The 57,671-nt window shown below is 42.1% G+C and carries 45 protein-coding genes and 1 pseudogene (2 of these 46 cut by a window edge); 14 read left to right on the plus strand and 32 right to left on the minus strand.

The genetic code is table 11. From position 1 onward, the window contains the following. From F0261_RS04135 to F0261_RS04165, 7 genes are all read left to right on the plus strand, one after another. On the plus strand, nucleotides 1-187 hold the final stretch of the coding sequence (locus F0261_RS04135; RefSeq protein ID WP_171337289.1) for an XrtA system polysaccharide deacetylase. The gene continues 653 nt to the left of window position 1, outside the view; 187 of the gene's 840 nt are visible here — the last part of the coding sequence; its start codon lies beyond the left edge, outside the window; it ends in the stop codon at nucleotides 185-187. Nucleotides 188-224: 37 nt separating this feature from the next. Beyond that, nucleotides 225-1,718 carry an exosortase A gene (gene xrtA / locus F0261_RS04140; RefSeq protein ID WP_069944658.1) on the plus strand — a complete coding sequence of 498 codons (1,494 nt, stop codon included), beginning with the start codon at nucleotides 225-227 and terminating at the stop codon, nucleotides 1,716-1,718. A 471-nt stretch (nucleotides 1,719-2,189) separates the two neighbouring features. Beyond that, nucleotides 2,190-3,488 carry a DUF5935 domain-containing protein gene (locus F0261_RS04145; RefSeq protein ID WP_069944657.1) on the plus strand — a complete coding sequence of 433 codons (1,299 nt, stop codon included), beginning with the start codon at nucleotides 2,190-2,192 and terminating at the stop codon, nucleotides 3,486-3,488. After that, the gene (locus tag F0261_RS04150; RefSeq protein ID WP_156086689.1) at nucleotides 3,463-4,623 is read left to right on the plus strand and encodes a glycosyltransferase family 1 protein; all 1,161 of its coding nucleotides are present in this window, start codon (nucleotides 3,463-3,465) and stop codon (nucleotides 4,621-4,623) included. Before F0261_RS04145 ends, F0261_RS04150 begins: the two co-directional genes overlap by 26 nt. After that, entirely contained in the window at nucleotides 4,620-5,711 is a 1,092-nt protein-coding gene (locus F0261_RS04155; protein WP_171337290.1) for a polysaccharide pyruvyl transferase family protein, read from the plus strand. The genes F0261_RS04150 and F0261_RS04155 overlap by 4 nt, the downstream gene beginning before the upstream one ends. 88 nt (nucleotides 5,712-5,799) lie before the next feature. Beyond that, nucleotides 5,800-6,903, plus strand: a complete 1,104-nt coding sequence (locus F0261_RS04160) for a polysaccharide pyruvyl transferase family protein (RefSeq protein ID WP_171337291.1) — start codon at nucleotides 5,800-5,802, stop codon at nucleotides 6,901-6,903. A 110-nt stretch (nucleotides 6,904-7,013) separates the two neighbouring features. Further along, nucleotides 7,014-8,462, plus strand: coding sequence for an oligosaccharide flippase family protein (locus F0261_RS04165; RefSeq protein WP_171337292.1), 1,449 nt, complete (start codon nucleotides 7,014-7,016; stop codon nucleotides 8,460-8,462). A gap of 253 nt (nucleotides 8,463-8,715) precedes the next feature. Here the strand turns inward: F0261_RS04165 and F0261_RS04170 are convergent. The 13 genes and pseudogenes from F0261_RS04170 to F0261_RS04230 form a co-directional block, all read right to left on the minus strand. Further along, nucleotides 8,716-9,507: pseudogene (locus tag F0261_RS04170) on the minus strand (integrase core domain-containing protein); the annotation flags it as partial. Nucleotides 9,508-9,748: 241 nt separating this feature from the next. Next, nucleotides 9,749-10,873: a hypothetical protein gene (locus F0261_RS04175; protein WP_171337293.1), complete on the minus strand. Its 1,125-nt coding sequence runs from the start codon at nucleotides 10,871-10,873 to the stop codon at nucleotides 9,749-9,751. Between the two features lie 239 nt (nucleotides 10,874-11,112). Then, entirely contained in the window at nucleotides 11,113-11,946 is an 834-nt protein-coding gene (locus F0261_RS04180) for a polysaccharide pyruvyl transferase family protein (protein ID WP_171337294.1), read from the minus strand. Beyond that, nucleotides 11,943-13,265, minus strand: a complete 1,323-nt coding sequence (locus tag F0261_RS04185) for a glycosyltransferase (RefSeq protein WP_216600711.1) — start codon at nucleotides 13,263-13,265, stop codon at nucleotides 11,943-11,945. Before F0261_RS04185 ends, F0261_RS04180 begins: the two co-directional genes overlap by 4 nt. Nucleotides 13,266-13,270: 5 nt before the next feature. Further along, entirely contained in the window at nucleotides 13,271-14,170 is a 900-nt protein-coding gene (locus tag F0261_RS04190) for a glycosyltransferase (protein WP_301338793.1), read from the minus strand. Continuing rightward, nucleotides 14,154-15,539, minus strand: coding sequence for a hypothetical protein (locus F0261_RS04195; protein ID WP_171337296.1), 1,386 nt, complete (start codon nucleotides 15,537-15,539; stop codon nucleotides 14,154-14,156). Before F0261_RS04195 ends, F0261_RS04190 begins: the two co-directional genes overlap by 17 nt. A 2-nt stretch (nucleotides 15,540-15,541) precedes the next feature. Continuing rightward, nucleotides 15,542-16,639, minus strand: coding sequence for a glycosyltransferase (locus F0261_RS04200; protein WP_253819179.1), 1,098 nt, complete (start codon nucleotides 16,637-16,639; stop codon nucleotides 15,542-15,544). A gap of 5 nt (nucleotides 16,640-16,644) precedes the next feature. Further along, a complete protein-coding gene (asnB, locus tag F0261_RS04205) occupies nucleotides 16,645-18,546 on the minus strand; it encodes an asparagine synthase (glutamine-hydrolyzing) (protein ID WP_171337298.1) in 1,902 nt (633 codons plus the stop codon). A 12-nt stretch (nucleotides 18,547-18,558) separates the two neighbouring features. Then, on the minus strand, nucleotides 18,559-19,632 hold the full coding sequence (locus F0261_RS04210) for a GNAT family N-acetyltransferase (RefSeq protein ID WP_171337299.1): 1,074 nt from the start codon (nucleotides 19,630-19,632) through the stop codon (nucleotides 18,559-18,561). Continuing rightward, nucleotides 19,632-20,648, minus strand: coding sequence for a polysaccharide deacetylase family protein (locus tag F0261_RS04215; protein WP_171337300.1), 1,017 nt, complete (start codon nucleotides 20,646-20,648; stop codon nucleotides 19,632-19,634). The genes F0261_RS04210 and F0261_RS04215 overlap by 1 nt, the downstream gene beginning before the upstream one ends. Next, nucleotides 20,641-21,750: a glycosyltransferase gene (locus tag F0261_RS04220; protein WP_171337301.1), complete on the minus strand. Its 1,110-nt coding sequence runs from the start codon at nucleotides 21,748-21,750 to the stop codon at nucleotides 20,641-20,643. Before F0261_RS04220 ends, F0261_RS04215 begins: the two co-directional genes overlap by 8 nt. A 2-nt stretch (nucleotides 21,751-21,752) precedes the next feature. Beyond that, entirely contained in the window at nucleotides 21,753-22,718 is a 966-nt protein-coding gene (locus F0261_RS04225) for a glycosyltransferase family 2 protein (protein WP_171337302.1), read from the minus strand. After that, nucleotides 22,715-25,252 (minus strand): hypothetical protein, encoded by a 2,538-nt coding sequence (locus F0261_RS04230; RefSeq protein WP_171337303.1) that lies wholly within the window; start codon nucleotides 25,250-25,252, stop codon nucleotides 22,715-22,717. Before F0261_RS04230 ends, F0261_RS04225 begins: the two co-directional genes overlap by 4 nt. Before the next feature lie 188 nt (nucleotides 25,253-25,440). Between F0261_RS04230 and F0261_RS04235 the strand changes: the two genes are divergently transcribed. Next, a complete protein-coding gene (locus tag F0261_RS04235) occupies nucleotides 25,441-26,652 on the plus strand; it encodes a TIGR03087 family PEP-CTERM/XrtA system glycosyltransferase (RefSeq protein ID WP_171337304.1) in 1,212 nt (403 codons plus the stop codon). After that, nucleotides 26,649-27,233, plus strand: a complete 585-nt coding sequence (locus tag F0261_RS04240; RefSeq protein ID WP_171337305.1) for an acyltransferase — start codon at nucleotides 26,649-26,651, stop codon at nucleotides 27,231-27,233. The genes F0261_RS04235 and F0261_RS04240 overlap by 4 nt, the downstream gene beginning before the upstream one ends. On the opposite strand, the gene F0261_RS04245 is transcribed toward F0261_RS04240, so the two are convergent. From F0261_RS04245 to F0261_RS04270, 6 genes are all read right to left on the minus strand, one after another. Next, entirely contained in the window at nucleotides 27,184-28,296 is a 1,113-nt protein-coding gene (locus tag F0261_RS04245; RefSeq protein WP_014979863.1) for a GNAT family N-acetyltransferase, read from the minus strand. The genes F0261_RS04240 and F0261_RS04245 overlap by 50 nt on opposite strands. A gap of 3 nt (nucleotides 28,297-28,299) precedes the next feature. After that, nucleotides 28,300-30,987, minus strand: coding sequence for a tetratricopeptide repeat protein (locus F0261_RS04250; protein ID WP_014979862.1), 2,688 nt, complete (start codon nucleotides 30,985-30,987; stop codon nucleotides 28,300-28,302). A 129-nt stretch (nucleotides 30,988-31,116) separates the two neighbouring features. Then, entirely contained in the window at nucleotides 31,117-32,079 is a 963-nt protein-coding gene (locus F0261_RS04255; RefSeq protein ID WP_014979861.1) for a PEP-CTERM sorting domain-containing protein, read from the minus strand. Between the two features lie 99 nt (nucleotides 32,080-32,178). After that, complete coding sequence (locus F0261_RS04260) at nucleotides 32,179-33,900, minus strand: FAD-binding protein (protein WP_171337306.1); 1,722 nt, start codon at nucleotides 33,898-33,900, stop codon at nucleotides 32,179-32,181. 105 nt (nucleotides 33,901-34,005) lie between these two features. Further along, nucleotides 34,006-34,845, minus strand: a complete 840-nt coding sequence (locus tag F0261_RS04265) for a PEP-CTERM/exosortase system-associated acyltransferase (protein ID WP_069944637.1) — start codon at nucleotides 34,843-34,845, stop codon at nucleotides 34,006-34,008. A gap of 63 nt (nucleotides 34,846-34,908) precedes the next feature. Then, nucleotides 34,909-35,661: a YdcF family protein gene (locus F0261_RS04270; protein WP_171337307.1), complete on the minus strand. Its 753-nt coding sequence runs from the start codon at nucleotides 35,659-35,661 to the stop codon at nucleotides 34,909-34,911. Nucleotides 35,662-35,723: 62 nt separating this feature from the next. Between F0261_RS04270 and F0261_RS04275 the strand changes: the two genes are divergently transcribed. Beyond that, nucleotides 35,724-36,494 (plus strand): serine protease, encoded by a 771-nt coding sequence (locus F0261_RS04275; protein ID WP_014979857.1) that lies wholly within the window; start codon nucleotides 35,724-35,726, stop codon nucleotides 36,492-36,494. 241 nt (nucleotides 36,495-36,735) lie between these two features. After that, on the plus strand, nucleotides 36,736-37,752 hold the full coding sequence (locus F0261_RS04280) for an NAD-dependent epimerase (RefSeq protein ID WP_171337308.1): 1,017 nt from the start codon (nucleotides 36,736-36,738) through the stop codon (nucleotides 37,750-37,752). Nucleotides 37,753-37,785: 33 nt separating this feature from the next. Here the strand turns inward: F0261_RS04280 and F0261_RS04285 are convergent, their stop codons facing one another. From F0261_RS04285 to F0261_RS04300, 4 genes are all read right to left on the minus strand, one after another. After that, on the minus strand, nucleotides 37,786-38,670 hold the full coding sequence (locus F0261_RS04285) for a patatin-like phospholipase family protein (protein WP_014950210.1): 885 nt from the start codon (nucleotides 38,668-38,670) through the stop codon (nucleotides 37,786-37,788). Nucleotides 38,671-39,067: 397 nt separating this feature from the next. Then, nucleotides 39,068-41,263: a malate synthase G gene (locus tag F0261_RS04290; protein WP_039231489.1), complete on the minus strand. Its 2,196-nt coding sequence runs from the start codon at nucleotides 41,261-41,263 to the stop codon at nucleotides 39,068-39,070. Nucleotides 41,264-41,361: 98 nt separating this feature from the next. Further along, nucleotides 41,362-42,306 (minus strand): LysR family transcriptional regulator, encoded by a 945-nt coding sequence (locus tag F0261_RS04295; RefSeq protein ID WP_014950208.1) that lies wholly within the window; start codon nucleotides 42,304-42,306, stop codon nucleotides 41,362-41,364. 281 nt (nucleotides 42,307-42,587) lie between these two features. Then, a complete protein-coding gene (locus tag F0261_RS04300; RefSeq protein ID WP_014979852.1) occupies nucleotides 42,588-44,183 on the minus strand; it encodes an isocitrate lyase in 1,596 nt (531 codons plus the stop codon). 437 nt (nucleotides 44,184-44,620) lie between these two features. Here F0261_RS04300 and F0261_RS04305 point away from each other — a divergent pair, with 437 nt between their 5' ends. The 3 genes from F0261_RS04305 to glsB all read left to right on the plus strand — a co-directional run bounded on the left by F0261_RS04305 (nucleotide 44,621) and on the right by glsB (nucleotide 48,303). Beyond that, on the plus strand, nucleotides 44,621-45,580 hold the full coding sequence (locus F0261_RS04305; protein ID WP_171337309.1) for a chemotaxis protein CheV: 960 nt from the start codon (nucleotides 44,621-44,623) through the stop codon (nucleotides 45,578-45,580). 233 nt (nucleotides 45,581-45,813) lie between these two features. Then, nucleotides 45,814-47,292, plus strand: coding sequence for an alkaline phosphatase (locus F0261_RS04310; protein ID WP_171337310.1), 1,479 nt, complete (start codon nucleotides 45,814-45,816; stop codon nucleotides 47,290-47,292). A 102-nt stretch (nucleotides 47,293-47,394) separates the two neighbouring features. Next, entirely contained in the window at nucleotides 47,395-48,303 is a 909-nt protein-coding gene (gene glsB / locus F0261_RS04315) for a glutaminase B (protein ID WP_014950204.1), read from the plus strand. A gap of 40 nt (nucleotides 48,304-48,343) precedes the next feature. Here the strand turns inward: glsB and F0261_RS04320 are convergent, their stop codons facing one another. The 9 genes from F0261_RS04320 to F0261_RS04360 form a co-directional block, all read right to left on the minus strand. Next, nucleotides 48,344-49,708 (minus strand): lipocalin-like domain-containing protein, encoded by a 1,365-nt coding sequence (locus tag F0261_RS04320; RefSeq protein ID WP_171337311.1) that lies wholly within the window; start codon nucleotides 49,706-49,708, stop codon nucleotides 48,344-48,346. After that, the gene (locus tag F0261_RS04325) at nucleotides 49,705-52,632 is read right to left on the minus strand and encodes an FtsX-like permease family protein (RefSeq protein ID WP_171337312.1); all 2,928 of its coding nucleotides are present in this window, start codon (nucleotides 52,630-52,632) and stop codon (nucleotides 49,705-49,707) included. The genes F0261_RS04320 and F0261_RS04325 overlap by 4 nt, the downstream gene beginning before the upstream one ends. 71 nt (nucleotides 52,633-52,703) lie before the next feature. After that, entirely contained in the window at nucleotides 52,704-53,426 is a 723-nt protein-coding gene (locus F0261_RS04330) for an ABC transporter ATP-binding protein (RefSeq protein WP_171337313.1), read from the minus strand. Between the two features lie 328 nt (nucleotides 53,427-53,754). Next, nucleotides 53,755-54,456 carry a VC0807 family protein gene (locus F0261_RS04335; RefSeq protein ID WP_039218203.1) on the minus strand — a complete coding sequence of 234 codons (702 nt, stop codon included), beginning with the start codon at nucleotides 54,454-54,456 and terminating at the stop codon, nucleotides 53,755-53,757. Nucleotides 54,457-54,502: 46 nt separating this feature from the next. After that, a complete protein-coding gene (locus F0261_RS04340) occupies nucleotides 54,503-55,042 on the minus strand; it encodes a rhomboid family intramembrane serine protease (protein WP_014950199.1) in 540 nt (179 codons plus the stop codon). 19 nt (nucleotides 55,043-55,061) lie between these two features. Next, on the minus strand, nucleotides 55,062-56,228 hold the full coding sequence (locus F0261_RS04345; RefSeq protein ID WP_171337314.1) for a glutathionylspermidine synthase family protein: 1,167 nt from the start codon (nucleotides 56,226-56,228) through the stop codon (nucleotides 55,062-55,064). Nucleotides 56,229-56,230: 2 nt separating this feature from the next. Continuing rightward, the gene (locus F0261_RS04350) at nucleotides 56,231-56,899 is read right to left on the minus strand and encodes a DUF1190 family protein (protein ID WP_171337315.1); all 669 of its coding nucleotides are present in this window, start codon (nucleotides 56,897-56,899) and stop codon (nucleotides 56,231-56,233) included. 10 nt (nucleotides 56,900-56,909) lie between these two features. After that, on the minus strand, nucleotides 56,910-57,326 hold the full coding sequence (locus F0261_RS04355) for a DUF350 domain-containing protein (protein WP_014950196.1): 417 nt from the start codon (nucleotides 57,324-57,326) through the stop codon (nucleotides 56,910-56,912). 15 nt (nucleotides 57,327-57,341) lie between these two features. After that, nucleotides 57,342-57,671 carry the 3' portion of a YjfK family protein gene (locus F0261_RS04360; RefSeq protein WP_014979843.1) on the minus strand. The gene runs 315 nt beyond the window's last position, so only the last 330 of its 645 coding nucleotides appear in the window; its start codon lies beyond the right edge, outside the window — the gene reads right to left on this strand; its stop codon occupies nucleotides 57,342-57,344.

Consider the following 57,671-nt stretch of genomic DNA (forward strand, 5'->3'; position numbering starts at 1 on the left):
AAGTGCGCCATACAGTTTCTATTTTCATCCTTGGGAGATAGATGCTGATCAACCAAAATTTAATTCTGCTCCATGGAAGTCTAAAGCTCGTCACTACATCAACTTGTCAAGAATGGAAGGCAAAGTAGAAAAGCTGCTTAAAGACTTTAACTGGGTAACAATGCAGCAAGCTTACGAGATAAAATAGGCTGTAACTATTAAAGTAAGAATAAAGGGGCAGGGAAATGCATCTGGGTAATACTGGCGCGAGAGACAATAACCAGCGGAAAGCGGTAAACCTATCTTTTGCGAAGAACAAAGCGTTCTTTGTTTCAGGTTTTACAATGCTTTGCTTGTGGGTATTATTTTGTTGGCGTGGATTAAGTAGCGTAGTCCAAATATGGTATGGAAACGAAATATTTAACCATGGCTTTTTTATCGTACCAGGTGCTATCTACCTAATTTACTTGAAGCGCTATACGCTATTTGAGCAGCCAATTAAAACAACTCCTTTAGCATTTATCGTAATTGTTCCTGCGGTGGCACTTTACATAGTTGGTATTGCAGGCGACATTCAATTGTTTTTACATACAGCTACTTTTACATTGTTACCCGCAATTATATGGTTAATGGTGGGCACAAGAGCAGCGAAAACCATTTTGTTTCCGCTGGTTTTCATGCTTTTTAGTATTCCAGTAGGCGAACAACTTATTCCTTATCTTCAAGAGATTGCCGCCAATGGTTCGGTAGCACTTCTGCGCTTGACTGGTGTGCCATTGTTTCGAAGTGGTTTATATATAGAAATCCCCCAAGGGCGCTTCTTAGTGGCAGAAGCTTGTTCCGGCGTGAGTTTTTTCATCGCAAGCTTTGTAATTGGTAGTCTTTATGCTTACTTAAATTTGGTATCTGCTAAGCGCAGACTGGCCTTTGTGGCAATATCGCTAGTATTTCCCATTTTGGCTAATATCGTTCGCGTGTATGGCATTATCCTAATCGCTTACTGGACAGACATGGAGCATGCCGCCGGTGCCGACCATCTTATCTATGGTTGGTTCTTCTTTGCATTTGTTATTGTTTGCTTGTTGGGTATTGGAGAGCTGATGAGAGATAGCGAGGCCAAGCCTTCCGATTATCAGGAAGTCTCTGCGCTAAAGCCTACCTTATCTGTCGCAACCATTGTTTCATGTTCGCTGATATTGGCAATAGGTCACTTTGCGTATACCAACGTAGAAACAAACACTGCAAACGATTCAAGTAGTATGGTTGACCTATCACTGTTCGCTGACAAATCGTGTGCGCCTTTCATAAAGTTTCCTGTTGTGGATAGTCCTAATTATGAAATACAGGTGACGTTACAAGGAACACAGTGTAATGCCAGCGCGTTCATTGCTTTTTTCGACGAGGTGAATGGGGAGTTAGCGAGTTACCAAAATCGCGACTTCGATCCTTCCTACTTCTCATTGGAGACGTCACGTAACATCGAATTGGATGGTCACGATTTGTTGATGTCGGAGGTTGTGACTCCCTCCGGAGAGCAGCTGTTTATTTATAAATGGTATGTCATTAATTCAAAAGTTTATGCTTCCAAGGAAAAAGTGAAAATTAACCAAGTGATAAATAAACTTCTTTCAAAGCCCTATAAAGGGCATATTTGGTTGGTGGCGACCAAGCAACAGGGGCCTGGGTTAAACGAGAAGTTGCGAGAGCTCGTAGCGCTCTCGAAAGTCAAACTTGACTAGATTGGATATTATACGGAAGTTTGCGTTAGGTTTTAGACAGGTGAGCAATATGAATTCGTTTTGTCACAACTATGTTCGTGCTTTTCATGTGAAATTAGAAACGAAGGTATATAAAAGTTTTCTATTTTTTTACGGGCAAGAGTAGATTTCTCGCACATTAGATTTGAATTATTTTAAAAATGGAATCTTCGCTTAATGCATTAATAGAGGTCATGTTGTTAAACAGCTTTAGCTTAGATAATACAATGCCAACAACACATAAAAAGGTTTAGCAAGCAAATCTTTGTTTTCTCCATGACTCTGTCGAAGAGCTTTGGGGGGGGGATCAGTAGAGATTTTAGTTGTTTTTGATTTTAAGTGGTGGAGTAAAAGGTTTATGGACATAGGTGTAGATTCAGGCGCACTCCTTATACACGTATTTATAATTCTTTTTGTTATTAAAAGTTTTTTTGCTGACTCGGAAAACAACGAATGATAACAGATATATTTTATTCGTTCATTATAATTACTTTTATAGTGTTTGGATTCTCAAGGCCATATGTCGCGTTAGCCGCGGTACTCTGGATTGATACAGTTAAACCGCAAAATACCTCTTTTTCTTTTTTGTCAGGTAAGCCGTTATCGCTAATTTTGACCGCTTTTTTCTTATTAACTCTGCTGGTTAATGCTAAGAAGCTTCGAAAAGTAAATAATGGTGCATTTTATGTTTTATTTTTTGGGTTTATGTTATGGATAACGCTTTCTCATTTAAACGCTGAATTTCCTCTATATTCTGCGATAAAGTATGACACAGCAATAAAGACTCTTTTTATATTGTTTTTTATTCCATTTACTATTTCCACCAAAAAAGACTTTGATTTTGTCCTTTCAATTTTATATGCGGCCTCTTCTCTGTTTATCACAATAGGCGGGATAAAGTCTGCCATGGGTGGTGGCGGATATGGTATATCTCTTATTGGCCTCCAAGGCTCTGGCTTTATGTACTCAGAAGGCAGTATGCTGGCGACTCTTGCTGTTTGCTTGATACCACTTTCGTTGTACTTGGCTCACTATAGCTTTCTCTCAAATAAGAAAATATTCAGGTATTATTGTTATCTGGTAGTTTTTTGTGCTCTTACAACACAGGTCGGCACGCAGGCCAGAACTGGGGTAGTTGTTTTGGGAGTGTATGTTTTGTTGCATCTATATTACACCAAGAAAAAGCTAAAAGGCGTTGCATTTTTAATGGTGTTAGCGGTGATTGGTAGTCAATTCGTCACAGATGGTTGGTTGAAAAGAATGGAAACAATTGACCAAGGGACAACAACAGAGAAATCGGCAGTAGGAAGGATTGTTGTCTGGAGGTGGGCATTTGACTATGTTGCTGATCGCCCTATCTTGGGCGGTGGATTTTATGCTTATCTAGCAAATGCTGGAAAACTAGACCAGTACGGCCAGGAAGGAGAGGTAGTAATATCGCAAGGTGGTGCAAAAGCATACCATAATATCTATATAGAAGTGTTGGCCGAGACTGGCTATGGAGGGCTATTAATTTTCTTGGGCATTATAGTTCATACACTGCTATTAAATTCTAAAAAGCCGAATCCTAACGACCCTTGGAGTACAGAATCATCGAAAGCGATAAAAACTTTCACTCTATTATACTGTGCGGGTGGAATGTTTATTAATGTTGCCTTTTACCCTTGGATTTATATACTCTATACCCTCTCTGTCGCCAAAAACTCCATAAGCAGCAAGCAAGTTAATGAAGAAAAAGAAAGTCGCTATTGATGCTAGATTCGTATTGCGAAAACAAAGAGGAATGCCCCTATATACCTTTATGTTATGCAAGCTAATTCCGAAGATCCTGTATCAGCACCAGTTTGTTTTATTTATTAACAAAGGGTTTGAGCACAACGATTCAGCAGAAAAATATCAAGTAAGACTCGATGAGATCTGTAAGTTAGATAATGTCGAAATTGTAAATGCAGATGCTGAGGACGAAATTAGTTGGGAGCAGTTAATTCTTCCGAAATTGTTAAAAACTCATAAAGTCGACCTTCTGCATATGCCGGGAAATAGAGTTTGTTTATTCACTCGAGTTAAACAAATAACCACAACCCATGATTTAATGGAGTGGCACTCACTCAAAATATTTCGGTATTATAAAAACCGCAGTTTGAAAGAGAATTTTTATTTTTTTAGACAAAAAGCTTATTTGTGGGCTGTATATCGACTTGGTCTTTCATTTTCAGACCATGTTTTAACAATATCGCAATATTCAAAGCGTGATATAACGCAGAGCTTTCCAAAATTAAAGAATAAGAGCTCGTACGTTTATCATGGTATCCCCAGGGGGTTTAAACCTCCACTTAACAACACATCTAAACAAGGCGTTCTCATGCTTGGCGGCGACAGTCATCAAAAGAACCCAGAGAACATGTTAAAAGCATGGGCGCAGTTACCTGAAGAGTTGCAGAAAGCACATCCCCTCACTATTTTAGGGTTTGTTGGAGGGGAAGACTCTATCATTTCCAAAACCATTCGAGCATTGGGAATTGAAAATGACATTGTTATAAAAGGCTGGGTTACCGAAGACGAGCTTATTCAAGCAATGCAAACCTCAAAGGTGTTTATCTTTGCATCGCGCGAAGAGGGCTTTGGGTTTCCTCTTGTGCAATCAATGGCTTCTGGAACACCAGTAGTAACTTCTGAAGCTGACGTGCTTATAGAAATTGGGCAAGATGCGATTTGTAGCGCAAAAGCTGAAGACTTTCTTGCGTTGAGTAGTGCTGTAGGCAGCCTCCTTACAGACGAACAGCTTTACAATGAAAAAGTAAAAAAAGGCCTAACGATTTCATCCAAGTTTACTTGGGAGCATACCGCCGAACATATTGCGTCTACATATTTGACATTATTGAAATGAAAATAACAAAAGGAATATATTTCTTGATATTCAAGTTGGTGGAACCTTTGCGATGGCGTTTTGAACTGTATTTTGCTGAAAAATTTGATCTTTATGGCTCACTTTCATTTTACTTAAAGCAAAAGTTCACGAGGAAAAAATACTTAAAAACCGCTCCTGTCGTTTACATTTATGCAAACAAAAGAAACGTTGGGGACTATATTTCCCATCTTGGTTTAAAAGAAATAGTGGGTAAAGACGGCCCCGACCTCTTTTGTTCTCCTGTATGGTTAAAAGAGTTTAAAGCGCACATTGACTACTTAAAACAGCATAACCCAAATGTGCTGCTGGTAATTGGTGGAGGAGGCCTTTTACAGCCAGTCTTTGAACCTTTTTGGCACGTTGTACTACAAAGTGGCTTGCGTTTCACCGCGCATGGTATTGGTATTAATAAGATGTCTGGAAGAGGGGAAATGAAAGGTGATTTATTTCCTAAAATCGCGAAAGGCGCCGACCATTTAGGCGTGAGAGATGTATATACCTTCAACTTTTTAGAGCAATTTGCACCAAATAAACTAGTTCTTACCGCTTGCCCCTCAATAAACTATCTGGTTCCACGTTACTGGCAATCACAAGTACGTTCTTCAAACGTTCTTTTGCATCTAATCCATCCGTCAGATGTAAGGTTGGCAGGCGCTGACCTAGATACAATATCAAAAAATCTGATGGCTGTAGCTGAAGCTTTGGGGTTGGAATATCAAGCGCATACTAATATGGATTCTTCTCATGTTCGAATGTTGAAAAAGGTAAGTAATGCTCGCGTTATTGTGAGTAGTCGTCTGCACGGCTGTATAATGGGTTTCGGTATGGGAATTCCTTTCTTGTCGTTACTGTGCGATGACAAAATGAAAGCATTCTTGACATCACACACGGAAGTTGACGGGGTTGATGTTAAGCAAGCAGAAGACGCATCTGTTTTGAAGCATAGAGTTGAGTCGCTTCTAGCTGAATGTAGCAGCGACCGAAGTAAGCTTGATGTGAAGCTTGCTGAAAATGCAGAAGCGGGTAGTTACATAAATAGCCTAGCGTCAAAAATCGCCAAAGATTAATCATAAATGCAATAAAGCAGCAAGCCATGGTGTTAATGCAAAAAATAGTTTGTGGAATTGCGCGCATTGAACAAAATAAGGGATAGGTATGAATGTTACCTTTAGTGGCTTCTACGGTATGAAAAATACGGGCGACGATTGCTTTTGCAAAGTCGCAGAGTGGGGAGCGCAGCATTACTGGGGCGCTGATACCAGTTATTTCTTTTCTAAAAAAATTCCTAAGCTATCCAACAATGCAAAGCCGATTATGAAAACATTGCCATATCGTCTGCAGTTCATTAACGAGTTATTGTTAGATAGGCATTTTAAGAAAAATAAGCATCTAGTGTATTCTGGTGGTTCCATCTTCCACGGCAAAGACTGGTGGGAAATGGAATATGCCAATAAAAACTTTGAAAAGTATGACTTAAAGATTGGGGCTATTGGGGTTTCTGTAGGTCCCTTTGATTCGGTGGCACACGAAAAGAAAGTTATCGAGTTTATGAAACGCATGTCTTTTCTTTGTGTTAGAGACCTAAAGTCTTATGAATTGGTGCAGAGTTACAATTTAGACTTACCTTGCACACATGCTTTCGATCTTGCAGGGCTGTTGCCGAAGGTTGAAAAGTTGAAGCCTAAAGAAAGGCAAGAGAGCTCTAAATCGACCATAGGTTTAGCACTGTCATGGTTTAGTGGGGAAACGGGAGTAGTGCGTCACGAAAATAGTGAACGGCTTCAAATTCTGGCCTCAGCAATCAATGCACTGAATGCTAAAAGAGACGGTGGCGTTGCGCTTCGACTTTTTGTATTCAACGGACATGAAATACATGGTGATATGGCTGCAACACAGAAGTTTATTCGACTTCTGGACCCGTCTGTGAGCGTTGAGCTGTTCGAGTATGTCACCAATCCTATGAGTATGTGGCATCAGATTGGTGAGTGTGATGCATTTTTAAGTTTTAGACTACATGGCGCAATTTACGCGTTTATGGCTCACGTTCCTTTTTTATTAGCCGAGGTGCATGAAAAAGCCAGCAACTTTCTTAGAGATATTGATTGGCCAGAGAAATTTCGGGTAGGGGATTTTGAAGTGTCGCCTGATAGTTTGGTTAGTATTGTTGAAAAAATGCTGGAAGGGCACGACTTTTCGCAAAGTATAAAGCGTTGCGAGAATGACGCTGAAAAAAACTTCACGCATGCCGTGTTTGACTGAATATTTCACTGACTCTAGGAATGTTGATAAATGAAAACTGTTGTGCGTACTACATCAAGGCTTCTTGATGTGTGCTTTGTGTGGAACACAGTCGATAAGGATTTAAAAGTTTGAACTTAGCGAGAAAAGTGGCCAGCAGTACGTCGCTGATCCTTATTGTTCGATTATTCCAACGCGGCATAGGTATTATTAGCTTGCTGATTCTTGCGCGTTTATTAACGCCCCAAGATTTTGGCGTAGTTGCAATAGCTACAATGCTTGTCTTTCTTTTCGATACATTGTCTGAGGGAGGCACTCAGCAATATATCATTCAGAAGAAGACCCTGGATGATAGCGACATTGTAACGGCATGGACGATTTCAATATTGTCTAAACTCGCGCTGTTTGTTGCGCTGCTTGCACTTACGCCTGTACTGGCCAACTTTTTGAACGCACCAGAAGCTGAATCTGCGATACGCGCTATGGCACTTGTGTTACCAATTTCTGCCTTTGCAAGCCCCCAACTCTTTACGCATAGAAGAGATTTGGAATACGGCATCATTTCTAAAATACTCTTGATTGAGAGAGTTGTGAGTTTCTTAGTTACAGTGGTACTGGCTTTCATTTTAGAGAACTATTGGGCCATGATAATAGGCGTGCTGGCAGCATACACCAGCAAAACACTGCTCTCTCATTGGTATGCGCCTTATCCTTTGAAGTTTTCATTGAGCCGCATAAAGGAGCAAATGAGTTTTTCATTGTGGATGCTGATTCGCTCTATTTTGGGGTACGTGCGCGCCGAGTTCGACGTGATTTTCATTAGTAAAATGTACGGTGCAGATCAGCTTGGTGGTTTTAGCTTAATGAGAAACCTTTCATTCTTGCCAAGTAGAGAAATAATCGCTCCTGTATCTAATGTATTCCTAGCAAGCTTTTCTGAAATTAAAAGAAGGGGCGATCCAATTGGAGAGCACATCGTGATTGTGCTTACCATATTGCTATGTGCAATATTTCCCGTTATTGGCTATTTACACGTTTTTAATCAGGAGCTTGTTTCGCTGTTTTTAGGACAGCAGTGGCTGCCTTTTGCGCACTTATTACCTCTATTAGCCATGTTCACCATTACATTTGCCGTATCCACTTTTGTTCAGCAAGGGCTTATTGCAAATGGAGATGTTAAGCTATTGTCGGTTTATGAAATGGTAACATTGAGCTTATTATTAGCCCTGTTTACGTTTTTCTTCTCAGGCAGCATGGAAGAATTTATTATCGCAAGGATAGTATTCGCTTTCACTGTGATGGGCATCTTGCTGGTGTTTTGTTTTATGCGGTTTGGCCTACCTGTAGTTAGCTTACTGTTTATTTGTTCGCTTTTGACCACGGCGTGTTTTTCTGCTGTCTTATCAGCACAAATGTTGACGGGGCAGGGTATAGTCTACCTTGTATTGGGGAGTGCTCTGTACTTTGGAGTTTATTTTGTCGCGTGTTTATTTTTCCTATTTTTGTTTAAAAAGCACAAGGTGCTCAAAGAAGTCACCTCTTTGGCCTCGCGGTTTATTAGCTCTAGAAGGAGTCGCTGAAAACCTGCTAGCGTAAGAGTTTCGCATTGATAGTATAGTTAATGATATCGGTTGGTCTTCGAAAACGTATCTTGTGTACGTTGAATTTGAGCGATTTATACCTCTAGACAGTCAAATGATGAGCATTTGATTGAGAAAATGAAGAAGGATTTCCCCTCTTTTCCCCTTTTCAGAAGTGACTGCCTAATGCGCGTGTAGGTTTTCGAACTTGGATGAGACAAAGTTTTCCCGGATGCAACTGTCCACTTCCCCTTTAATGAGACAATGCTGAATTAGAGTTTTCTAGTTTTGCTCGGTAAGCTGCCGGAGGCAGGTTACTCAGACTTTCATGTGTTCTTTCTTCGTTATAATCCAGCCGCCAGAACCAGGCCATTTCTCTTATACCTGATTGAGGTTTTCAAACAAGTAAGCATCAAGGAACTCTCTGCGGAATGAACCGTTAAAGCGTTCAACAAAGCCATTTTGCTGTGGCTTACCTGGCTGGATATAGACCAGTTCTATATCATTGGTTTCACACCAATCCGTCAGCGTCGCCGAAATTAGCTCTGGTCCATTGTCCATACGCAGTTGAGTTGGTAATCCTCGCTCAGTCTTAAGTTGCTCTAACACGCGTACTACTCGGCTAGCGGGCAAAGACGTATCGACTTCAATAGTAAGGCACTTTCGCGTGCCTTCGTCCACCACATTCAGTGTTCTGAACCGTTTGCCGCAATATAAAGTGTCATGCTTAAAGTCCAACGCCCATTAAAGGTTTGCCTGATCCAGCACTCCTGATGGCTGGGCTATTCGTTTAGATAGCACCCGTTTCGTTCTTCGTCTTAGATTCAACCCCATCTGGTAGTAAACGCGATAGTCTCGCTTGTGGTTGAAGGGAAAGCATTTGAACCGTATTCAGCCAAAACACTACCAGAAGTCCACTCGTGGCGACTATAGCATCAATGACAGCAGCATCCACTCTGCGCTAGTCTCTCCTTGGACTATAAAAGGTCGTGCGGCTAATACCAACAAACAGGTAAGCCTCTACGATACTCAGTCCTGCATCAATTTCTTCTAACAACCCGATGATCTGAGATTCTGTAACGCGATCCTTTCATAATTGTCTCCTGCATTAATCATTGCAAAAAACTCCAATTAAGTTTGTCTCAGTTTATGTGAGGCGGACATAACGCTTATCTTCTCTCCAAAACTAGCGATTGACCTGATTTTGGCTTTCAATAATGTTAAGAAAGCCCTTTACTTTAAGACCCAATAGTCGTTGCGTACTCCACAAGATTTATATTTGTCGGCTAACGAGAGCTAATGTCTTTAATGTAACTAAATCTAGCTTTTAATTTATCTTTAGTTTGTTTGGGTACAAGTTGTTTGAATTTATATAAAATATTCCAGCGCTCTAATACGTGAGTAAGTGCTTTTTCTAATTTCTTATCTGGGTTGTTTTTCTTTATATAAGTGAGATTCTGTCTAATAAACGAGCGGCTATTTTCATCGGTAATCTCCAATTGCCGAATTAATTCATATTCTAGCTCTCTCACATCAAAAGCATTACACTTGTCCAGTGCATTACAAGCATGTAAGTTTATTTTCGTCCTAATGCATTTTTCACATCTTCCGCAGTTGTACTGACTACTAGGATTTTCCCAGCAAACACGAAGATTATCTAAAGCAACTTGATAATTGCTTATCTTTTCTACTTTTTCCACGCGAGATGCTTCACAGCCGTCGTGCACTACCCGCATATTTGATGTGCCCCAAAGATGATCTAAAATTGGATGGCTACCCCATGGAAAGAGCTCCGAGTAGGTATGGGTTGAGGGAATAAAAAACTTTTTAAAATGGCTTGACAAGGAGTGCATAACGATACTCAGTGCTAGGCCATGTGCGATTGGCCCCCACAGTACGTGTTTTTCCAAATATGTGCGAGCATTAGATTCAAGCTCTATAACTTCAGTGTCAAACTCTGCAGCAATTACTTTTAGTCGCTTTGATACTTCATTCCTGAGGGTGCTATCATTCAAAGCCACATCGTATCCATGAACAAAAACAAGGTGTGTAATTTCTCTTTTATTCTTCAAAAAAGTGTAAAATGAATCAACACCACCAGTAAAAAAACTAGCAACATACTTACCCGTTCCTTTCGTTATACAAGTATTTGCTTTTAAAGGTACTCTTTTGAGGCGTTCATCCCACTGTGAGTAAATTTCTTGTATATGGCTAATGTTATCAATAAAAACGGCGTCAGCACTTTGGTCTAATTGAATTACTTTATTATGGAGCATAGCAGGGATAAGCTCTAGAATTGTTTCAATTTCACCTGACTCAGAAACAACAGTTAGCGAACTCTCTCCGTCTAAATTTTTAATATAAAGCTCTTGAGAAGAGTTTTTAGGAGTGTATTTATAAATATTATTCATGTTAACTCTATGCTTTCCTTAAATCGTATTTCCCATTGCAGCTTGCGACATGTTAGATGCTGATAACATGACAGCCAATAAGGTATATGTCTCTCAAAATAACAGACAACAACGTGCAGCACTCTAGCCGTGTTATTGCGATGTTTAATGCTACTCTTTCCAAGTTACATTAGCGTATTTCTCTCTAAGTGAATACTCGTAAATAGCGCGTATTTTAAAGTAGTTGTTACCGTATAGGTTTACTTTTTACCTAACTTAGCCGCCGCAATGGCTACGTGTAGCCTGTTGGTGTTAACCGTTTCAAAGGCGTTAATGTGAGATAAAAAACGAAATGTAGACAGCTTGGCGAGCTTAGGTTCGCATGAACTCAACTCATATAGTGCCGATACGTCAACGTTGTCTGAGGGAATGGGAATGTCAGTTTTTTCAACGTCTATTCTAAATGCATTGAGTTCACCGCTTTGAGGTTTGCTCGGGTAGGGATGACCAAACAGTGATTTTAAAGTGTAGGCAAGGTAGTGCTTCAGCGATATACCAAAATCTTCATTTTTAAAGAGTGCGCGGCGCTTCAATTCTGAACCAACACTATCCAACGCCGATTGGCTGGCAGGTTTTGATAGCATCTTTTCCACATCTGCGCTTAACACCATGTCATCGTGAAGGTATACGTTGGCTCTTGTTACCATTTTGCTAGCAAATTCATAAGAAACTCGTTCTCGACAAAAGAGATGAACAGTTTCAGGAAGCGATTGCAATAACTCTTCTGCACCAAAAAGCGTGTGAGGTAACAATATAAAGGCTTTCACGCGAGAAGCGTATTTTTTGATGTAATAACCAACACGGCTATTTTCACCACCAAAATTGCCGCCTCCACCATAAACAAGAATATCATTGTCTGAAATATCTTTTTCTGACTGGCAGCATTTGTACTCTAAATTGTTTCTTTCAAAAAATTGATACGTTGCACATGCGATAAGTGAGTCACCTGCATTGCCAGGATTGGGAAGGTAGTTTACCTTTCCACCAAGCTGTTGGATTAACACTACCAACTCATCATCTTTCTCTTTATTCATTTTAGTTTCTTTTCAATCCAGCTATAACAATCTTCGAATGCATCCTGCTCTTCATAAAGATAATGCATGCCATGTAAGTCATTCACTTTTACTGCGAGGTTTGAGTGCCATTTTACGTCGCTATTTTGTTCTATCTCGTAGCCTCTTATCACGTCTTGCATCATTTGAGTGGCTACGTCGCAATTCCTGTTGTTTAAAATATACTCTCTTGGAGAGAAGGTTCCCTCATTGTTTAATAAACTCAATACCTTAATTTCAAGATCTTGCTCGTTTGCAAAGTAACCTGTTTGTGCATTTATAAAATCGTATTTTTCACCGTAATTATGGTTTTCTCTCATTATTACCGGTGTATCACACAGCATTCCTTCAATAATCGCCCTGTTGTTACCCTCAAACTTTGACCACAAGACGTTTATTTTTGCCCGCTTATATAATTCAGCGACTTCTTGAGGTGTTATCCATTCGTAAATCTTTACATTGTCAGCAAGCCCCATTTCATCTGCATACGAAAGGATATCAGATTGTGATATGTCACCAGTGTATCCGACTAATACAATCTTGAAGTCAGGCTTTTTTGACACTACGCCCTTCAAAGCTTGGAAAAGTGCTCTGTGACGCTTGTACTTCGCCCATGCAGCCACAACAATTAAATCTATATCTCTTTCTTCATCTATAAGGGGGGGAGCGAAATTCTTATAATTTATAAACCAGCTTGGGCCGACCTTAATTGGAATAAGATTTGAATTGAGTGCTTTAACGAAGTTGTAGTCTCTTTCTTCATAGGTTTGAATGAAAATTGGAAACTTTAGCTGCGTGTAAATAAGAATATTCGACTCGCAAAACCCTGCCCAACTAGGCTCCAGAATGAGATGATAATTTTCTAAAATTTCTTCTGCTTTGAAAAAGCGCAGGAACAAAGGGAAATAGTAACTATAGTTAATAATAATTACGCCTTTCTCAGACCCATTTGGCTTTTTCAGTACGGTGATAATTCCATTTAGCATCTTTTCTGGTGCGGTAAAGAATTCCGCCGTATTTGATAGAGGCTCAACGGCATTAATAAATGCGTCCTGTATTTCGTTTTCATATTGCTGACCGTTAACAAAATACCGTTTTGCGTATTCTACACCTAGTGAGTAACTGCCAGACCACCCCGTTCTGAAAACTGCTGAAACCAGAGAGAACGCCTTACTTCTAGAACCAAGTTTCCATAGTACAAATGCACATAACCTTACACACGCAACAAGTAGCCCTTTTTTGCTGTTGTGATCGAACTTAACAAACTCTATCAATCGATCCTTACTATGTCCCAACTTCATATTTATCACTTCTTTTTGGTGATTAAGTTAACAAAAGTGCGCAATATTCGCTTGACGCTCATAGCATTCCCTTTGCATAGAAAAAGATTTAACGAACATTGCAAAGAGAAAAAGTGATCGTTTTTCTCTTCAGCGATATAAGAAAAAATAAGATAAGCACGGCATTTAGCTTCTTTTTTTAAAGTGCTGTTTCTCAATTCTTCGTCGTTGAAGGTTTCATCAAGAATTTTGAGATGCACAGGTAATAATGAGCGAGCATTGCGAGACGTAGATTGAGGTTGGACTCTATAATCTAATAGCACTTCGTCACATAGAACGATTGGATGCTCTTTAGCAATTTGAAGCCATAGTTTCCAGTCTTCCAGTGCTTGAAGTGACTCATCAAAACCGTTGTATTTTTCATAAACGCTTTTACTGATTATTAAAGACGACGTTGTGAGAAAGTTTTCAATCGCGAGCTGCTTGAATATCAAACCGCTAAATAAACGGCTGTATGTAGAACGGTAAACGGTTTTATCGTCAAAGCCGATTCCTACGTAGCGAGAGTCGCAGTGAGACCAATCGGCCTCTCCAAGCGAAATGAGTTGCTTTTCTAGCTTATTGGGATACCAGACGTCGTCCGAGTCACAGAAGGCTAATATCTCTCCTGTGGCTTTTGATATCGCTGTATTTCGAGCTGCCGAAACACCTTTGTTTTTCTGAGATAATACAACAATACGGTTGTCTGTCTCAGCCCATTTTTTCGCAATACTGAGTGTTTCATCAGTCGAGCCATCATCTATTATAATAAGCTCAAGATTTTCAAACGTTTGATCCAAAATACTGCTAATAGATTCCTCTATAAAAGACGAAGAATTATAAGCGGGCATAATGACACTAACTTTTTTGTTATTTTGATTCAGCATTTTCTGTAGTTGCTTTGAGTTTATAAGTCAGAAAAAGAGGAGGCCTTGCATATTTCCCCAAAGTGTCCCCTTTTGTTAGTGAAATGTACAACTTTCTTTGTTCTTCATCGTAATCAGCTCCGCCAATTGCTAGCCCTCTGAAGCTTGTGGGCAATGGAAATTTTCCATGTTCATATGGTTGCAGCGAATGAGGCAGCGCTAAACCGAGCTTCACCTTTAGTAGGTCTGCAATATCCCATGCCCAGTAATAGCTGTAAGAATCGTTTGCGTCGAATGGGCAAGGTCCGCCGCATTGATGGCCATTGCTTTGCTTTATTTTATAGCCTATTCCGCTCTCGTGGCCTGCCGATTTCCCAAGCGTCAGGTAGGTACGCGTTCCAGGCACGATGAAGCCATATGAAGCACCTGATGACAGAGTCCACATTTTATTACGCCCATCGCTGTTAAGGCTCAAGGAACGATAATCAGGTTGAAGTTCATAAACACTGTGATCATAGAGAGGCTGTCTCATAGAAAAATCTAGTAAGGCCTCAGTCTCCACCGAACCGGATGGACCATAAACAACGCTTTTTCTTGGGTTAAATGCAAACGCAGTGGGGCCAATGGATAGCCGAGAAGCTATCGAAGCATTTGATTGAGAGCCAGTGATGTGTGTAGCTTCAAAAAGTGCCTGTAACTCTTGCGGTATTTCACTTAACCATCCTGCAGCGTGAGCGGCGCCTTCCAATTGGTATGGGCCGTACATTTTGCTGCTCGCTAGGTTGTTTGCCTGCCAAATCATTATGCTGGTATCTGTTTCGGTGCCATTAGCGTCATACCAATTTATGTAGTTGACCATAAGAGCATCATCAATCTGCTTGATACCGGTAATGCGAAAGTAACCGGCAATTCCCGTCGAAACACGGGGCGTATTATTGATAGATTGAAAACCCTGTAAAACGGAGGTTTCAACCTCAAAGTCTTCTATATCTGTGGAGGCGACTATTGGGGGTATGAGTATTTCGCCTACACCGCCAAACTGAGGATGGCTCGCGACAAATATTGACTTTTTCGAAGCGCTTAAACTAAACACACCAAGTGAGAAGTCGAGTGATGCTTTCTCGTTATCGCTCGCGGCTTTTGTTGTTAATCTGAATCCGCCTTCGTATTCCCAGGCAGAAATAGGAATTTTCGGGGATTTGAGCATTTTAAAAGCGTCGCGTACCCAATTACAGTCAAGCAATTGATTACTGTTGCTGTCCTTTAATCCAAGTTCTTGATACACAAATCGCTTTTTTCCAGTGCAATCTTCTCCAGCGAAAACTGGTGAGCCAAAAGACAACATGGCAATTAACACTAATGAATTCAGGAAGCGATGTGATGAAGTCATTGTTAGTTTCCCATCGTCTCAAAATAAATTGAAGAGTAGCGCGAGACCATAGTGTCAGCGGAGAACTTCTCACAAAAAATATTATAGCCGCTTTCACCCATCGCCTTAATTTTTGCGGGTGAAGAGCTCAGTGTTTCAATTGCATGTGAGAAAGAAGAGCAGCAACCGTTAGGTGTTACCAATCCATTCTGTTGGTCTATTATAATTTCAGGGTTGCCGCCAGCATCTGTAACAATACACGGTTTAGAGAGTGACATTGCCTCCAGCAGCGTCATCGACGTTCCTTCACTAAGCGAGGAAAGCAGAAAAACATCCATTAAATCTATAAACTGTGAAGGGTCTTTAATATAACCGGTAAACCGAACGTTGTTTGAAATGCCTTCTTCTTTAACGATTGTCTCAAGAGTAGGCCGTAACTCACCATCACCCACAAGCAAAAGTATCAGGTTGTTTCTGTCACGTAGCGCCTTTGAAAACGCTTTTATCATCATCTCTTGGTTTTTAATTGGATCGAAGCGCGCTACAGTGCCAAGAATGATACAGTCGTCTGGTAGTTTCAAACGCTCCTTCAATGCGTTCTTCGCCTCATTATCACTGTCCAAAGGCTTTATCCCGTTGTAAATCACCTTTACATCGCTTTTTGGAATAGCTTCAAACTCTTCAAGTGCACTTTTTGTTGCTTCTGAAATTGCCGTAACGGCTGACGTAAACTTATTTAGAACAGGATTTACTAGCTTTCGTTTCCAGCTTGAGGAATCTGGGTAAAACCTACCATGCTCGGTGAATATGACCTTAGTTTTTGTAAAAGCCGCGGCTAAAGCGCCGTAAACCCAGGGCGTATACTGATGACAATGCAAAATATCGATATCGTTGTCTTTGATATGTTTTCTTATTTTACTAATTAGCGATCTGTCAAAGCCAGGTTGACGTTCTTTAACCGCTATTGGCGTGCCAGATGCTTTTAAGTCTTCGCCCCAAGGGCCCAGTGGCGCTTCAATACAATAAATCGACATTTCGATATTCGCATCACTATTTCCCTCAATGATGTTTTTAATCACCATTTCAGTACCACCAATGCGCATGTCAAAAGTTACGTGCATGACTCTCATTGCTGCGTAACCTCTTGTGTTAAGGCATAACGTTCAAACCACATTTGATACATTAACATGCTCCACAGTACTATGCCGTGGTCAGCTTTACGCGTTTGATGTTCTTCCCAAAGTTTCTTTATAACACCGCTATCGAATATGTCGTTAAGCCCACGCTGTGAATCAATGATTTGAGATTCAGACAGTGATTTCAATTCACCTCTAAACCACTCATCCAGCGGCGTGCTGAAGCCCATTTTCTTTCTATACAACAGTGAATCGGGGATAAAGGGCTTAAAGACTTCTTTAAGTAAGTATTTTTTCTCACCGTCGCGATATTTCTGTGAGGAGGGTAGGGTAGCGGCGAACTCTGCAACTTGGTAATCCAGAATCGGCGCCCTTACTTCTAACGAATTTGCCATACTCATGCGATCAACTTTCACAAGGATATCGCCCGTCATGTAGGTTTTGATGTCGGTGTAAAGAATTTTGCTTAAATGGTCCGGACCGTCGGCTTTGTTATACATGTCTAAGGTATATTGACTAGGGTGGTAATCGGCGAGCTGCTGTGCAACTTCAGGCTTAACTAAGCTTTGCCACATTTCATCTGTCATCATACTGTTAGTGATATAAAAGCCCATCGCCGGTTCGTGAGATAAGCTTGTGAGTAATGATTTCGCTTTTTTACCGACTGTGCCTGGCACTTTTCCAGCTAATTTCGCTAAGTGTGGAAAAACAGATTTTCGGACCGCTTCGGGGAATTTGCTTCTTAGCTTGTTTTCAACATCGTCTATCGAGTACTTTTCGTAGCCAGCGAACATCTCATCGCCGCCATCTCCCGCGAGCGCAACGGTTACAGCCTTTCTTGCCAGTTCCGAAACGAAGAAGGTTGGCACTAATGAGGGGTCAGCAAAAGGCTCATCAAAAAAGCTTACGATATGTTCTAGTCTGTCGCTAACGTTTTGGTGAACGGTAAATTCATGGTGCTCTGTTTCGTATTTTTCAGCTATTTCACGAGCGAAATCCGCTTCGTTAAATGCTTTATCATCAAATCCTATGGTACAGGTTTTTACTGGAGTTTCGCTGGCTTGTGCCATCATAGCGACAACACCCGAGCTATCCACACCGCCGCTTAAGAAAGCGCCAAGCGGAACATCACTGATCATTCGTTGTTTAGTGACTTTTTCAAGTAAGGTCTTTAACTGCGCTTTATTGGCATCTTCACTGGCACTTGTGGTGTTTTTAAAGCTCAAATCCCAATATTCATGAATGCTGAAACCGTCTTTATTAAGAATTAAATAATGAGCAGGTGGTAACTTGTGAATATGCTTAAAAATACTCTTTGGGTCGGGAACGTATTGATATGCAAAGAAGTCATATACGGCGTCTAAGCGAATTTCCTTTGGAATGTTCGTCAACGCCAATATAGCTTTAATCTCAGAGCCAAACGCAAATCGACCATTATCATTAAAATAGTAAAGGGGTTTTTTACCCAATCGATCTCGTGCAATAAACAGTTCTTGCTTGTTTTTGTCCCACAGAGCAAAGGCAAACATTCCGTTTAGTTTATCTAAACACTTGGTTCCTTCGCGTGCGTATAGCTCTAATATAACTTCGGTATCTGTATGACTTTTAAATGTAACACCGTCGTTTTCAAGCTCGGCTCGCAATTCAAGGAAGTTGTAGATCTCGCCATTAAAAACAATAACCAAGTCACCCTCTTTCGAGTACATGGGCTGATTGCCTGCTTCTGAGAGATCAAGAATACTCAGCCGCCTATGACAAAGGCCGATATGTTCATCGATATACATGCCGCTGGCATCTGGGCCTCTGTGATGAATAGCCTTGTGCATAGCTTCTAATGAAGTTTCACCGCCTTCGTTGAAATTAAAAAGGCTAAATCCTGCAATGCCACACATGAATGGTTATCCCTACAAACTGATATAAGGTCGAAGAATTGACCCAGTTACTATGGTAAATTTTAAGGGAAGCTCACGCCAAATGTTTTCGGCTATTTCTCTTACCCTGCTTGAGCCTGACTCAGCGTCGCTTTTAGCGTCTATCAACTCATTATTTTTATCAAAACTCTGCCAGTTAAGCAGTTGAGGTTCTGCGCCCCATTGTTTTTTAAATTTATATGTACCTTCTTCAAAGGTTGAGCGGCCAAAGTCAAAAACTTTCACGCCATTGTCGGCGCAATGGGAAAGCAAAGACCAATACAACAACATATTAGGAGCAAGGCGATTGAAGTCACGAAGTGTCGAGGCCCATGGAATAGAAGCGTTGTCACCCGATTTTATGATAACGCCACCACCAATAGGCTGGCCATCGTGATAAACCACGCTAATTAAACTACTTTGGCCGTAACTTTTTATAATTGCCTTAAACCATTTTTCAGCGTGAACAGGAGAACCGAGATCTCTCATGTTTTGAGCATATACGTTGTAGAAATCACTTACTAGTACGTTCGATGTGCCTAACTTAAAGGTAAGCCCATTTTTTTCCGCCTTCCTTATTTGGCTGCGTAATTTAGATTTGAAACTTGATAACAGTATTTCACTTGACTCAGGCAGTGGCAAAAGCATACGGACTTTTTTGTTCTCAAACTGGATTTTGTCTAAAGGTGATTTTTCTATACCTCTAATTTCCAATTTTTTTCCTGTTACGTTTCGCATCTGCGCAACAAGAAGCGCATGCATGTCATTTAACACCTTGTCGTTGTCGGCTAAGCCATAGCCTACATCGCAATAAGGTAAAGAACATATTTGTTTGCCCAGTAAAGGTATATTCATTAAAACAGCAGGGAAAACACCAACAACTTGCCCCGTATTAGCACATGTGGCAATAACGCCAAGCATTGAATGACCGTAAGCGGCCTTTACCGCTTCAAGCCACGCAAACTTGTGATAAGCGGAAGCATTTTTGTGTTGTGATACATAGGCATCCCACAAAGGTTTGTCGCTGGCTGACGCTATTCGTAACTTTGTATTTTGTTGTGCCGTCATTAATTTTGCTCACCTTTAATAACACCGCTTGAAGCGCTGCGGTTACTTAAATGCACCTTGGCTTCTGAGATAGTACAAAATTTAACATTGGCATTTTTCGCTAAGTGTTGCGTAACAACCTCAATGCGCTGGCATATTGTTTCAAATGCATTTGGCCCGTCTAAAAGGCCCGTTGCTCCGTCGATTAAACTAGAGCTGTGTAAGTACATATGAATAATGGGTTGTTTTTTCTGAATACTTTGATCGACTAACGCAAGCATGTCTTCGATTTCGGTAAGCTCTGGACTCAAATAAATCTTTCTTAAAAGTTTACTGTGCCAAAGCAGACCGACAGATTTAACCCAATTAAAGGGCGGTTTAGATAGTCGATTGTGAATGCGTTCACCAAGAGAGAAGTTTTGAATATTAAACCCTGCGGTAACAGGGATCTCAAGCAGTTGACGCTGCTCTCCAGGAGCCAATGCGTTGTCAAACGAAGGCCAATAAGGCGATTCTGGTGCACCTAGGCAGCTAAAATAGTCGTTCCTGTAAAAAGGATAAACGCTTGAATCTACGACATAGCCTCTTGATGCAAGTAATCTAAGCATTTTGGCACTTACGCCCCATCGCCCGCTTCTAAAGGACTGTGGGCGAACGCCTATTTCGTCGTGTAAAAGGGCGTTTAATGCATCGAGTTTTTGCTCTACTTGCTCTAAAGGAAGGTTTATTACGTGAGATTCCGCTTCGGTTGTCTTACCGAAATAGGGAGGGTTACACCAAGGGTGTAGATGTGCTCCAATTTCCGCGCTGTTAGACTTAGCAAACGTTCGCAGAGTTTGACTGCCAACCTTATTGCTTGCAACGGCGTAATCAACAAAATAAGTAGGGCGTATACCAAGGTTTTCACAAAAAGTTTGAAATGCAGGAATCTTTTCAACGTTTTTAACTGAACAGTTATGCTGCGGGAACTCTTCGTCCCACTGCCATTCTTCTTCAGTATCAATCGTTAAAACAAATAGCACGTCCTGTTTATGCATTTACTTTCTCTTTCAGCATGTCTTTGAATAATTCAAAGTATTCATCGGCCATTCGTTTGGCAGAGAAATTGGCTTCTACAAACAGCTTTGAGTTTTGAGCTAGTAAAGAGGCGAGCGCTTTGTCATCTAGCAACTTCTCCCAATCTTTCTCAAGCTGGTTGATGTCATGAAGCGGGGCCAATAAACCTGATTCGTTGTGTGTAATTAACTGATCGATACCCGCAATATCATAAGCAGATACCGGGATTTCCATGGCGCATGCTTCCATTAAGCAGCGAGGAATGCCTTCAAGCGTCGACGTCATTACGAACAAGTCAAAGTCGCGCAGCAGCTGTAGCCTGTCATTTCTAAAGCCTAAAAAATGAATGTCGCTAGCACTAGCCAGTGTTTTTGAATACGCCTCTAAGCTGGGGCGGTCTTCGCCGTCACCCAGCAGTACTAATTCAATATCTTGACGCTTTTTATATAAAGACTCGAAGCAGTCTAAAATGGCTTTTATATTTTTCCGGCTGATCATTTGGCCCACAAAGCCAATGGTCTTCTTTTCTTTTGGCTTGTCTGTTTTTGTTTGTCTAACGGCTTCAACTTCAGACAAGTCTACGCCATTTTGGATATACTCAAGCTTGTCAGGCGATATATTAAACTTCTCCACATCACTCATTAGTTGCTTAGAAAGTGGAACAACTTTGTCGGCAAAGCGCATCGACTGACATCCTAACCAAATAAAGAGACGGAGTTTCAAGTCGGCAGCATTTTCAAAGCCGTGGGGTGTTACTACACACGGAATACCTGCTTTTCTAGCCGCCATTACGCCCAAAATATCTGACTTATAGCCGTGAGTATGGATAATATCGATATCTTGTTCTTGAATTAAATCCGCCAATTTCGAAACGGCACGCAGGTCAAAACGACCCTGCATAGGAATGTGGTGAGTTTTTCCTATCGCTTTGAACTGTTTTACTAGCTCTAGCTCTTCTGTACCCGGCTCTAAGGTAACAACAAGTTCACTCGAAACACTATCTGGTAAATGCTTTGATAACGCTAACACCCATCTTTCTGCACCGTAAAAACCTGTTGAACAAATAAACTGTAAAACTTTCATTGTTATTTATGCGAGCTGGTACTAACAGCGCCGCGTACTCCTATTAATGTTCCAAGTGCTCTAGCCGGAAAATAAAGCAGATAAAAAAGTGAACAATGCCACCAAGTTACTTGCTGCTTAACAAGCCTTTTTAGTCGCCACGTGTACGCTGCAAAAGGCAGTAAAGCGCCTACTAACATAACTATAGCGACAATAGGTTGCGAGAATATTATCGCGAGAAAAGCCAGTAAAAGACCACCTGTAAATGCAAAAGGAACAACAAAACTTGGCCATTCTCTCAGCGGAATGCGCCTTCCTTTTAAAGATGCAATATTGGACTGGCCGCGCCATATTTCTTTTTTATACATCGGTGCGTAAGCTTTGTCTTCGCCAATGTGAATATACTGGGTTTGTGAGGTGTAAAACAACTCACCTAATTTATTAACCTTATCGGTAAAGAAATAATCTTCACAAGTAAGAAGGTGTTCAGGAAACTTACCTGCCGCTTCAAATGTTTCCTTTAAAAGAAATAAGTTGCGGCCAGGCAGAAAACTGACAGGCACATCAAGTTCAGCATTGCTTAACGCCGTTCTTATTCTCTCTAAAGGCGGCGCGTTAGGGCTGTTCACCTGCATGGCGGCGACTAGAGCCGTATTGTCTCGCGTTTTGAGAGTATCAATCATCACGTCTAGCCAATTCGAAGCAAGTGCAACATCTGCGTCTAAAAATGCCAAGTATTCACCTGTCGCCAAGCCGGCGCCCAGATTCCTAGAATGTGAAATCGTGTTATTCTCATCGTTATATACAACTCGCAAATTTACTGTTTCGATAAATGCGCTGAGCGTATTTGAAATTTCTTTATTCTGACTTACCAAAACAACTTCGTATTGTTCTTTCGGTGTTGTTAGGCCCGCAATACTTGTTAGTGTTTCAATGAGCATGTCTTCACGCCCCTTATGCGGAATGATAAAAGACGTATTAATACTCATGGTTTACCTAACCATTTTTGAAGTTGTGGAAAACGTTTCACTAGCTGTTTTCTCTCTCTTGACGGAGATAAATCAATAAGGTTGGACAAAAGAAAACTCAATGAATTGGATTTTTCTTTCAAGGCCTGACCTTTTTGTGTAGAAGTCGATGAAAGAGGGCGGGCAGCCTGCTTAAAACCGGAGTAATGACCGTTTTGCATCATTAAACAAAGTACGCGCGTGGTACTCGTTTCTGTACTCGTACTAAGGCGTTGAAAAATTGTATCTGCTAGTTGCTCGGCTTTTTGCTCAGCAAGTGTACGTTGGGCTTCAGTTAAATAGTTAGATGCAAAATGCAGTACGCATAGTTTTCTTAGGTCTTGCCCACTCCACGTTTGATTCGGAAACTCAAGAATGTCAGGCTTGTCCAGATAAGCATATTCGTTCACTGCCATCCAATTGGCATAGTGAGTAAGTGAGTCTACTGCGTATTGATAGCTCGAGTCATATTCACAGCGCTGTTCTTTAAGTGATATAAATCGGCAAACTGCTTGTAGGAATACAGTATAAAACCACGTTGCTTCGACATTATCCAATTGCAATTGGTCGAAGTCATCGGTGGGAGAGACCGTATTCGCTATAATATAGGACGCGGCTTCAATGTCACTATCACAACCTTGTAGTTCGTATCTATCTAGCCTTGCTTGCAGGTAGTTACCAGTACCTCTGTCTAGAGGATACTTTCCTGTTTTTATATTTTTAACACCAGGAATATCGCTATTTTTAAACGCAAGCAGGGCGCCTACAAACGTACCGTCGCCTTCATAATAATTGGTTACCCATTGCGTTATGGATAATGCGGCGTCTCGAGACGGTGTGTAGCCAGTAAGCAAATGATGCAAAGTGAGACCATTGGTATAACAATGTTGCCCACCCGGACCGCCGCCTCCAGCATGATCATCGTAAACACCAGACGGCTGGTGTTTAGAGTACGTTCTATGTGAAGCGGTATATGCCTGAACATAATGGTCGGTATGCCAAAACAATCCGCCGCTATACTCGGGCTTATCGTCACGGGTGTGATAAACATCAATATCTGCAACGTGCTTGGCAAGATCATCGGCTAGTTCAAACCAACGAGGATTGCCGCTTAACAACCACTGCATCAGCATTCCAAATATAGGGTCGTATTGATTGTTGTAATGTGACACGAAAAAGGGCTCGTCAGGTGCGAGTGCCTTTTCGTGATCCGCATACAACTCACCAAAATGTCGCCAGCCAAATTCGTCGATATCGAGCCGCTTTTGATAAAAAGAAGACGAACCTTCAATGCCATTTTTTATAAGTGAGTCAAACTCACATGATTTAGAAGGGAGAAAAGGCAAAACAGATGCGTTTTTTAACCAAGCGCTATCAATGACTACCTGCAGCGATTGTATGTCAAAAGGTGCGATTGAAATGCATCGTGTTTTTTGTTCACCAGGCTGAAGTTCAGTACATTCACTATGCCTTGAACCTAACAAGCTAACGCTTAAACTGTCTGCTGTTAAATGTGCTGAAGAAGGAAAATTTTGCCAAAACTTATCAACATGAATACTAAAAGTGCTACCGCTGTTTGAAATCTTAATTTGCGGTTTTGCTTGGTCACCCGAAAGCAATAAGTGGTCTTGTTGGTAAAGTTTAAAACCGCGAAACGGAAGCGAGTTAACGTTGTCTTGATTTACATGAACTGGACTTTGCCAGTTTTCAAAACCACTGGAAGCCTGATGAAGTGTCAGCTCTTCATGTTCAGATGAACTAAAGACATCAGAATTTAGCGTCAGCGTAGACTCTAGCGATTTACCTTTAAACGAGATACAGCATTCTTTTAAATAAATACTGTTTGGGTCTCCCAAGTCCCACTTCCCATTTGGGTGTGACGCTGCGCTTGGGTTTCGCATTGTCAAATGAGCACAAACCGTTCCGGTACTAAGGAAGATTGACGCTTCTGTTTCAACAATCAGCTTTTTATCGCTGCCAAGCCTAATCTCGTATTTTTGTTCAACGGTTAATGCGCTGTATTCGTTGTTATTGCAATGAAGAGCATAAGAGAATGCAATAGGGGTTATCGATTGAGGAATAATATCAACAATATCGAAAGAGCTGGATAAGTGCTTGTTGGTTACAAACTGAAAAGGCTTGGCTTTGTTAATTGTGAATGTTTTGCCACTGCCCAGAGACAGTGAAAGCGCCTCATCGTTATTGTTTACAGGTGAAACAAGCTTGTTCGATGGTGAGTCGCTCTCCACCGCTTCTAACGTCAGAACTATTTCATCGCTTACCGAATGGCGCTGTAAATCAATCAAACCTTCACATAATAACCACTTTATTGAACCATCTGGCCATAGCTGCGAGGTTTTGATAAAAGCATCAGTTAGTAGTATTCCGTTTGCGGCAAGCCGAAATTGAGTGACGGCGGGCCACATTCCCTTAGGGCAAGGTATTCCTGTTTTAAAATGTCCGCACGTCTCTTTGGCTAAAGAGGCAATCTGGATAGTTCCAACCGTTTGTGTCATTACTGCTTTCTTTATTTCTTCCGTGAGCAATGTTCTTGATGAACATATGCATAATGACTCTAGTATGCCAATGGAATTGCCACTTGTGTAGCCTTCATCACTAATTTGTTACTTTGACCTTATATTTGCTTCGAAGTAGTATGATAATAGGACAAATAAAAATACTAAAGATAGCTTGGAAGGCGCTGATGTCGAAAGTTTGCGTGTTGTCGCAACGAGTACCGTATCCCCCAAATAAGGGCGAAAAACTTAGAACATATCATCAAATTGAATTTCTAAATCGCTTAGGGTACGAAGTCGAAGTTTTTTCTCTCATAGAAACTGCAGAAGATAAGAAAAATGCCGAAGCGTTAGCCAAGCATCTTGGAATTTCGGTTAACTCTTACCAGTTAGGTAGTAAATTCACGCGTTATGCTTCGGCCTTACTGCAAGGTTTGCCCATAAGTGTTGGAGCGTTTTACTCAAAAACACTTCAACATGTTATTGATGAAAAGCTGAAAGAGGGTGAGGATGCGCTGCTGTTAACCGCGTCGAGTTTAAGCTATTACATCTTCAACTCGCCTTATTACAACACTACCCATTGTCGCTTGTTTATGGACTTTATGGACGTTGATTCAGATAAGTGGGCGCAATACGCAGATTCTTCTTCCTTATTAATGCGCTGCGTATACCAGCGTGAAAGCAAGGGTATAAAAAAGCTTGAGGCTAAAACAAACCAACGGTTTGATGAGTGCTTTTTGATTGCAAAGGAAGAGGCGCAGCTATTTAATTCTTCAGTAGACTCATCGAAAGCGATAACCGTACTTGGAAATGGATTAGACTTCGATGCGTTTTATCCAGCGAAAGCCCAGCCTTGCGCGGTAGCAATAAGCACTGCACCGCATTTCTTGTTCACGGGCGTGATGGACTACAAGCCAAACGTAGACGCGGTACTTTGGTTTGTTAAAAACTGTTGGCCACTCATTCGAGAAAAAGCGCCGAATGCAAAGTTTACTGTGGGTGGTATGAACCCTGTTGAAGAAATAAAAGCGTTGTCAGGCCGCGATGGTATAGATGTCACGGGCTTTGTCGATGATATATTGCCTTATTTTCACCAAGCTCATGCGTTTGTTGCGCCATTTAGGTTGGCAAGGGGCGTGCAGAACAAAGTCCTTCAAGCGGCGGCATGTAGACTACCGATAATAACCACGTCTATGGGAGCTGAAGGGATCTCGTTTGCCAATGCTGACAACATGTGGATAGTAGATGATGTAGACAGCTTTGTAGCTGCATGCGTTGAGAGTATTGAAAACTTTGAGCTATCACAACATAAAGCACAACGTAGCTACCAAGCAATAGTTAGCGAATATAGCTGGGAACAACAATTGAGCCCGTTGATGGTGGCAATGGCAAGAATATGAAATCAATAATTAAGAAGAGTTTTTTTGCCCTTTGTGCACTTGTAATGTTTCCTTTCACGCTTTTGTATTTAATGCTGTCTATTGTGGTAAACAAAGACTCGCTGCTTTCGTCTTTTAGCCAGCTGCTATCGCTTATACCCGGTAAACTAGGGTGTTATTTACGTTCGGGCTTTTATCGGTTTGTCATGACCTCGTGTGCACCAAACGTTCTCATCGGTTTCGCCACGTTGTTTTCACAACAAGATACTGAGATTGACGAGGGGGTGTACATAGGGCCGCAATGTAACATTGGCAAATGCGCTATTGGGAAAAATACTTTGTTGGGAAGCGGTGTGCACATTATGAGTGGCAAAGGACAACACAATTTCTCTGACCCAGAAAAGCCGATAAAAGATCAGGGCGGCGTTTTCACCAAAGTCTCTGTAGGAGAGAACTGTTGGTTGGGCAACGGTGCACTGGTTATGGCCAATATTGGCAAAGGAAGTGTGGTCGCAGCAGGTTCTGTAGTTATTGATGATGTGCCTGCGGGGGTTATAGTAGGTGGGAACCCTGCGAAGGTCCTGCGTGCTTTGCGAGAGTAACTGCTGTATTTGCCAAATAATTTCTCAATCGTGTGAGAACACCTTTGAATGTCATCGTTGGAATTTGTAACGAGTGAAATACAACAGTGTCATTGGACAAAGTTTGTTTGTATTGACTTGCTCCTCCCATAAAATCGTACCAACTTAACCCTTGTTGAGCATAATACTCCATTAAAGCAAGATGCAGAATATAACCAGGCTTAATATGCTTAGATGCAAACTCAAGGTTTACTCCAGAGCAGTAAAAAAAGACCGCGTCTTTTTGTACGAAGTTGAGTGTATACCCTAGCAAAGCATCTCCTGCTGTAACTTTTGCTATTTCACAAAGCTTGCCATTACTTATCAAAAAGTTCTTAAGCGTGCCTTTGAAGACCTTATTTTCAAATCCGCTCCCAAAGGTAGAGTCTCCCCACCGCTTTATGTGAAGTATTTCTAATTGCTCTAGAAATAAGAGTTTTTGTTCTAAACATTCAGCAATTGTCACTTTAATTGGACCAAAGCGAAGATGTACTTCTTTTATACTCCTTCTTAACTTGCTTCTACTATTAGCTGAAAGGCGAGAGATTAGCTGCTCTATAGTAAGTTCTGGTGAAAGAGAACGACGAAAACCATATGAAATATGAGCGTCAATGCGTAAGTCGTTCAAGTATTTTTTGGGAAAAAGAAATTCACATGTCATTGAAACATTAAGAATATCGAAATTTTGGCTTTTTAGTTCTTTTAAGAGTAAATCAAAGAAACGGTTTTGATTTTCAGGTAAGCCAAGTGACGTGTTGTACTCTATCCACACTTGGTCGTTATCAGGACAACCAGTTTGGTTTATATGGGCTAACTTAAAAGTCAGCCCATATTTCTTTTTAAAGCTCTCACCGATTAACGCAAAGTGACTCACAGTACTTTGTTCGTAGAGCAAAAACATATGAACCGGAAATGTCTTTTGGGAAAACCATGCTTTGAGAAAACCCTCACTCAAAAACGGCGAAAAGTTATCACAGTTTACTTCATGTAAGACAGTGGAGAGTTGCTCCCAAGTTACATTTGTTAGCCATTGTGTTTCTTCCATGTACTAATTTTTTACGTCTTTTGAAATACGCTCGTACAAAGATAAATCTTCTTCAGTCAAACTCGACTTTTCGACAGTCGCTAAAGCCTTCTGAGCTTGGGTTTGTTCGTCAAGATGCATGTGTGCGTTTGCTAACAAAAGCGCATTAGCGTTAGAACTAACATTATTTGAAAACGGGGTTATCTCATCATAACGCTCTGAAGAAGTTAAAATGCGAAACAACGTATCTAAATAGTCTTGGTTTGATGCATTTAATTCAACGACTCGCTTTGCAATTTCAAAAGCTTTGTCGTTTTTACCGTCAAGGTAAAGGACCCATGCATAGTTATTTAATACATCAGTGTTACCACTTGTTTTACTAATGATGTCTTCAAAAATAGCTATCGACTGAGCGTTGTCATGTCCTATTAATGACTCAGCTAATAGTGCTTTTATTGATAGGTCGTTAGGATGTTGCTCAAGGTGCGCTTTAAGAACCCCATAGTCGACATTGCCACGCCTTATGTTTAGCGCATGAAGTAATTTAAGCGTATGAGAATTGCTTGACTCGTTATAAGCTCTTGTGAGTAATGATGTCGCTTCATCCAAATTATTTTGCTTAATAGCGTAGGTACCGTTTAGGTAATCTAACAGCTCTGATGGAGCGTTCGACTTTTTCTCAATCTGTCCGATTTTATACTTCGCTTTAGATAAGTTCCCTTGATGAATGTAAAGGGAAACTAGCTTTGCATCTAACGCAAGGCTTTCTTTTGGTCGGTCAAGAGAGTGCGGGACTTGTTCTAGTACTGAGATCGCTTCTTTTAATTGGCCTGTGTTCTCAAGGTATGTTGCAAATGCAATATTTGGGCGTGTGCTGTCAGGGAACTGTTTATTCCATGCCTTGACTATATCTCTTGCTTGATTGGCGTTATTCGAACGGCTCGCTAGGTAGAACTGTAATTCCCAGTATTGATTGATTAGTTTTGCCTTTTCGGCATCTGTAGTGTTTAGAGTTCTTTGAGCAAGCTCATTTGCGCCTTGAGTAGCGAAAATACCCGCCTTCATCAATTTAAAAAGAACATTGTCGTCAAATTCTGAAATAGCTTTATCAATATAGGTATGTAATTTCGATTCGTATTCTTTATTTTTAGAAAGCTTTTGGAAAGCAAGGTATAACTTTAGCACAACGACATCGTTGAGATTATTTTCTAGTATTTTATCAAGAGAATTCAGTGCACTCTCATAGTCTTTGTTCTTCGCAGCAGACTGAGCCATGAACATGTGAGCAGCTCTATTTGTAGGCAAAAGCTCCAAAGAGTCTTGATAAACTAACGCTGCGCTATCTCTGTCACCTTTAGCAATAAGGATGGCTGCTTTATAGTTCATGACTTTTACTTTGTCAGTTGTTCTTTCCAGCCACTTGTTTACATATTTTAGCGCTTCGTCAAATTGAGCCTTGTTCATCATCATCGCAACTTGAATGAGATTATAAGTGCTATCTGAAGTGTCGCCTGGTTTACTCAGTGTTTCAGAACTCCCTTCACGTGCTAACTCGATAAGTCCGCTAAGCACCCTTGCTCTAGGCGATTCGCTTTGAGCGAGCTTTGATTGTAGCGTAGTCCACTCTCTGGCATGGCTTTCTGTGCCTATAAGTTGTCCAATGGTAGACACATCCAGCTCTGAGAAGCTTTCTTGAGTTGCTAGAGTTTCTAGTGCATCGTCGGTAATGCCCAGTTTGATTTTGGTAGCAACAAGCATGGTATTTGCCAATTCGTTGTTTGGTGCCATATTTGTTGCTTTTTCAAAGCTACTTAATGCTGATTCATAATTTTGAGAATTGAACTCTAAAAGCCCTTTCGTTAACGAAACAGAAGGCATATCTATTCCGTAGGTATCAGCTAAAGATATGGCGCTATATGCTTCATCATGTTTATTTTCGCTTAATAAAATTAAACTATTAAGGTAATTAGCCATTGGGTTTTTAGAAAATCTCGCAAGAACAGGGGTTACAAGTTCTTTCGCTTTTTTAAAGTCATTATTAACTAGCAGAGCTTGAGCTAATGGCAAATTGATGTTCAATACGTTAGGGTTATTTTTCTTATACGCATTATAAACTGTTATCATACCGTCAATATTATTCGACCGCCTTAATAGATCGCCCATCACAAGCAGCTCAATATCGGATGTGGAATTGTCAATTAGTGGTGAAACATCTAAGCTTGTAAGAGTGTTGCTATTAAATGCTTCAAAGACGCTAAATACGGCCGTGTCGCCTTCTATTCTTTCTAAATCTATAGAGTTTGATAGTGCGACGCTAGACCACGCTTCTGCCAACATACAATCGCGACAAGTACTGTTTTTATCTATAAGTCTTTGGAAACTGCTATCAAAACTAAGGATAGCTATATGTGCGTTTAAGCTCTCAGCTTTGCTCTGTTCGGATGGGGTTAGCGCTTCAATATCTACTTTTTCGAGTTGCTGTTTGGCACCAATTATATTGCCATTTAGTAAGTAAACTTCTGTAAGCAATAGCCTGAGTTCAGATGTTGGCTCCTCACTCATCGCTTGTTTAATTAATACTTCAGCCTCTTTTGATTGCCCATTCTCAAGTGCAACTTTGGTTTCTTGAATGTAATCTTGGTGAGCCTTTGGTGTGCATCCAATACAAGTTAATAGAGCGAGAGCAGCAAATTGAATATTTTTTTTTAGCATTTTAAAACTTCTAACGTCCGTGAGTTTACCTTGATAAAGGTATCGTGCTTTTTAATAAGTGACAAGAAGTATTAAGATAGTATAAAAAAAAGCCGGATTAAAATCCGGCTTTTCTTATAAAGACAATGATTACTTTTGCTTTCTACGGCGAGCTGTTAAGCCCAAGCCCAGCAAGCCGAATGCAGCCATCGCTAGCGTAGTAGGAGCAGGTACAAGCGTGGTCTGAACCGTTGATGATTGAGTAATGGTCAACTGATAAGTACCAGCACTAACGTTTGCCCAGCCTGATGTGAAAGTCTCGCCGTTACCTGAACGAACAAGTAAGTCGCCTAAACCAGGTTGATCAATTGCGATATCGTTAAATGTCACGCCTGATGGGCCATCTGTAAGAGACACTGTATCTCCAGTGACAAGGTTCGCAAGTTGAATTCCAAATGTCGCTTTAGCTGTAGCTGTAGCCGCTCTTAAACTATCATTAGCGATATCCGGCGAGATAAATGCATCAACTAAGTAATCCATCAAAGCACTAAATCGCACATTAATATCTGTCAACGCATCGAGTGTAAATTGCGTAAGGATATCGTTTGCGATGTTACTATTGGCACCCGCGCTTTCATCGTTACCAGCAGCAATGCCCGCATCCGCATATGTAAAACCGCTAGCACCAGAACCTAGCGCACTGCCTGAAACTTGAGCGTCAGCCACTGAATAGTAAAAAGCGTCACTCGCAACTAAATTGCCACCATCAACAGACTGACCATTGTTGGTAAGACCTAAAACTCCGCAAGAAGAACCTAGGCAGAGTAAGTCTGCATCAGAATCAGCTGTGGCAGAGGATTTTGAATCTAAGTCTGAATCTGAAGCGCCATTGTTATCAGCGAACGTGCTTGTTGACCTTGTGCCACCCGGAAGGATAGAAATAAAGTCAAGAGGGTTAACTGGATCAGGTACCAAGTCGCCGTCAGTATCGATTTGAACAAGAAGATCATTTAATTCTAAATAAGCTGTTGCTGATACTCCAGCTGTTGCATTCGAAGCTGTAACAAGAGCTCCCGCAATCGCTGCATATTTGATAGTTGTTGCAAATTTCATTTTCCACGCTCCGTTGTTTTGAACAGTAGGTCTGTTATACGTGTTAACATAAGCATGCAACGTGCCATTTTTTAAGCGATTGATTTTATAGGTTTTATTTCATTCGCGTTTACGTGTTGTAAAATTTTTAGACACTAATTGATATTTTGAAGGAGAGATGACATTACAAGGATCAAAATAAGATTTAAGTTCAGGGAGCTCAAAAGGTAGCGGTAGATGCTGTCGATTGAGAAAGTGATTGGAAAGCGTAGACATTCTATACTGAAGGAAGCCCATGGAAGCACACTTAAGCATTATTTCTTGATAGCAAGCTAAAGCTTGTTCTTCCTCCTTCTCTTTTTGTCTATCCCATGAAAGAGATAATACACACTCCATTGTTCTTTCATTTATAAGGGTTACTGAGATTGGACTTTCTAAACTATACTTCTTACATGTTTCACTCATGATAGAAGTAATTAATTTAAAATCTTTGCTCGATATTTCAGAGCAGGGCGCGCCCCATAGCAAACCTACTTTGTCTTGACTTGGATTGGGCACGTTATCTGTTAACTTTTGAAGGTTTCTCCAATAAATGGTTCGAAGAAATTCATTGCTAGGAGTCCCTTGTTTTATTTTACATAATTCTATTAGGCTCTTTCTCAGAGCAAGTTTAGCGCCTATTTTTCTGGCTATACCACTATTACTGGAAACTAGTTTTTTAACTAAAGCTCTATTATATTTAGGAGTAATAGACAGCGTTTTCTTAATAAAGCTGAGCTTTTCTTTGTCAATGAATAAAGGTTTTACACCTAGTTTTTTCATCGCGGTCTTAAGATCTTTAATATGCGCTTTGACTTGGTTTTTGGTTCCGTACATCCCTCCTGAAAGCGTCCAATCATCTAAACCGAATTTGCGGATCAACTTGTTTAACTCTTCGTAATCATACGATTTAATTAGATTTGGAAATTCTACAGCAAGTAATTGGAGTGTCTTCATGTTGTTTCCAATGTGTGCAGCACTGTGTATGGTGTTTTGTTTTCTCAGAATTGCACAAGTATCAATCATTTGATCAATATCTTCTTCTTTGAATGGTATGAAGTAAGCAACGAAACAATCAGGTTTTTTCAAAAGCTTAATTGTAAGGTTTGTTACAATTGAGACATTATTTTGAATCACGAGACCTGTCAGGTCAGGGCCGATGCTATAGGTTCTGGTTGCTATTTTCCCGTCAATTTCAAATGATGTACCATCGGTTGATGTCACAAAATGTGTAGGTGCTTCTTCTTTATTGTTGGGAGTGATAATTTCTGCATGCAGAATATTCTTAGCGTGCTCAGCGAGTGGAGTATGACCAAAACCCCGTTCAAGATAGTTTCCGATGACGCTTGCAAATTTTGGCGCTCCAGTAGTGTCATGTATATGGATATCACCGTTTTTTATTAAAAATTCACTAATGGCTTCTTGTGATACTCCTGGTTCTACTGTTATGTGTCCACTTGATTTCTTGTAGTAACTTATTCTTTTAAACTCACTTAAATCCAAGGCAATACAATTTGAAGCGTAGGGCTCTTTACCTCCATAACCTAAGTTGGCGCCTCTACTGTAGGGGTGAACAGCAAATCCATTGCATTTTGCAAGTTCTATTATCTTAATTATTTCCATATATCGCGAAGAGCCATCGGATTCGGAAGGGTATGGTTTAACGACCAATATAGCTGAATTTTTTTCTGGATACGTGATGTACGCATCGTTAGTGTCGACAAATAATATCTGTGATGACCGAAAGCCAGAAGTTAGTAGAAGGTTTTTCAGCTGCTCAAACCCAAAGTCTAATGTTCTCATAAATAGTTCCTAACGCGCCTGAAAAATATCGCAAGACTGGAATGCAATGTATTAGGTAAAGAGCACCAGGCTCGGCAAAAGTAATTAGAGTGTTTAGACGCTTCTCTAGTCTCGAGGATACTTCTCAACTTGATGCTGTATGTTTTTCAACATTATTTTAAAGCTAGGCCTTAAATTAGCGTAGAGCAGCGATGGATTGATATAATAGGGTGCACGCCTACCATGATAGTCAATAACGGGACCAACCTGCTCAAACTGAATGCCCACAAACCTCATACTTCGGGCAAGACGTGGTTCCATCATAACATACGTATGTTTGATATTATTGTGCATAACTAAAGCAGCAGCAGAGAAGTAAAGCCCGATTGCGATAAAGGGGAAACACCTTAATTCATTTTCAGAGTACGTATGTTCATTAATTACACCTGTCGCAGCACCAGAAAACCGGTCCATCTGACGCTTCCGAAACTCAAGTGGAACTGCGAGTCGAGATATCTCGCAAATGTCTTTCCGTGCAAAGTTACGTGGGTTCAGAGTTTCATGAGTAATTGAATTAATGCAGTATTTCTCAATAGGGAGAAGTTGGTTTTCTATCTGGGGTCTAACCAAACGTACTGTCCCAGCATAGTGACCTGAGCCTTTATGTCTTATTAAACAAGGGCTCGAGAATTTATCGAATTCGTCAGTTTCAAGACAATTGTTTTTGAGTGGTTCAAACTCGAGCTCTTCACAATAAACTTTATGTCTAATATTAAAGCTCTCAGTACGTGTATTTTCGGACTGCGCAACTACTGGCTCTAAGAACTCGGAAAAGTGTTTTGAGATAAACTTGGCTTCTTGGAGTTTTTCCAACCCCCCAAGAGCCTTTCCCAATTTACTGTCCCGGCCGACAATTGACTTCACGCGTCCTATTATTGTTTTATTAGCCACTAAACTTTGGTCCACACAAAAAACGTCCTTCAAAACAGTCTAGCAAATCTTTTCGATAATTTGCCTAATCCTTTTATACTATTTTTCCAAAACATGGTATTTCACTATTGCCAAGTATTCGTATATCGCTCTTCTAGTGCGCTCTAATGCTAGAATTGAAGGAAGTGAAAGAAAAGGATTTAATTCTCCAGAGCTTTGAAAATCAACTTGAAAAATCTCTGAGCTTATATCAGCGTTTTTTAGTATCTGAGCTAATCGATATTGGTGAGTGGCGCTTGTTATGGTTACTAGAGTTATGTGGCCAAATCTAGTTTTTAATGCTTCAACCTCTGATAGTGAGTCGGTACCTTCAGGTATTGAAATCACTTTATCAGGCGTTACCCCTAATGTTTCAAGAAATTGCTTTGCTTTTTCTGAATATTTAACATCTTTATCAGCAAGGAAGCTTCCCCCCGTAACTATAATCGGGATTTTCAATTCATCAGAAAAAATCTTAGCTTGAATCAACCGTTGGATTGAACACTCGTGCCAACGCGAAACTTCTGGTAGATCGTATTGCGTTTGATAATAGCATGCAGGAACAAATATAGCGTCACTTCTAGTTAAATCGGATGAATGATAGCGTTTGCTGTTGTACTCTAACGGATAAAGTAAAACGTTTGCCACCCATGGTTGAGAGCAAACCATCAACACAAGTACACCCATTAACAAAGTTTTCTTCCCAGTGTTCAAATAATTTGCCCGTTTGAAAGCATATGACATAAGTATTAGCAATACGCTGATAGTTAGGGGGGATATCAAAAGCAGAATTATTTGTTTTAAAAAATCCATTGTTATCTTACGGTGTACCTTGGTTAAAGTTATTAAGCTAACGCTCAACTGGGAAAAAATACATGAAAACTTTAATTATTTGGATTTTAGTGCTGTTGGGATTACTGACTCAGAGTGTAGCAGCAGATAATGATGTAACCTCTTTTACTTCTATTGTGAAATCAGTCTCCAAAGGAACTGTTGCCGTAGCTGTCGATGCGCCAATTAAGCACAGTGCACCAAGGGTATTAGGGACGGGGTTTATTGTAGCAAACGGTTTTTTCGCAATTACAAATTATCACGTGGTATCTGAAGATTTAGACCCCACAATAGTTGAAAGTTACGTAGTCCTAAGTGGCGAAGGTACAGTAGTAAAAAAAATTAAAGCAGAAGTCTTAAAGATTGATCCTAAGCATGATTTAGCATTGTTAAAGTTGGACTCCCCCTTACCTGCATTGAAACTTGGAGATGATGAATTGTTAGAACCTGGGTCAGAAATCGCGTTAACGGGCTTCCCAATTGGCGCTATTTTGGGTTTATATCCTGCTACACACAGAGGGTATATTTCTGCAATAACGCCAGACGCAATCCCAGCGTTAAATAGCAACCAATTAACTAATACCATGATGGCACGCTTAAAGAACGTAAGCCTAATTTATCAACTGGATGCAATTGCTTATCCAGGCAACAGTGGCAGTCCCTTGTATGACCCTCGAACAGGAGAGGTAATTGGTGTAATAAACAAAGTTCTAGTAAAAGATACAAAAGAAAGTGCACTTGCTTCACCAACTGGTATTTCATATGCAGTACCTATTCGGTTTGTAACCACCCTGTTGAGGGGAGCTACAAATTAACTCTAGAACAGTAATTAGATATTTTATGGTGCATTATTTGCTAACTGTTTTTTATTTTCTTAATTCAAACTATAAAAACTTTGCCGACCAAGAGCTGAGCTTTATGTAGCATAGTTAACTGACAAGGCTAGTTTTATAGAAGTAGGTTGTATAAGACTTCTGTCGCTCGTTTGAACTAGAATAAAGCACGAGCGTATCAGTGATACTTTAATTTAAAATACGAAATCCAAGGGATTAATAAATGAAAATCTTAGTCACCGGAGCAGCTGGTTTCATTGGTGCAGCTGTATCGCAATACCTTATCAATCGTGGTGACCAAGTTGTCGGGATTGACAACATTAACGATTATTACGATGTGAATTTAAAGCATGCTCGTCTAGACGAGATTAAATCATCTACTGCTGCTGATTTATTTTCATTTATCGAGATGGGGGTAGAAGAGCGCGACAAAATGGCTGCGCTTTTTGAAGAGCACAAATTTGATAGAGTGGTGCATTTGGCTGCTCAAGCTGGTGTGCGTTATTCACTTGAAAATCCTAACGCTTACGTCGACTCAAATATTGTTGGCTTTGTGAATATTCTAGAGGGATGTCGCCATAATAAAGTCGAGCATTTGGTGTACGCGTCGTCTAGCTCAGTCTACGGAGCGAATGAGACTATGCCGTTTTCAGAACAGCATAACGTAGATCATCAAGTTAGCTTGTATGCGGCTTCTAAAAAAGCTAACGAGCTAATGGCTCATACTTATAGTCACCTGTATAACTTGCCTACAACGGGGCTGCGCTTTTTCACTGTTTACGGGCCTTGGGGCCGTCCAGACATGGCGCTTTTCAAGTTCACTAAAGCTATTTTGGAAGGTAAAACAATACAGGTTTACAACTATGGTAACCACCGTCGTGACTTCACTTATATCGATGATATCGTTGAAGGCGTAATTCGCTCATTGGATAATGTGGCTAAACCTAACGAGAATTGGGACGGCGGCAATCCAGATCCAAGTACGAGTAAGGCGCCCTATAAGGTGTACAATATTGGTGCGCAAACACCAGTGCACCTTTTGAAGTTTATTGAAACCCTTGAGAGTGCATTGGGTATTGAGGCGAAGAAAGAACTTCTTCCTATGCAGCCAGGCGATGTGCCTGACACCTATGCTGATGTGTCGTCGCTAGTTGAAGATACTGGATACCAGCCATCCACCGATGTTGAAACAGGCGTAAAAGCGTTTGTCGACTGGTATCGCGACTTTTATAAAGTGTAAGCGCTAGCGACTTATAATTATTTCCTGAAACCGTTAAAGTGCACTGCTTCTCATAAATCCCGCACACTTTTTGGGCAAGAACTCTTTCGTGGTTGCATAACCGAGCTCAAAAAGTGTGTTCTTAATTTCAGGTGTAAGCGAAAAATCTACCGCGGAAATCTCCCCGGTATTCACCACCACCGTATTGTGCCAATACTTCGCATTGACGTACTCCCTGGATATTGCCGTCATAAACGTGCGAATAAGCATGCTGATGTATTGGGGCAGTTGAAGTAAGTTCTTTTTAATGGCCTTGCGTTTTTGTTCGGTGCTTTGCAGTCTGAAGCATACTGATGGCGTGCCATCGCCTCGCCAATCTTCAAACAGCGCATCTTCAGACAATATAGCGCCGTCTACTAGCAGGTGCTCTTTAAAGGGTTTGAACGAGAAGATGAGCGGTATCGACATAGAGTACCGCACTGCTTCTGACACCTTCATATCTGGAGAGGTTTGTTTGTTGAACAAAACTGGTCCGCCGCCGTTTACGTCGGTAGCGAGAATATGCAGATTGAGTGGGAGGTCGGCAAACACTGCGCCTTCCAACTGTTCGTCAATCCATCGTTGAAATACGTCGCCAGAAGAAAGTCCGCCTTCCCGGAGTAATCTTACGAGTGAAAATTCAGTGAATTGCTTGAAATCGGTAACCAGTGCGAGCTCTCGCATTTGCTCCACTGTGTAACCTTTGGCATAAAGCGAAGCGATAATCGAGCCACCTGATACACCCACTAAAGTGTCGAAGCCTACGTCCATGTCCTGCAGCGCTTTAATGATGCCGATATGGGCGCTCAATCTTGTTCCTCCACCTGAAAAGATGGGCACAATTTGCGTGACGTTCGCCTGTAATAAATTATTCGGTATTGCTGCCGAGGCTATCTGCATGTGCATACTCCAAACTAAGGAGGCTTTGCGCTAAGTGTTTAGTTCCAACGGAATAACAAACGCTGCGCCCCACACTATAAAAGCGTAGTTTACTCATACATTATCAGCAAAGTATCAAGGGGGAGATAAGCGATATCTTTAGTCTAAAGTGTTGCCATATCACTACACAGTTCGCTTTTGAGTGTGTTTGCGAAGTGATTTCACGCGTCGCGACAATAAATGCAAACGCATTAGTAATACACCAGCAATAAATAAAAAGGCTCACTGCTGTTGACTAACAGAGTGAGCCTTATTCAAATGCGTCTGATGAGGCTTGAAACTAGCTAGCTAATTCTTTGGTATTTTACCGTATGGAATATAGCTTTTAGTTTCCAATTCTTAGCCCTCATATTTTGTGCTAGCTCGCCGCAAGTTTTGCCTTCATTTCGCGGCGACGGGCGTGCAGTAAAGGTTCTGTGTAACCGCTAGGCTGCTCTTTACCTTTGAATATAAGGTCGCTTGCGGCTAAGAAGCCAATTGAGCTGTCTAAATCAGGTGCCATAGGGATATACTCAGGATCCCCCGCATTTTGCTCATCTACCAAGACAGCCATACGGGCCAAAGACTCTTTTACCTGATCTACACTTACAATGCCGTGCTCTAGCCAGTTAGCGATATGCTGCGATGAAATTCGCAACGTCGCGCGGTCTTCCATCAAGCCTACATTGTTGATGTCCGGAACCTTCGAGCAGCCTACGCCTTGGTGAACCCAGCGTACAACGTAGCCTAAAATGCCCTGAACGTTATTGTCAATTTCACGCTTAATACTCTCACGCGTCAAAGTAGAGGCATCTTCTAACAATGGAATGGTAAGTATGTCAGCAAGGCCACTAAAGTTTTCATCTAGCGACTTTTGAACGTCAAACACATTTACATCGTGATAATGAAGCGCGTGCAGTGTTGCAGCAGTAGGTGAGGGAACCCAAGCAGTATTAGCGCCGGCCTTAGGGTGACCTATTTTGGCGGTCATCATATTTTGCATTTCGTCAGGTATTGGCCACATGCCCTTACCAATTTGCGCTTTGCCAGAAAGACCACAACGAAGGCCTACGGCAACGTTTGCAGTTTCATAAGCCTTAATCCACGCCATAGACTTGAGCGCGGCTTTTTCTGCAAATGGCCCAGCAAGCATTGAGGTGTGAATTTCGTCACCGGTTCTATCTAAGAAACCTGTGTTAATAAACACAACACGTGAGGTGGCCTCAGCAATACACGCTTGAAGGTTGATGCTCGTGCGGCGCTCTTCATCCATTATGCCCATTTTAAGGGTGTTAGCTGGAACATCGATAATGGCTTCGATAGCACCAAACAATGCGTTAGAGAATGCAACTTCTTCTGGCCCGTGCATTTTAGGTTTAACAATATAAATACTGCCTTCGCGGCTGTTTTTAAACTTGCTGTTTCCTAAAAGATCATGCTTTGCGATAAGTGACGTGACTAAACCGTCCATGATCCCCTCTGGCACTTCTTCGCCGTCAAAGAGCATGGCATTGTTAGTCATAAGGTGGCCCACGTTTCTAACAAACATAAGGCTTCGACCAGAAAGTACTAGTTCGCCGTCTTTTAGCTTGTCTTGTGAAGCGTGTTTAGACGGCTGGTAGCTTCTATCGTCATGCATAGCGCGAACAAGCTGCTTGCCGCCCTTTGTCATTTCAATGCTTAGCGAGCCTTTCATTAAGCCTAACCAGTTGCTATACACCAAGGTTTTGTCTTCAGCGTCAACAGCAGCAACGGAATCTTCGCAGTCCATAATGGTGGTTAATGCAGCTTCAACCAGTACGTCTTTTACGTTTGCGGCATCGCTCTCGCCAATAGGGTGAGTCGGGTCTAGTTGAATTTCAAAATGCAGACCGTTGTGTGCAAATAGCAGGCTTGACGGTGCGCTAATGTCACCTTGGTACCCTTGCCATTGCTCTGTGTTTGCTAAGGTGGTTTCATCGCCGTCGACAAGAGTGATCGCTAATTTACCCGATTCAATCTTATACTCAGTAACGTCAGCGTGGCTGCCTTTTGCAAGCGGTATCATGCTATCTAGATAGTCTTTCGCTTTCGCAACTACTTTGGCGCCGCGTACGGGGTTGTAGCTTTTTCCCGCTTCTGCTCCACCTTCATTGCTGATAACATCAGTGCCGTATAGTGCGTCGTAAAGGCTTCCCCAACGGGCATTTACCGCGTTAAGTGCATAGCGAGCGTTGTTGATTGGCACGACTAGCTGAGGGCCTGCCATTGTTGCTATTTCGGCGTCTACATTTTGTGTTTGTGCACTTACTTGTGATGGCTGCTCAACAAGGTAACCAATGCTTTTTAGGAAGTCGGTATATTCGTTTCCGTTTACCGGGTTACCAGCTTTATGATAATCGTCGATAGCGCGCTGAAGCTGTTCTCGCTTTTCTAATAGTGCGCGATTTTGAGGAATGAATTTTTCGAAGAGGGTTTCTGCACCTTGCCAAAAGGTGTCTTTATCTACGCCTGTGCCAGGAAGTGCCTGTTCATTAATAAAGTTATCGAGTTGTTCGGCAACCTGTAGTCGGCCTCTAGTAATATATCCTTGCATAACTACCTCTATACATTTATCTGTTCACCCAGTGTAGTGTGTATAGAGATAGTTTTTTAATTTATGGTTTGTATTTCTGCCATATATTTTGTGAATGTTTAGCCCGCATTCATTTCGCTAGCTACATCGCTGATTAAGCGGCGCAACCAAATGTGACCTGCGTCGTGGTGAAGTAGGGCACTCCACGCCATTTTTAGCGCAATAGGTGGTATGTCGAAAGGCGGCTCTTTAATCACCACATCAGGGTCGTGTTTGAATAAACGCGCCGCTTTGCTTGGTAAGGTAGCAATAAGTTTTTGCTTTTTCGCAATCTGAAGCGCTGCATGGTAATGACGAGTAAATACGCGAATAGCACGCTGTTTACCAATTTTTGTAAGCTCTGCGTCAACCCAACCCAATTTTTGTACTTCATTTGGATCAATACCTACACCCACGCCAAACCCAGTTTTACTCACCCAAATATGCTGGGCACTCAAATAGCCTTCTAGGTTACATTTTTCTACTAGCGGATGGTCGGAACTCATTACGCAGCTAAAGGTGTCATACCAGATAACTTTTTGGTGAAACGACAAAGGCAGTTCATCGAAGCGGTTAATTGCCATATCCACTTTACCTTGCTCGACATCGTGAAACGTCACGTCACTCGGCGTAATAAGGTCAAGCGTAATATTGGGCGCTAAATCCGCCAGTCTTCCAACGAGTTCAAGTAACAAGGTACTCTCTGCATAGTCACTGGTCATAATGCGGAAAGTTCTGTCGCTGGTTAACGGATCAAAATCAGTCTCGGGCTGAATAGAGCTTTCCAATCGACTAAGCACATCGCGAATAATGGGTTGTAGCTCAAGCGCGCGCTTAGTGGGGGTCATCCCATCGCTGGTACGAACTAAAAGCGGATCTTTAAATAGATCGCGAAGGCGCTTCAGGCCGTTACTCATTGCTGGCTGAGTAATGCTTAGCTGGTTTGCAGCTTTCGTTACACTTCCTTCGCGCAACAGCACATCTAAATAAACCAATAAATTCAGGTCGACCTTCGCTATATTCATTATTCTAATGCTCTTTTTAAACCTAATTAAACATAGCTATTATAAAGCTTTTTTATTTCAATGTCAGATAAGCGTTTAGTCTTAAATTGGCCGCCGTTATACCTATAAGGTATTGAAATATAGTTGGTATATTGTTTTTTTATGAAATTTAGAAAAATATGGCTTTTTTTGTTTTATGCAAAAGCATAAGTGAAGTGAATGACGCGCACAAAAAAGGGCACCCGAAGGTGCCCTGTAGGAAAGGTAGGGATGCTTTCCGTTTAACTCATTGCCTGTTAAAGTTATACGTCAAACTGGTTCATAGTGTTATCTTCACCAGACGCTTTTAGTGCGCCTTCGCCAGAGAAGTATTCTTTGTGCGTGTCACCTAGGTCAGAACCTGCCATCGCTTGGTGTTTAACGCACGCTAGGCCTTGGCGAATTTCTTGACGCTGAACACCGCGTACATAAGCAAGCATACCTTCTTCACCGAAGTAACCTTTTGCAAGGTTGTCAGTAGACAGTGCTGCAGTGTGATAAGTCGGTAGCGTGATAAGGTGGTGGAAGATACCCGCTTCGCGTGCTGCGTCAGCCTGGAAGCTCTTAATCTTCTCGTCGGCCGCAGCTGCTAGCTCGCTGTCATCATAGTCGGCAGACATAAGTTTCGCGCGGTCGTAGCCAGAAACGTCTTTACCTTCTTCACTCCAAGCATCAAATACTTGCTGACGGAAGTTAAGCGTCCAGTTGAATGATGGAGAGTTGTTATAAACCAGCTTTGCGTTTGGTACTTGTTCGCGAATAGCGTTAACCATTTCAGCAATTTGGCCAACGTGAGGCTTTTCAGTTTCAATCCAAAGCAAGTCAGCGCCGTGCTTAAGTGACGTTACGCAGTCAAGTACTACACGGTCAAAACCTGTGTTGTCTTTGAAGCGGAACAAGCCGTTTGGTAGACGCTCAGGCTTAACCAGTTTGCCACCTTGCTTAAGAACTAGGTCACCTTCACTTAGGTCTTCAGCCCCTGCAACTTCGGTAGTTTTAAGGAACGCATTGTACTGAGCAGCTAAGTCGCCTTCTGATGTAGATACTGGGATCTTCTGGGTAAGACCAGCACCTAGTGAGTCAGTACGTGCAACAATTACACCTTCATCAACACCTAGTTCAAGGAATGCATAGCGTACTGCATTGATTTTCGCTAGGAAGTCTTCGTGTGGCACGGTTACTTTACCGTCTTGGTGACCACATTGCTTCGCGTCCGATACTTGGTTCTCAATTTGGATACAGCATGCACCTGCTTCAATCATTTGCTTTGCTAGTAGGTAGGTTGCTTCTTCGTTACCAAAGCCCGCATCGATATCAGCAATAATTGGAACTACGTGAGTTTCGTAATTGTCGATTTCAGCTTGAATCGCAGCTACATCACCACCGTTTTTCTTAGCGTCGTCTAGCTTGTGGAAAAGGTCGCCCAATTCTCGCGCATCTGCTTGGCGAAGGAAAGTATAAAGTTCTTCGATAAGCGCAGACACTGATGTTTTTTCATGCATTGATTGGTCAGGAAGAGGACCAAATTCAGAGCGAAGTGCTGCTACCATCCAGCCTGAAAGGTAAAGGTAGCTTTTGTTAGTTGTGCCTTGATGCTTTTTAACTGAAAGCATTTTTTGTTGGCCTACGAAGCCATGCCAGCAGCCTAGTGACTGTGTGTACTGAGACGAATCTGCGTCGTATTCAGCCATGTCTTTGCGCATAATGCTTGCAGTGTAGCGAGCAATGTCTAAACCTGTTTTAAAACGGTTTTGAACCTTCATGCGTGCAGCGAATTCTGGGTTGATACCTTCCCAAGTTCCGTTTTGTGCTGCCTTTAATGTGGCGAAGTTATCAATGTCTTGTTGATATTGCGACATGAGCGTCTCTCCCGACTATAATTAAAATACTTAACGTTGTTTATGTTTACGCTGTAGGGCGTTCCCGTTGATTCCTTTTCATCCTAGTGCCGGATTTGGAATAATAGAAATATATATTTTGCATTGCGGTCATTTATTTTGTGAATAGCTAGCGCCGAGAGAAGTCTAGATACTGTAAATCTTTGACACCTATATTTGGTGGTTTTGAGGCAATGGGGCAGCAGTGGGGCAAGAAGTGGTCGGTAAAAAATAACTTACGTAGGTTGCAAACGCTTGCTGGTGTTGACTATTTCGTCTGTCTATTAGCTAAAAGGGTAATAGCTTTGCCGGTGTGAGCAAGGTAAATTTAGGCGTAAAGCTTCACGCTAGATAATCTTGTCCGATACGAGGGCGCTTTTGTTTTAGCTTGTTGATATATAATATGAAAAGTGGGTGTTATGAGTAGTAGTGTATTGTCGTCAGTTGACCAAAGAACCAAGCTTGTTGGCGAGAACAGGCTTGAGCTTTTGATGTTTCAACTGGGAACGCGACACATTTTTGCCATGAACGTCTTTAAAATTAAAGAAGTTATAAACGTACCCAAGCTCAATATAATGCCGGGTTCACATCACAACCTGAAAGGCGTGATGAACTACCGAGGAAGCTCCATTCCAATTATAGACTTGCGTCAGGCAATCAAAATGCGTGGTGCAGCTACACAAGCAACTGCGAAGAATGTCATTATCACTGAATATAACAGAAGCGTGCAGGGCTTCATTATTGGTGAAGTGAAAAACATAGTGAATACATCGTGGGGAACCATTCAGCCACCCCCTAGCGGCATTGGAAAATCCAATTATTTAACCGCCATAACTCAGGTGAATGTTGAGGGTAAACAAGAGCTGGTAGAAATCATCGATGTTGAAAAAGTACTCGCGGAAATCATCGATTACGACACATCTATCTCTGAAGAAGTGCTAGATAAAGACATTGTTAACCACTTCTTAGGCAAGAAAGTGTTGATAGTAGATGACTCAAGCACAGCAAGAAAACAGATTAAAGATACGTTAGAGCAGCTAGGTATAACAATCATCGAACGTAAAAACGGCGCTGAAGCGTTAGCGCTGCTGAAGAAGTGGGCCGATGAGGGGAAGAACCCAACCGACGAAATTTTGCTAATGTTTACCGACGCGGAAATGCCAGAAATGGACGGCTATCGGCTTACTTCTGAAGTGCGTAATGATCCTCGTATGTGCAATTTATTTATAGCACTCAACACATCATTAAGCGGAAGCTTCAACGACGCCATGGTAGAAAAAGTTGGATGTGACAGGTTTATCTCCAAATTCCAGCCCGACATGCTCGTTGACGTGGCACAACAGCGCATGCGCGAATACCTCTCATCACAAAATAAGTAGTCGCTTCCTTCTCAAAAATTGCTAATTTAATGAGATGACCATCTGGTCATCTCATGCTTGCGTTATTTTGTCCAAAAGCTTTGAGCATCTTGCCAGCCTGCTTTACACTATTACATCTTATCGCTTTGCTAACACCTTTATGATCACCAAAGAATCATTCGCGATAGTGTCGTTATTGTTGTATCTGCGGGTATCCAGGCCAGTAGGTACCTTACTTACTCAGGGAAGTTTAAATGATTAAACAATTTGTTCGCACATCACTACTAAGTTGTGCGTCTATTGCTGTTCTTGCGGGTTGTGGTATCACTGAATCTATGACCGAATCAGCAAGTGCAACCGGTACGCAAACTAAAGGTGTACCGAAAAATATAATAATGGTTGTAGCCGACGGTATGGGGCCTGCCTATACCACGGCTTATCGTAATTATGTAGATGACCCGTCAACACCGAATATCGAATCTGTTGTGTTTGACGATATTTTAGTGGGCAATGCTTCCACGTATCCTGCGCAAGTATCTGGTTACGTTACCGATTCAGCCGCTGCTGCTACCGCTCTTGCTACTGGCGTTAAGTCATACAACGGTGCAATTGGTGTTGATGTAAATAAACAACCAGTAAACTCTGTTATGTACCATGCTAAGAGTAAAGGCATGCGTACTGGTTTGGCAGTAACGTCTCAAATTGTTCATGCGACACCTGCGTCATACATTGCGCATAACGAAAGCCGTAAGAACTACAACGAAATAGCTGAAGATTTCTTTGATGTTCGCGTGGACGGTAAGTTTGTCGCTGACGTGATGCTAGGCGGTGGAACGTCTTACTTTGAACGCGATGACAGAGATATTTTGGCGCAGTTTATTGATGCTGGCTACGAATATGCCGATTCATATAACCGTCTGGCTTCAGTGCCTGCGGGAAGTAATGTTCTCGGTCTGTTTGCTCCAGTAGCGCTGCCTGCGGTATTAGATGACAAGCGCAAAAATCGTCTTGAGTACCTAACTCAACATGCTATTAAACACTTAGAAAACGACAATGGATTCTTTCTTCTCGTTGAAGCAAGCCAAGTAGATTGGGCTGGTCACGCAAACGATATCGCGTCTGCTATGGCTGAGATGCACGATTTAGCGCAAACCATGGAATATTTGCGAGATTATGTAAAAACGAATCCTGACACCTTAGTTATTTTGACGGCGGATCACAGCACAGGTGGCTTAACCATTGGCGCAAACGGCGACTACCGCTGGAGCCCTGAACATCTTAAGTCTATGTCAGCCTCGGTAATGACAATTGCTTTAGAGATGGCAAATGAAGAGAACCCTGGCGAATTTGTGGCGCAGAAGCTTGGCTTGTCGTTGAGTGAAGAAGAGCTTGCCACGCTAGATAGCGTATCAAACCAAGATGATGAAACTCGCTTCATGGCAGTAAAAACCTTCTTAGACACCAAAACAAACACGGGGTGGACAACAGGCGGTCACACTGGTGTAGATGTTGAAGTATTTGCTTTTGGCGCTGGTTATCAATCGCTTATGGGGCAAATTGATAACACGGATATTGCAAAAACAATCTTCAGTTTTATCGATAAAAAACAGCCAGTAATAATCGATTCCGATTCAAATAAAGTATCAGAAAAGGTATCGACCAACATTGAGCTTACGTCAGACGAAGATGATGATGGCTTGTGTGACTTTAAGGAAGATTGGCGCTGTAACTAATCGCTACATTGTTTGTATAGAAATTAAAGCGCCAGCGTTTTTATAACAAGGCGCTTTATTTTTATCTGTGGTAAGCAGGAAAGGGGAACTATGAAAAACGAAATGCTGGCACTACTTCAAGATATCTATGATGAAGTTGAGCCCATGTTGGGCATGGGAAAAGTTGCCGACTACATCCCTGCGTTGGCCACGGTTAATCCACGGCAATTTGGCATTTCAATTTGCGATACAAACGGTCAAATAACGTCGATAGGCGATGCGAGCGTTCCTTTTTCTATCCAAAGTATCTCAAAAGTCTTTAATCTTGTTTTAGCTATCAATCACTACGGTGAAACCATGTGGGAGCGAGTTGGATGCGAGCCATCTGGCCTGCCGTTTAATTCTCTTGTACAGTTGGAATATGAAAACGGTATTCCCCGCAACCCCTTTATTAATGCCGGTGCGCTGGTGGTCAGTGACATGGTGCAATCTCGTTTTGCTTCCCCTTATATTGCCATGCGAGATTTTGTAAGACGCTTAAGCTGTAATGGCGATATTGTGGTGAATAAGGTGGTGGCGGAGTCTGAATACGAGCATCGCTCTCGCAATGCGGCAATGGCATACTTGATGAAGGCCTATGGGAATTTCGAAAATGAAGTGGAAGATGTACTTCGTAATTATTTTCACAACTGTGCGCTAGAAATGAGTTGTGAGGACTTGGCGCGCTCAACGAGCTTTCTTGCTAACGCAGGTTTTTCTACTTGCGCAAATGAAAAGGTGCTAACGCCTTATCAAACCAAACAAGTGAACGCGCTTCTGGCGACCAGTGGGATGTATGACGAAGCTGGGAGCTTTGCTTTTAAAGTAGGCTTGCCGGGTAAAAGTGGCGTAGGTGGAGGCATAGTGGCTGTTGTACCAGGACGCTTTTCAATATGCGTATTTTCGCCAGCGCTTAATAGCGTGGGTAATTCTCAGCTAGGTGTGGCGGCTTTGACATCGCTAAGTGAACGCATCAATTGGTCTATTTATTAGGGGCTATTACGCTTCGCTGTATATCAAAGGTCAACAGGCCTTAGTAGCCTGTCAATTCCATAAAGCCGCTCCCTGAATGGGAGCCTTTTATATGCACTCGCCCTTCATAATAGGGAAATAAGCTGTTATTCCATTGGCTTTCCTTGAACGGGCGAATGGATAGGTCGATATCTTTTTCTGGTATTTGAATGCGCCAAGCGGTGGGAACAGAGCGAGCTGACTCTCCCTCGTTGATTGTTTCATAGGCCGTTGGCGTAATTGATACTTTGGCTTGGTCGATAGTTTCTTTCGTGCCATTTTCCGCTATATAGCTAGCCGTTGTGAATATTTCGCTGTGTTTGCTTTTGCTATTTTTCATGTTTTCATTCATGGCGTGCATGCGAAACGCCATCAATTTACTTCCATCGTCTAAATGCAGCGAAAACCAATCCCATCCCATGGCTTCACTGTTGGCTAGGTGGCTCGTCCATTCGTGATCAAACCAGCCTTTACCCGCAACTTTTACGCTATTGCCCTCTATGTTTAACGTACCTTCCGCGTTAATGAACGGCTGGCTGTAATAGTAGGAGCGAAGGCGTTCGTCTTGTGTTTTTTTACTGTAGCCGTTATCACCCTGTTTGATGAAAGGCCCATAATTATCTAGGTTAAGCGAGACTTTGACGGCGCTAACGCTCGGCGCGTCATTTAATTCTAATAGTCTGTCTGCAGAGGTAGCGGGGATTTTTTCACGTGTTTTAAGCGGATGATGCGTGCTGCTGTGCCCGAAAGCGAAAGTTAATACGGACGGGAACATGGCTTTGCTTTCTGCACCTGTTTGTACCTCCGCCTGTGCCGCTTTCCAAACCCAATCGTCAATAACTGTTGTAAAAGGTTGTTGATTCACATAGGCATTACCTACACCGCCGCTTGCAAATCGTTCTTCGAAATAATGCTGTTCAGCGGTGTGCAGCGAAGCATGTCCCATCCATTGCTGGCCATTGCTCCAGTTTTTTGCGATATGGCTGTTGGCGTTAACTTCAGCACTATTTTCAGCATTAGCCTTAACGCTTGGAGGGGCATTTAGCTCAGTATTGAAACGAAAAAGCGTATATTGAAGGCCGAACTCTTGCCCGTCTTCAGCGCTTAACACAAACGTGAGGTACCACCACTCTAACTGAAAATCGGGATGACTCTTGTGGTCGCGCGGTAATTCAACAGTATTGCCCCGCTTTACTGGCGTAAAGGCGTCACTCGACTGCATGTTTCCAAAAAAGCCGTTTGGCGTGGAGGTTCCCAGAGTTTCGTTTTCATCTTTTGGGTTTTCAGTACATCCACTCAACGTGAAACAAATAGCTATAAGCACTAAAAAGGTGTTGGCTTTAAATCGCAAAAACGTGGTGTTGGCACTACCTAAATGGTTTGTCATAGCTGAACTTCCTGCCTTAAATCAATTTTCGGCTTAAGTTTTCCTAAAGGTAACAACAGCACCAGCGAAACGATAAGCAGCGATAACCCGACGCTAGAGAGAATAACCTGTACATTAAGTGAAAACGGGTACACCCAGTTAAATGCATGCCGGTTTACTTGTTGAATAAAGACATTGGCCAAGTACACGCCAAAAGGAATGGCGAGCAAGGCTGAGATAAAACAAAGCAGCAGATATTGCGCAAACAGAGATGCTTTTACTTTAAGCTGACTAATGCCAAGGGCACGCAATACAGATAACTGCGCTGCGCTGCCTATGGTTAGTACCGTTAGCGAAACGGCGAAGGCGACCCCCGCCACCAATAGGGTGGTAATATTTAGCCCGTCGGTTAATACAAAGGTACGATCAAAGGTCTGCATAGAGGTATCTAACAGCGCTTGTCGGGTATAAAGAGCAATTTCGCGGTGTTCCCCTAACTGTGATTTTAGCTGCTGTTCGAGGATGTCCTTTTCATAGGTGCTTTGTTTGTTGTCGCCTATCACGTTAGTCTCAATAGGCGGCTCTGGGTAAATAGCCACTACACCGGAAAAAAGTTGATCCCTGATAAGAACATCGTTTCGATTAAACGAGGGAAGAGGCACCAATATTTGCCCGTTCAGGTTACCGTAGTCAGGATAAATACCCAGTACTTTCCATTGAGGCGTCGCTGTAAATACGTTTGAGTTCGACGAACTGCTTTGTGAGCCTTGTGTTGGTTCAGTAGTTGTATCTTGTGGCGAGCTATACGCCTCGTTAGATGTATTAACCGCCGAAGAACTTGAATTCGCAGTTTTACGAAGACGAATATTTTCTATATCTAGCGTGTGTCCTAACTTAGTGTTAAGGGCAAACGCTAATTGCTGATTGATGAATACCCCTTTCCCTTCAGTAAACTCACGCCACACTGTGTTGAGGTCGTTGTTTATTACATCATCGAGGACAAGCGCCTTTTTACCATTTCGGTGAACGGGGTAGCTACTGATAGAAACGTAGGTGGGCGGGTTGTTACCGACTTCATGTGTTTCTTTATGTGTCTCTTCTTGAGCATGTGAGCCAATAACAGCTCCCTCGGCCTTAAGTAAAGGAGTTAAAGCAAGCGGAGGTAACGATTTGGTAGATAATGTTTCGATACGACTAAGTGGCGCGTCGGTGTACAGATAGAAAGGCGCGTATAGCCTTTGCGTTAACCATTGTTCAGTGGCGTCTCTAAAGCTGTCCGTCATGGTATTCATACCAATATTTGCGGTTAGCGCGATAAAGAATGCACAAACGGCGAGACGGGTTTTGCTAGACAGTAAATGCATATTAGCAATGACGTAGTGGAACACGGGCCACTGTCTTGGTACAAATCTAGTCAGTAGCTTAGAGAAAATAGGTAACCAAAGAAGAATAAGCGCGCAGCTGGTAAGGAGTAACAGTGCAACAAAGAAAAGTGCTGAAGCAGTAGAAGATACGAACCCCTCAGCGATAAATAACAGTAGTAGGGCACATAATGAGATAAGACCTACGGCAAATTGGCCTAACGAATTTTCTTTTTTGACAGGCGCTACGGTTAGGGCATTTGAAAGCTTAACTATAGAAACTAACGAAAAAACAACTAGCGATATAAAGGTCGTTGTTAATGCGAAGCCGAAGGTGACAAGCAGATTAACGTCTGGGTTAACAAATACGGCGTTGAACAACGACGTAAATGTACCGTTTATCACAGGTGACAACCATGACGCAGCTTGAAAACCGATGAACATGCCAATTGGAATACTTATTACGCAGTAAATAAGCAACTCGGTGAATAGGGCAATGCTTAAAATTCGCTGAGATATGCCCAGCTGCCGTAAACGAATGATATTGGGTAGCCGCGTGCGGTACATCAAGTTTAGCGCGTTTAGTACTATAAAAAGCGCCACAACGCCCATCAGTCCACTCATCGCCCAAAGATTTAATCTAAAACTATCTGGCAACGAACCGGTGTCATTGTATGTGTTACTAGTGGTTTGCTTTACAGGTATTCCAAGTAGGGTTTCTATTTGGGTTAAATGCTGCTGTGATAGCGGTGAAAGTGCAATAAACCCGGAAAGTGGGACGTAAGCTTTCTGTTGTTTTGCTTGTTGCTCTTGCGCGCGTTTAGCATTGTCAGAAGTAACAGGCTTAACAGGTTCATCATTCTCAATCGTTACCCCGCCTCTGTAAAACTCATCGATAGAGATCAAAATTGTATTTTGCGGAGCAAAGCTGCTCACATACGCGCTTACCGTTGCAGGCCAATAGGGACTTGGCGCAGATTTTCTATCGATTTCATTGAGCGTGTCGTGACAGGCCAGTTTCGCGTTCGTTAAGGGGTGAATAAGCCCATTTACAGCGAAGTCGCCCCCAAAATTTGAGCGCAATTCGCGTCCCGCTAGCGTCTGCTGGTTTTCCATTTCACTAAATTTCTTCGCATTTTGCGATAAATAGGAAAGCGAAAGAGTGCTATCGTTTTGGGCAGGCGCTTCAAAACCTCTCTTTCTAAATGCACTTCCTAAAAGAGGCTGAGTATCAACACCGAGTAATATGAGAGTTGTTGCTGTGGGCTTGCTGCCATTGCACGATAGGGTGATGTCTCGTTCAGCTATTGCAACAAGCTGGGTAAAACCCTGCTTGCGAAGCGTGGCATAATCGCTTTGTGTAAAGCGAGCTCTGCTGTCTGCTGGGGTGATGATACTGCCAGAGGTAAGCCCTTGCTTCGACTGTAATAAGTCACCTTGTGTGGCGCCTTCGTTTATAAGCAAAACGGTAACCAAGCCAGCATTGGCCAGTATAATTGCGGCCATAATGAGCAAAGGCTCCCACATCCTGTGCCTTGCCATTGCAAGTAAGCTAGAGAGCGCTAACAGTAGAGTGGGTAGCACGTTATCTTCCTACTTGCTGTTTTCGGTGTCTTTTTCACAGGGCGCATATCGCTAACGTTTTTCACCTGTAATTAGCTTGCTGCTACTGGTGAAGATAAGGTTTGTTCTTTAGTTTTATATTTCACACTCTCTAATACCCCTTTATGTAGTCGCAAAGCGGCGTCTGCTTTTACCGCGACGTCTTGGCTATGAGTTACCACAACAAGAGAAGTATTGGCCTCTTTACAAATTTTAAAGAGTAAGTCAGACACGGTTTCGCTAGTGGTTTCGTCTAAATTGCCGGTGGGTTCGTCGGCCAAGATAAGCGAGGGGCGATGTACAAGCGCTCTAGCAATGGCACAGCGCTGCTGTTCACCGCCAGATAACTGACTTAGCGGCTTTTGCGCTAGGGGGAATATCCCAAGCTGCTCCATTAACGCTAATTGGTAGTCGTTATCTACATTACCTTTTAGCCTTGCAGTAAAGGCAATGTTGTCCCACGCATTAAAGCAGTCGAATAAATTGAAGCTTTGAAACACAATACCTAAATGCTGTTTGCGAAAATTGTCGATATCACTCGCTTTAAATGTGTTATCGAGTTTGCTATTGCTAGCAATCGACAATCCATTTACCGAAATATCTCCACCGTCGGGCGTCTCAAACCCAGCAATAAGCGACAGCAAGGTAGATTTACCGCAGCCAGAAGCCCCCTGAATACTCACCGATTCACCTGTCTTTACGGTAAGGTTAAGGTTGTTGATAAGCGGAGCCCCTGTCTTTGAAAAAGATTTCTTTAAGTCTTTTATTGTCAGCATAATTCGCCGTTTTGTATTGAACCGTCTTAGTGTGAACATGAAGGAGCGAGCATGCATGCAATTCGCAGTGCTGCTGGCGCACAGTTAGAGGTGCTATGTGCGCCTTCAATTAGCGCCGACATGTTCTAATAGAACGGGTTATTTTTATATTTGAGAGTATACGTAATACCCACGCTTTTTGGTTAAAAGCGGTGTGGGAATTTGATGGCTAATATTCTTATGCGTTTCAGGAAATTGCTTTAGTAGCCTAAATTACAAGATATGTAATAGCTTCAGTCGTAGGGAAGGGCATGTTAAAGGGGCGTTAAGCCCCTTATCGATCGTCTTTTTACTGATTAATAAAGTTATCGAGTTCTTCGCCAGTAATTTTTTTGATTTGGGCAAATAAATACCAAAGCGCTGCAATAAGTAAAATCATGCTCGGGATCACAATAACTGGATAGCTAAGCGCAGTCATTCGGCCAAGCTCTTCAGTGTATGCCGTAGTGCCCGGCTCACTGACCAATATCATTTTTGCCAAGATATAATTTAGTGCAGAAGATAGGAAAAACGAACTTGCTACAATATAAGAACTCACCGCAACTTTCTTTTTAAATTCTGGTTGCTTGCCTTTCGCATCAAGGACTTGGTTTAAGTGAGGCCAGTTTATGATCTGGTCGTTCAAAATAAGCATTTTGACCAAGGGTTTATTAGAGTACTGGGTGACCAGTACTGCGATACCGATAATGCCTGGGATAGCGGCTTCTTTTATCGCAATATACTCGGCAGGCAGTTTAAGTAAGCTAAACCCACCAGTAAGTAATACGCTTATAATACCTAAAATGGAAAAGCCATTGACCTTTCCCGACTCTTTTAAATCCCAAAGGCCATAACCAATAGGAAAGCTAAGCGCCGCCACAATGCTCCACGCAGGGCCTAGGTAATCTTCTGAACTTGCATAACTCATTAGCACCACAGGAATAACAATGTTAAACGCGAGGTTGCCGAAAAAGCCTTGGTTCTTTTGTGTAGGTTCTTGTACTGCTGACATATCTAATTAAAACGTCTTATCTTGAGGCTAATTATACGTAAACTAATTAGCGTGCCCAGTGCCATGCGGCAAATAAGCCACCAATAAAGCCAAACAGATGATATTCAAAGGAAATAAATTTGGATGTGGGAAGCACACCAACCAGCATTCCTCCGTATAGTGCTGCAACTACTAATGAAATAAGCAAATACCGCACTTTGTTACTTCTAAAACCTGCTAGCACGAGGAAGCCGAAGTAGCCATACACCATGCCGCTCGCGCCAATATGCGTAGCGCTTCTACCGAATAGCCACACGCCCAAACCACCTATAAGCAGTGCACTTAGCGTAGCGATGAGAAACGTGCGTTTTCCCCACTGCATAGTAAGCCACATGAAAAGCAAAAGAGGCACCAAGTTAGCCATTAAATGGGTGGGTGTACCGTGAAGGAACGGGGCTGTGAATATATATGGCAAGGTTGACAGTGTGCGAGGCACTACACCAAACTGATTAAGTGCATTGCCGGTAAGTAAGTTTGCTACTTCTATTACGATTAACAATGCACCTAGCGTCAGCAGAACGCGAATTTGGAAAGAAAGCGGCTTCATCGAAAGGCCCTAAAGTAGATTACAAAATAATATGAGGAAGGTAGCGAGAGAGATCTTGGGTAATAGCAGATGCATCTTCCCTTACTGAAATACCTGCGGGCATGTCATCCACCAACCAGCTACCAATAAGTGTATGATTACCTTCAAAGACGGGTAAAGGTTCAAACGCTTGAACAATATAGCCTTCTTCGCCGTAAGGACCATCGCTAAGCTTATTCTCAATTCCACCTTCAATGATAGAAACATTCGCGCCTTCCCTAGAAAACAGAGGCTTTTTAATCCACTTTCCTGATAGTGTGTTTGTGTTTACTTCATCTGAAAAATAAGCGGGAAGCAGGTTAGGGTGGCCTTCAAATTTCTTCCAAAGCTGGGGAAGCAAGGCTTTATTGGAAATTATCGATTTCCATGGGGGCTCTATCCAATTAACCTGGGCATCTTCTAACACATCGCCAAACTCTTCGCGCAGCATAAACTCCCAAGGGTAAAGCTTGAAGCAGTCTGTAATTGGCGCGTCTTGAAGATCGGTAAAAACGCCCGTGTCCGCTAATCCAATGTCTTCAATAAAAACGAAGTCAGCTAAAAGCCCGGCCTCTGTAGCGCAGTCTTGTAGGTACTGCACTGTTCCGCGATCTTCTACGGTATCTTTACAACACGCCATGTGCAGTTGATTAATGTTGTAGTGCAATGCTATTTCGCGAAAGCGATGAACTAGTTTTTCTTGCAAGCTATTGAACTGATCAGCGTGCAGGGCAAGTTTGCCGGCATCCACATTTTGTGAAAGCCACAGCCACTGCCAAAACCCAGATTCATACAAGCTGGTGGGCGTATCTGCATTATTTTCTAGCAGCTTAGCTGGCCCTTTGCCACTGTAGACAAGGTCAAGGCGAGAGTACAAACTGGGGGCTCTTTCCTGCCAGCTGTTTCTTACTAAGTCCCAATGTTGCTCTGGAATTCGAAAACGAGTAAGTAATTCCTCACTATTAACCACATCTTCGGTCACTGCTAAGCACATTTGATGTAGTTCGGCTGTGGGGTCTTCAATGTCGTTTTCAATTTGCGCTAGCGTGAATTGGTAGTAGGCACTTTCATCCCAATACGGCTCGCCATACATGGTGTGGAAATGAAAACCAAACTCGTTAGCCAACTGCTGCCAGCCCTTACGAGGCTGGCAAGGCATTCTAAACATAGTTATCCGCCCCAGCCGCCTTTACGGCTGCTGCTACCCCAGGACGATTTTGCACGAACGCTGCTACCAAACCCGCCTCGTTTCATTGTGCGGTTCACGGTAGGCTTAGGCTTATAAACGTCTTTGTTTACGCGATATTTTCTTTTGCGAATGTCACCGTCGAACACATAGCCGTCTGCCGTTATCCAGCGTGAACGAAACGGTGAATTATATGAATAGGAAGTATATAAGGGCTGTGAGTAATAGCGATTTGGCGATAGCAGAGAGCTCACCATGTAGCCTGCCATGAACGGCATGAAAAAGCTGCCGCTACTATTATTCACATATTGGCACTGGTTAGGGCCAAATTCATGTTCGCAGTCGTACTCAGAGCTAAAGCGCGGACTGGTGCGCATGGCCTCGTCGACCGCTGTCTGGTAGGCAGCTTCACAACGCTCTACTGCATCAGGAAAATCCTGTTTACAGTCTTCTAGCGAGGTGTAAATGGTGGCGTCTTCTTTTTCCCCGCCACAACCACTTAAAATAACGCTGGCCACCCCCAATGCTAAAGGCTTCACGCTAAAGCCTTTGCGCATGCGACTAAGGTCAATATGTTTGGTGCGTTTTAATGTGGGCTTCTCACCTTGCACGCTATCAACAACATCAAGCTGAGTGTTTCGTTTATCAGTCATCGCTGCCCCCTTAATAGGTCATGCAAGCGGCATTGAGTAAGCCTACGGCAATAGACATGCTGGCAAGCATAACACCCGCAGAAACTTCGTTATTGTTTATGCGCTCAGCGATTTTCGGCATAAAGCTGAAACGCAAAATGGCAAACGCTAGGGATTGTGCAATCACAGCAACAAGCGCCCAAATAGCAAAATCTACTACAGCAACCGAGTTTGAAGCTGCGCTGCCAAGGGCAATAGCAAAACCGATTATAGCGCCACCGAAGCCGATGGCAGCGGCAACGTTTTTCTCTTCTTTTACCAGCTTCCATTCATCGTGAGGTGTAACCAATGCGTACACCAATTTGAAGATAAACAAAAAGACAATCGACAAGCCGAAGTAAAGCGCAAAGTTATCCAGGCCAGCCAAAGATTGCATGATCGTATCCATAGTTATTCCCTTTTATTAACCGTTTATAGTGATATCTGCAGGTTCTACATCAAACCCCGTTGAAATCACCAAACATCTATCTAAATTATTACCTACTTGTTTCTCTTCACCCACAACAAGCAGTGTTTCGACTCTATCGTTACTGATGGGGCGTTCGTACAGCATCATAAACTGATCGGTGGTACTCACATCACCGTCTTCTTCATAGGTAGTTTCAGTGACGGCAACAGGCGGTGACTCATCGCCCACTGCCCCCCACACGCGGGTATAGACCTTGCCGTCAAGCTCATAGGTGGGCTGGCTGATAACGTTTTTCAAGCATTCGTTCCACTGAGCAGTATTACC

The organism is Alteromonas sp. 07-89-2, from assembly GCF_013113925.1.
GTDB lineage: Bacteria > Pseudomonadota > Gammaproteobacteria > Enterobacterales > Alteromonadaceae > Alteromonas > Alteromonas macleodii.

Excerpts from the sequence above, each read along its gene's own strand:
- F0261_RS04225 (WP_171337302.1), bottom strand. The coding sequence starts at position 22,718 with ATGAGTATTAATACGTCTTTTATCATTCCGCATAAGGGGCGTGAAGAC.
- F0261_RS04215 (WP_171337300.1), bottom strand. The coding sequence starts at position 20,648 with ATGCATAAACAGGACGTGCTATTTGTTTTAACGATTGATACTGAAGAA.
- F0261_RS04145 (WP_069944657.1), top strand. The coding sequence starts at position 2,190 with ATGATAACAGATATATTTTATTCGTTCATTATAATTACTTTTATAGTG.
- F0261_RS04270 (WP_171337307.1), bottom strand. The coding sequence starts at position 35,661 with ATGGATTTTTTAAAACAAATAATTCTGCTTTTGATATCCCCCCTAACT.
- F0261_RS04255 (WP_014979861.1), bottom strand. The coding sequence starts at position 32,079 with ATGAAATTTGCAACAACTATCAAATATGCAGCGATTGCGGGAGCTCTT.
- F0261_RS04345 (WP_171337314.1), bottom strand. The coding sequence starts at position 56,228 with ATGTTTAGAATGCCTTGCCAGCCTCGTAAGGGCTGGCAGCAGTTGGCT.
- F0261_RS04280 (WP_171337308.1), top strand. The coding sequence starts at position 36,736 with ATGAAAATCTTAGTCACCGGAGCAGCTGGTTTCATTGGTGCAGCTGTA.
- F0261_RS04150 (WP_156086689.1), top strand. The coding sequence starts at position 3,463 with ATGAAGAAAAAGAAAGTCGCTATTGATGCTAGATTCGTATTGCGAAAA.
- F0261_RS04160 (WP_171337291.1), top strand. The coding sequence starts at position 5,800 with ATGAATGTTACCTTTAGTGGCTTCTACGGTATGAAAAATACGGGCGAC.
- F0261_RS04350 (WP_171337315.1), bottom strand. The coding sequence starts at position 56,899 with ATGACTGATAAACGAAACACTCAGCTTGATGTTGTTGATAGCGTGCAA.
- xrtA (WP_069944658.1), top strand. The coding sequence starts at position 225 with ATGCATCTGGGTAATACTGGCGCGAGAGACAATAACCAGCGGAAAGCG.
- F0261_RS04220 (WP_171337301.1), bottom strand. The coding sequence starts at position 21,750 with ATGAAAGTTTTACAGTTTATTTGTTCAACAGGTTTTTACGGTGCAGAA.
- F0261_RS04290 (WP_039231489.1), bottom strand. The coding sequence starts at position 41,263 with ATGCAAGGATATATTACTAGAGGCCGACTACAGGTTGCCGAACAACTC.
- F0261_RS04285 (WP_014950210.1), bottom strand. The coding sequence starts at position 38,670 with ATGCAGATAGCCTCGGCAGCAATACCGAATAATTTATTACAGGCGAAC.
- F0261_RS04240 (WP_171337305.1), top strand. The coding sequence starts at position 26,649 with ATGAAATCAATAATTAAGAAGAGTTTTTTTGCCCTTTGTGCACTTGTA.
- F0261_RS04245 (WP_014979863.1), bottom strand. The coding sequence starts at position 28,296 with ATGGAAGAAACACAATGGCTAACAAATGTAACTTGGGAGCAACTCTCC.
- F0261_RS04305 (WP_171337309.1), top strand. The coding sequence starts at position 44,621 with ATGAGTAGTAGTGTATTGTCGTCAGTTGACCAAAGAACCAAGCTTGTT.
- F0261_RS04340 (WP_014950199.1), bottom strand. The coding sequence starts at position 55,042 with ATGAAGCCGCTTTCTTTCCAAATTCGCGTTCTGCTGACGCTAGGTGCA.
- F0261_RS04185 (WP_216600711.1), bottom strand. The coding sequence starts at position 13,265 with ATGAAGTTGGGACATAGTAAGGATCGATTGATAGAGTTTGTTAAGTTC.
- F0261_RS04310 (WP_171337310.1), top strand. The coding sequence starts at position 45,814 with ATGATTAAACAATTTGTTCGCACATCACTACTAAGTTGTGCGTCTATT.
- F0261_RS04335 (WP_039218203.1), bottom strand. The coding sequence starts at position 54,456 with ATGTCAGCAGTACAAGAACCTACACAAAAGAACCAAGGCTTTTTCGGC.
- F0261_RS04230 (WP_171337303.1), bottom strand. The coding sequence starts at position 25,252 with ATGACACAAACGGTTGGAACTATCCAGATTGCCTCTTTAGCCAAAGAG.
- F0261_RS04320 (WP_171337311.1), bottom strand. The coding sequence starts at position 49,708 with ATGACAAACCATTTAGGTAGTGCCAACACCACGTTTTTGCGATTTAAA.
- F0261_RS04200 (WP_253819179.1), bottom strand. The coding sequence starts at position 16,639 with ATGCACGTAACTTTTGACATGCGCATTGGTGGTACTGAAATGGTGATT.
- F0261_RS04295 (WP_014950208.1), bottom strand. The coding sequence starts at position 42,306 with ATGAATATAGCGAAGGTCGACCTGAATTTATTGGTTTATTTAGATGTG.
- F0261_RS04155 (WP_171337290.1), top strand. The coding sequence starts at position 4,620 with ATGAAAATAACAAAAGGAATATATTTCTTGATATTCAAGTTGGTGGAA.
- F0261_RS04180 (WP_171337294.1), bottom strand. The coding sequence starts at position 11,946 with ATGAATAAAGAGAAAGATGATGAGTTGGTAGTGTTAATCCAACAGCTT.
- F0261_RS04190 (WP_301338793.1), bottom strand. The coding sequence starts at position 14,170 with ATGCTGAATCAAAATAACAAAAAAGTTAGTGTCATTATGCCCGCTTAT.
- F0261_RS04210 (WP_171337299.1), bottom strand. The coding sequence starts at position 19,632 with ATGACGGCACAACAAAATACAAAGTTACGAATAGCGTCAGCCAGCGAC.
- F0261_RS04275 (WP_014979857.1), top strand. The coding sequence starts at position 35,724 with ATGAAAACTTTAATTATTTGGATTTTAGTGCTGTTGGGATTACTGACT.
- F0261_RS04260 (WP_171337306.1), bottom strand. The coding sequence starts at position 33,900 with ATGAGAACATTAGACTTTGGGTTTGAGCAGCTGAAAAACCTTCTACTA.
- F0261_RS04355 (WP_014950196.1), bottom strand. The coding sequence starts at position 57,326 with ATGGATACGATCATGCAATCTTTGGCTGGCCTGGATAACTTTGCGCTT.
- F0261_RS04235 (WP_171337304.1), top strand. The coding sequence starts at position 25,441 with ATGTCGAAAGTTTGCGTGTTGTCGCAACGAGTACCGTATCCCCCAAAT.
- F0261_RS04330 (WP_171337313.1), bottom strand. The coding sequence starts at position 53,426 with ATGCTGACAATAAAAGACTTAAAGAAATCTTTTTCAAAGACAGGGGCT.
- F0261_RS04195 (WP_171337296.1), bottom strand. The coding sequence starts at position 15,539 with ATGACTTCATCACATCGCTTCCTGAATTCATTAGTGTTAATTGCCATG.
- F0261_RS04250 (WP_014979862.1), bottom strand. The coding sequence starts at position 30,987 with ATGCTAAAAAAAAATATTCAATTTGCTGCTCTCGCTCTATTAACTTGT.
- F0261_RS04300 (WP_014979852.1), bottom strand. The coding sequence starts at position 44,183 with ATGTCGCAATATCAACAAGACATTGATAACTTCGCCACATTAAAGGCA.
- F0261_RS04175 (WP_171337293.1), bottom strand. The coding sequence starts at position 10,873 with ATGAATAATATTTATAAATACACTCCTAAAAACTCTTCTCAAGAGCTT.
- glsB (WP_014950204.1), top strand. The coding sequence starts at position 47,395 with ATGCTGGCACTACTTCAAGATATCTATGATGAAGTTGAGCCCATGTTG.
- asnB (WP_171337298.1), bottom strand. The coding sequence starts at position 18,546 with ATGTGTGGCATTGCAGGATTTAGCCTTTTTAATTTCAACGAAGGCGGT.